The 55,386-nt window shown below is 69.4% G+C and carries 60 protein-coding genes and 1 tRNA gene; 29 read left to right on the top strand and 32 right to left on the bottom strand.

Going from position 1 to position 55,386, the window contains the following annotated elements:
* Positions 1 to 70: 70 nt before the first annotated feature.
* Both BFN01_RS12185 and BFN01_RS12180 read left to right on the top strand, forming a co-directional pair.
* On the top strand, positions 71 to 1,546 hold the full coding sequence (locus BFN01_RS12185; RefSeq protein WP_071644618.1) for an MDR family MFS transporter: 1,476 nt from the start codon (positions 71 to 73) through the stop codon (positions 1,544 to 1,546).
* A 42-nt stretch (positions 1,547 to 1,588) separates the two neighbouring features.
* Positions 1,589 to 2,173: a carboxymuconolactone decarboxylase family protein gene (locus tag BFN01_RS12180; protein WP_071644617.1), complete on the top strand. Its 585-nt coding sequence runs from the start codon at positions 1,589 to 1,591 to the stop codon at positions 2,171 to 2,173.
* Positions 2,174 to 2,179: 6 nt separating this feature from the next.
* Here the strand turns inward: BFN01_RS12180 and BFN01_RS12175 are convergent, their stop codons facing one another.
* Entirely contained in the window at positions 2,180 to 2,377 is a 198-nt protein-coding gene (locus BFN01_RS12175) for a hypothetical protein (RefSeq protein ID WP_071644616.1), read from the bottom strand.
* Between the two features lie 104 nt (positions 2,378 to 2,481).
* Here BFN01_RS12175 and BFN01_RS12170 point away from each other — a divergent pair, with 104 nt between their 5' ends.
* Positions 2,482 to 2,967 (top strand): DUF6328 family protein, encoded by a 486-nt coding sequence (locus BFN01_RS12170; RefSeq protein WP_071644615.1) that lies wholly within the window; start codon positions 2,482 to 2,484, stop codon positions 2,965 to 2,967.
* A gap of 143 nt (positions 2,968 to 3,110) precedes the next feature.
* On the top strand, positions 3,111 to 3,401 hold the full coding sequence (locus tag BFN01_RS12165; RefSeq protein WP_071644614.1) for a Fe-S cluster assembly protein HesB: 291 nt from the start codon (positions 3,111 to 3,113) through the stop codon (positions 3,399 to 3,401).
* 89 nt (positions 3,402 to 3,490) lie between these two features.
* Here BFN01_RS12165 and BFN01_RS12160 read toward each other — a convergent pair whose 3' ends face one another.
* Positions 3,491 to 4,063 carry a Dps family protein gene (locus BFN01_RS12160; RefSeq protein ID WP_071644627.1) on the bottom strand — a complete coding sequence of 191 codons (573 nt, stop codon included), beginning with the start codon at positions 4,061 to 4,063 and terminating at the stop codon, positions 3,491 to 3,493.
* A 175-nt stretch (positions 4,064 to 4,238) separates the two neighbouring features.
* Between BFN01_RS12160 and BFN01_RS12155 the strand changes: the two genes are divergently transcribed.
* On the top strand, positions 4,239 to 4,805 hold the full coding sequence (locus BFN01_RS12155) for a 1-acyl-sn-glycerol-3-phosphate acyltransferase (protein WP_071644613.1): 567 nt from the start codon (positions 4,239 to 4,241) through the stop codon (positions 4,803 to 4,805).
* A 7-nt stretch (positions 4,806 to 4,812) separates the two neighbouring features.
* On the top strand, positions 4,813 to 5,283 hold the full coding sequence (locus tag BFN01_RS12150; protein WP_071644612.1) for a GNAT family N-acetyltransferase: 471 nt from the start codon (positions 4,813 to 4,815) through the stop codon (positions 5,281 to 5,283).
* Here the strand turns inward: BFN01_RS12150 and BFN01_RS12145 are convergent.
* Positions 5,258 to 6,325: a tellurite resistance/C4-dicarboxylate transporter family protein gene (locus BFN01_RS12145; RefSeq protein ID WP_071644611.1), complete on the bottom strand. Its 1,068-nt coding sequence runs from the start codon at positions 6,323 to 6,325 to the stop codon at positions 5,258 to 5,260. The two genes, BFN01_RS12150 and BFN01_RS12145, sit on opposite strands and share 26 nt — an antisense overlap.
* A gap of 22 nt (positions 6,326 to 6,347) precedes the next feature.
* Positions 6,348 to 6,917, bottom strand: coding sequence for an alpha/beta fold hydrolase (locus tag BFN01_RS12140; protein ID WP_071644610.1), 570 nt, complete (start codon positions 6,915 to 6,917; stop codon positions 6,348 to 6,350).
* 107 nt (positions 6,918 to 7,024) lie between these two features.
* Here BFN01_RS12140 and pdxH point away from each other — a divergent pair, with 107 nt between their 5' ends.
* Complete coding sequence (gene pdxH, locus BFN01_RS15660) at positions 7,025 to 7,873, top strand: pyridoxamine 5'-phosphate oxidase (RefSeq protein WP_071644609.1); 849 nt, start codon at positions 7,025 to 7,027, stop codon at positions 7,871 to 7,873.
* On the opposite strand, the gene BFN01_RS12130 is transcribed toward pdxH, so the two are convergent.
* The gene (locus BFN01_RS12130) at positions 7,821 to 8,408 is read right to left on the bottom strand and encodes a dihydrofolate reductase family protein (RefSeq protein WP_071644608.1); all 588 of its coding nucleotides are present in this window, start codon (positions 8,406 to 8,408) and stop codon (positions 7,821 to 7,823) included. The two genes, pdxH and BFN01_RS12130, sit on opposite strands and share 53 nt — an antisense overlap.
* Before the next feature lie 313 nt (positions 8,409 to 8,721).
* Between BFN01_RS12130 and BFN01_RS12125 the strand changes: the two genes are divergently transcribed.
* The gene (locus tag BFN01_RS12125; protein WP_071644607.1) at positions 8,722 to 9,093 is read left to right on the top strand and encodes a hypothetical protein; all 372 of its coding nucleotides are present in this window, start codon (positions 8,722 to 8,724) and stop codon (positions 9,091 to 9,093) included.
* A gap of 85 nt (positions 9,094 to 9,178) precedes the next feature.
* Here BFN01_RS12125 and BFN01_RS12120 read toward each other — a convergent pair whose 3' ends face one another.
* Positions 9,179 to 9,748 (bottom strand): AAA family ATPase, encoded by a 570-nt coding sequence (locus tag BFN01_RS12120; protein WP_177243863.1) that lies wholly within the window; start codon positions 9,746 to 9,748, stop codon positions 9,179 to 9,181.
* 159 nt (positions 9,749 to 9,907) lie between these two features.
* Between BFN01_RS12120 and BFN01_RS12115 the strand changes: the two genes are divergently transcribed.
* Complete coding sequence (locus tag BFN01_RS12115) at positions 9,908 to 10,372, top strand: hypothetical protein (protein WP_256221140.1); 465 nt, start codon at positions 9,908 to 9,910, stop codon at positions 10,370 to 10,372.
* Between the two features lie 24 nt (positions 10,373 to 10,396).
* Here the strand turns inward: BFN01_RS12115 and ychF are convergent, their stop codons facing one another.
* Positions 10,397 to 11,470 (bottom strand): redox-regulated ATPase YchF, encoded by a 1,074-nt coding sequence (gene ychF, locus BFN01_RS12110; RefSeq protein WP_071644605.1) that lies wholly within the window; start codon positions 11,468 to 11,470, stop codon positions 10,397 to 10,399.
* A 128-nt stretch (positions 11,471 to 11,598) separates the two neighbouring features.
* Between ychF and BFN01_RS12105 the strand changes: the two genes are divergently transcribed.
* Both BFN01_RS12105 and BFN01_RS12100 read left to right on the top strand, forming a co-directional pair.
* Positions 11,599 to 12,192 carry a 3'-5' exonuclease gene (locus BFN01_RS12105; RefSeq protein ID WP_071644604.1) on the top strand — a complete coding sequence of 198 codons (594 nt, stop codon included), beginning with the start codon at positions 11,599 to 11,601 and terminating at the stop codon, positions 12,190 to 12,192.
* A gap of 27 nt (positions 12,193 to 12,219) precedes the next feature.
* Positions 12,220 to 12,639 carry an ankyrin repeat domain-containing protein gene (locus BFN01_RS12100; RefSeq protein ID WP_218161820.1) on the top strand — a complete coding sequence of 140 codons (420 nt, stop codon included), beginning with the start codon at positions 12,220 to 12,222 and terminating at the stop codon, positions 12,637 to 12,639.
* A 25-nt stretch (positions 12,640 to 12,664) separates the two neighbouring features.
* Here the strand turns inward: BFN01_RS12100 and BFN01_RS12095 are convergent, their stop codons facing one another.
* Positions 12,665 to 12,943 carry a hypothetical protein gene (locus BFN01_RS12095; RefSeq protein WP_071644603.1) on the bottom strand — a complete coding sequence of 93 codons (279 nt, stop codon included), beginning with the start codon at positions 12,941 to 12,943 and terminating at the stop codon, positions 12,665 to 12,667.
* 107 nt (positions 12,944 to 13,050) lie between these two features.
* Positions 13,051 to 14,037, bottom strand: a complete 987-nt coding sequence (gene glpX, locus BFN01_RS12090) for a class II fructose-bisphosphatase (RefSeq protein ID WP_071644602.1) — start codon at positions 14,035 to 14,037, stop codon at positions 13,051 to 13,053.
* Positions 14,038 to 14,219: 182 nt separating this feature from the next.
* Here glpX and fbaA point away from each other — a divergent pair, with 182 nt between their 5' ends.
* Positions 14,220 to 15,248, top strand: a complete 1,029-nt coding sequence (gene fbaA, locus BFN01_RS12085; protein ID WP_071644601.1) for a class II fructose-bisphosphate aldolase — start codon at positions 14,220 to 14,222, stop codon at positions 15,246 to 15,248.
* 126 nt (positions 15,249 to 15,374) lie between these two features.
* Here fbaA and BFN01_RS12080 read toward each other — a convergent pair whose 3' ends face one another.
* The 3 genes from BFN01_RS12080 to BFN01_RS12070 are packed head-to-tail and all read right to left on the bottom strand — an operon-like array spanning position 15,375 to position 18,209.
* On the bottom strand, positions 15,375 to 16,625 hold the full coding sequence (locus BFN01_RS12080) for a hypothetical protein (protein ID WP_071644600.1): 1,251 nt from the start codon (positions 16,623 to 16,625) through the stop codon (positions 15,375 to 15,377).
* Positions 16,626 to 16,644: 19 nt separating this feature from the next.
* A complete protein-coding gene (locus BFN01_RS12075; protein WP_071644599.1) occupies positions 16,645 to 17,169 on the bottom strand; it encodes a DUF6264 family protein in 525 nt (174 codons plus the stop codon).
* Positions 17,166 to 18,209: a 4-hydroxy-3-methylbut-2-enyl diphosphate reductase gene (locus BFN01_RS12070; protein ID WP_071644624.1), complete on the bottom strand. Its 1,044-nt coding sequence runs from the start codon at positions 18,207 to 18,209 to the stop codon at positions 17,166 to 17,168. Before BFN01_RS12070 ends, BFN01_RS12075 begins: the two co-directional genes overlap by 4 nt.
* Positions 18,210 to 18,441: 232 nt before the next feature.
* On the opposite strand from BFN01_RS12070, the gene xseA reads away from it, so the two are divergent.
* The 8 genes from xseA (at position 18,442) to BFN01_RS12030 (ending at position 25,292) form a co-directional block, all read left to right on the top strand.
* The gene (gene xseA / locus BFN01_RS12065; protein WP_071644598.1) at positions 18,442 to 19,719 is read left to right on the top strand and encodes an exodeoxyribonuclease VII large subunit; all 1,278 of its coding nucleotides are present in this window, start codon (positions 18,442 to 18,444) and stop codon (positions 19,717 to 19,719) included.
* A gap of 178 nt (positions 19,720 to 19,897) precedes the next feature.
* Positions 19,898 to 20,128: an exodeoxyribonuclease VII small subunit gene (locus BFN01_RS12060; RefSeq protein WP_071644597.1), complete on the top strand. Its 231-nt coding sequence runs from the start codon at positions 19,898 to 19,900 to the stop codon at positions 20,126 to 20,128.
* A complete protein-coding gene (locus BFN01_RS12055) occupies positions 20,125 to 20,766 on the top strand; it encodes a DUF4245 family protein (protein WP_071644596.1) in 642 nt (213 codons plus the stop codon). The genes BFN01_RS12060 and BFN01_RS12055 overlap by 4 nt, the downstream gene beginning before the upstream one ends.
* Positions 20,763 to 21,437, top strand: coding sequence for a carbonic anhydrase (locus tag BFN01_RS12050; protein WP_071644595.1), 675 nt, complete (start codon positions 20,763 to 20,765; stop codon positions 21,435 to 21,437). Before BFN01_RS12055 ends, BFN01_RS12050 begins: the two co-directional genes overlap by 4 nt.
* The gene (locus BFN01_RS12045) at positions 21,434 to 22,828 is read left to right on the top strand and encodes an aspartate ammonia-lyase (protein WP_071644594.1); all 1,395 of its coding nucleotides are present in this window, start codon (positions 21,434 to 21,436) and stop codon (positions 22,826 to 22,828) included. Before BFN01_RS12050 ends, BFN01_RS12045 begins: the two co-directional genes overlap by 4 nt.
* Positions 22,829 to 23,028: 200 nt before the next feature.
* On the top strand, positions 23,029 to 23,844 hold the full coding sequence (locus tag BFN01_RS12040; RefSeq protein WP_256221137.1) for a type IV toxin-antitoxin system AbiEi family antitoxin domain-containing protein: 816 nt from the start codon (positions 23,029 to 23,031) through the stop codon (positions 23,842 to 23,844).
* A 78-nt stretch (positions 23,845 to 23,922) separates the two neighbouring features.
* On the top strand, positions 23,923 to 24,459 hold the full coding sequence (locus tag BFN01_RS12035) for a hypothetical protein (RefSeq protein ID WP_143187235.1): 537 nt from the start codon (positions 23,923 to 23,925) through the stop codon (positions 24,457 to 24,459).
* Positions 24,460 to 24,506: 47 nt separating this feature from the next.
* Positions 24,507 to 25,292: a PKD domain-containing protein gene (locus BFN01_RS12030; protein WP_143187234.1), complete on the top strand. Its 786-nt coding sequence runs from the start codon at positions 24,507 to 24,509 to the stop codon at positions 25,290 to 25,292.
* 347 nt (positions 25,293 to 25,639) lie between these two features.
* On the opposite strand, the gene BFN01_RS12025 is transcribed toward BFN01_RS12030, so the two are convergent.
* Both BFN01_RS12025 and BFN01_RS12020 read right to left on the bottom strand, forming a co-directional pair.
* The gene (locus BFN01_RS12025; RefSeq protein ID WP_071644591.1) at positions 25,640 to 26,995 is read right to left on the bottom strand and encodes a PhoH family protein; all 1,356 of its coding nucleotides are present in this window, start codon (positions 26,993 to 26,995) and stop codon (positions 25,640 to 25,642) included.
* A gap of 238 nt (positions 26,996 to 27,233) precedes the next feature.
* Positions 27,234 to 28,013: an isoprenyl transferase gene (locus BFN01_RS12020; protein ID WP_071644623.1), complete on the bottom strand. Its 780-nt coding sequence runs from the start codon at positions 28,011 to 28,013 to the stop codon at positions 27,234 to 27,236.
* 141 nt (positions 28,014 to 28,154) lie between these two features.
* Here BFN01_RS12020 and BFN01_RS12015 point away from each other — a divergent pair, with 141 nt between their 5' ends.
* Positions 28,155 to 28,841, top strand: a complete 687-nt coding sequence (locus BFN01_RS12015; protein WP_071644590.1) for a hemolysin III family protein — start codon at positions 28,155 to 28,157, stop codon at positions 28,839 to 28,841.
* A gap of 43 nt (positions 28,842 to 28,884) precedes the next feature.
* Entirely contained in the window at positions 28,885 to 29,358 is a 474-nt protein-coding gene (locus BFN01_RS12010) for an S-ribosylhomocysteine lyase (protein ID WP_071644589.1), read from the top strand.
* A 12-nt stretch (positions 29,359 to 29,370) separates the two neighbouring features.
* Here the strand turns inward: BFN01_RS12010 and BFN01_RS12005 are convergent, their stop codons facing one another.
* Complete coding sequence (locus tag BFN01_RS12005) at positions 29,371 to 29,616, bottom strand: hypothetical protein (protein ID WP_071644588.1); 246 nt, start codon at positions 29,614 to 29,616, stop codon at positions 29,371 to 29,373.
* Between the two features lie 71 nt (positions 29,617 to 29,687).
* On the opposite strand from BFN01_RS12005, the gene BFN01_RS12000 reads away from it, so the two are divergent.
* Positions 29,688 to 30,074: a DUF4307 domain-containing protein gene (locus tag BFN01_RS12000; RefSeq protein ID WP_071644587.1), complete on the top strand. Its 387-nt coding sequence runs from the start codon at positions 29,688 to 29,690 to the stop codon at positions 30,072 to 30,074.
* 121 nt (positions 30,075 to 30,195) lie between these two features.
* Entirely contained in the window at positions 30,196 to 30,684 is a 489-nt protein-coding gene (gene greA, locus BFN01_RS11995) for a transcription elongation factor GreA (RefSeq protein WP_071644622.1), read from the top strand.
* A gap of 62 nt (positions 30,685 to 30,746) precedes the next feature.
* On the opposite strand, the gene ilvA is transcribed toward greA, so the two are convergent.
* Positions 30,747 to 31,994, bottom strand: coding sequence for a threonine ammonia-lyase (ilvA, locus tag BFN01_RS11990; protein WP_071644586.1), 1,248 nt, complete (start codon positions 31,992 to 31,994; stop codon positions 30,747 to 30,749).
* On the bottom strand, positions 31,991 to 33,190 hold the full coding sequence (locus BFN01_RS11985; RefSeq protein WP_071644585.1) for an AI-2E family transporter: 1,200 nt from the start codon (positions 33,188 to 33,190) through the stop codon (positions 31,991 to 31,993). The genes ilvA and BFN01_RS11985 overlap by 4 nt, the downstream gene beginning before the upstream one ends.
* Before the next feature lie 69 nt (positions 33,191 to 33,259).
* Here BFN01_RS11985 and BFN01_RS11980 point away from each other — a divergent pair, with 69 nt between their 5' ends.
* The gene (locus BFN01_RS11980) at positions 33,260 to 34,522 is read left to right on the top strand and encodes a winged helix-turn-helix domain-containing protein (RefSeq protein ID WP_256221136.1); all 1,263 of its coding nucleotides are present in this window, start codon (positions 33,260 to 33,262) and stop codon (positions 34,520 to 34,522) included.
* Positions 34,523 to 34,564: 42 nt separating this feature from the next.
* Here BFN01_RS11980 and BFN01_RS11975 read toward each other — a convergent pair whose 3' ends face one another.
* From BFN01_RS11975 to BFN01_RS11965, 3 genes are all read right to left on the bottom strand, one after another.
* Positions 34,565 to 35,131 carry a LemA family protein gene (locus BFN01_RS11975; RefSeq protein WP_071644583.1) on the bottom strand — a complete coding sequence of 189 codons (567 nt, stop codon included), beginning with the start codon at positions 35,129 to 35,131 and terminating at the stop codon, positions 34,565 to 34,567.
* A gap of 73 nt (positions 35,132 to 35,204) precedes the next feature.
* On the bottom strand, positions 35,205 to 36,518 hold the full coding sequence (locus tag BFN01_RS11970; protein WP_071644582.1) for a D-arabinono-1,4-lactone oxidase: 1,314 nt from the start codon (positions 36,516 to 36,518) through the stop codon (positions 35,205 to 35,207).
* Positions 36,515 to 37,753, bottom strand: a complete 1,239-nt coding sequence (locus BFN01_RS11965) for an alanine racemase (RefSeq protein ID WP_071644581.1) — start codon at positions 37,751 to 37,753, stop codon at positions 36,515 to 36,517. Before BFN01_RS11965 ends, BFN01_RS11970 begins: the two co-directional genes overlap by 4 nt.
* A 46-nt stretch (positions 37,754 to 37,799) precedes the next feature.
* Between BFN01_RS11965 and BFN01_RS11960 the strand changes: the two genes are divergently transcribed.
* Positions 37,800 to 37,872: transfer RNA gene (locus BFN01_RS11960), tRNA-Leu, on the top strand.
* Positions 37,873 to 38,044: 172 nt separating this feature from the next.
* Here the strand turns inward: BFN01_RS11960 and BFN01_RS11955 are convergent.
* The 9 genes from BFN01_RS11955 to BFN01_RS11915 form a co-directional block, all read right to left on the bottom strand.
* Positions 38,045 to 39,589: an NAD(P)/FAD-dependent oxidoreductase gene (locus BFN01_RS11955; RefSeq protein ID WP_071644580.1), complete on the bottom strand. Its 1,545-nt coding sequence runs from the start codon at positions 39,587 to 39,589 to the stop codon at positions 38,045 to 38,047.
* A gap of 20 nt (positions 39,590 to 39,609) precedes the next feature.
* Positions 39,610 to 40,941 carry a S8 family serine peptidase gene (locus BFN01_RS11950; protein WP_371261035.1) on the bottom strand — a complete coding sequence of 444 codons (1,332 nt, stop codon included), beginning with the start codon at positions 40,939 to 40,941 and terminating at the stop codon, positions 39,610 to 39,612.
* A gap of 29 nt (positions 40,942 to 40,970) precedes the next feature.
* Positions 40,971 to 41,504: a DUF501 domain-containing protein gene (locus BFN01_RS11945; protein ID WP_071644578.1), complete on the bottom strand. Its 534-nt coding sequence runs from the start codon at positions 41,502 to 41,504 to the stop codon at positions 40,971 to 40,973.
* 34 nt (positions 41,505 to 41,538) lie between these two features.
* Positions 41,539 to 42,060 carry a septum formation initiator family protein gene (locus tag BFN01_RS11940; RefSeq protein WP_071644577.1) on the bottom strand — a complete coding sequence of 174 codons (522 nt, stop codon included), beginning with the start codon at positions 42,058 to 42,060 and terminating at the stop codon, positions 41,539 to 41,541.
* A gap of 42 nt (positions 42,061 to 42,102) precedes the next feature.
* Positions 42,103 to 43,383 (bottom strand): phosphopyruvate hydratase, encoded by a 1,281-nt coding sequence (gene eno / locus BFN01_RS11935; protein ID WP_071644576.1) that lies wholly within the window; start codon positions 43,381 to 43,383, stop codon positions 42,103 to 42,105.
* A gap of 97 nt (positions 43,384 to 43,480) precedes the next feature.
* Positions 43,481 to 44,143, bottom strand: coding sequence for an O-methyltransferase (locus BFN01_RS11930; RefSeq protein ID WP_071644575.1), 663 nt, complete (start codon positions 44,141 to 44,143; stop codon positions 43,481 to 43,483).
* 31 nt (positions 44,144 to 44,174) lie between these two features.
* Positions 44,175 to 45,140 carry a CPBP family intramembrane glutamic endopeptidase gene (locus tag BFN01_RS11925; RefSeq protein WP_071644574.1) on the bottom strand — a complete coding sequence of 322 codons (966 nt, stop codon included), beginning with the start codon at positions 45,138 to 45,140 and terminating at the stop codon, positions 44,175 to 44,177.
* A 16-nt stretch (positions 45,141 to 45,156) separates the two neighbouring features.
* Positions 45,157 to 46,179 (bottom strand): DUF1648 domain-containing protein, encoded by a 1,023-nt coding sequence (locus BFN01_RS11920; RefSeq protein WP_071644573.1) that lies wholly within the window; start codon positions 46,177 to 46,179, stop codon positions 45,157 to 45,159.
* Entirely contained in the window at positions 46,176 to 46,526 is a 351-nt protein-coding gene (locus BFN01_RS11915; protein WP_071644572.1) for a GntR family transcriptional regulator, read from the bottom strand. The genes BFN01_RS11920 and BFN01_RS11915 overlap by 4 nt, the downstream gene beginning before the upstream one ends.
* 134 nt (positions 46,527 to 46,660) lie before the next feature.
* On the opposite strand from BFN01_RS11915, the gene BFN01_RS11910 reads away from it, so the two are divergent.
* Entirely contained in the window at positions 46,661 to 47,890 is a 1,230-nt protein-coding gene (locus tag BFN01_RS11910; protein WP_071644571.1) for an APC family permease, read from the top strand.
* Positions 47,891 to 48,022: 132 nt separating this feature from the next.
* Here BFN01_RS11910 and hisS read toward each other — a convergent pair whose 3' ends face one another.
* From hisS to BFN01_RS11895, 3 genes are all read right to left on the bottom strand, one after another.
* Positions 48,023 to 49,285 carry a histidine--tRNA ligase gene (hisS, locus tag BFN01_RS11905; protein WP_071644570.1) on the bottom strand — a complete coding sequence of 421 codons (1,263 nt, stop codon included), beginning with the start codon at positions 49,283 to 49,285 and terminating at the stop codon, positions 48,023 to 48,025.
* Between the two features lie 120 nt (positions 49,286 to 49,405).
* On the bottom strand, positions 49,406 to 50,065 hold the full coding sequence (locus BFN01_RS11900; RefSeq protein WP_071644569.1) for a MazG family protein: 660 nt from the start codon (positions 50,063 to 50,065) through the stop codon (positions 49,406 to 49,408).
* Between the two features lie 4 nt (positions 50,066 to 50,069).
* A complete protein-coding gene (locus BFN01_RS11895) occupies positions 50,070 to 51,245 on the bottom strand; it encodes a Na+/H+ antiporter NhaA (RefSeq protein WP_071644568.1) in 1,176 nt (391 codons plus the stop codon).
* Between the two features lie 57 nt (positions 51,246 to 51,302).
* On the opposite strand from BFN01_RS11895, the gene BFN01_RS11890 reads away from it, so the two are divergent.
* Together BFN01_RS11890 and gdhA are read left to right on the top strand one after the other, a co-directional pair.
* Entirely contained in the window at positions 51,303 to 53,966 is a 2,664-nt protein-coding gene (locus tag BFN01_RS11890) for a phosphoenolpyruvate carboxylase (RefSeq protein WP_071644567.1), read from the top strand.
* 129 nt (positions 53,967 to 54,095) lie between these two features.
* Positions 54,096 to 55,386, top strand: a 1,291-nt coding sequence (gdhA, locus tag BFN01_RS11885) for an NADP-specific glutamate dehydrogenase (protein ID WP_071644566.1), incomplete at its 3' end; no start/stop codon positions are given.

The raw sequence follows: 55,386 nt of genomic DNA, 5'->3' as shown, positions 1-55,386 counted from the left end.
ACACTCGCCGCTCGGCCGCTGCCCGCTCCGTCGGGTGCCTTCTGACTCACCACCACCTTCGAGGAGACCCATGTCTGCCGTTCGCACCGGGTCGACTCCCGTCGCTCGTCCTTCCGCGGGCCTCATCCCCGCCAGGGACATGGCCGTGATCTGGGTGCTGCTCGCGGCCGCCTTCGTCGCCATCCTCAACGAGACGACCATGGGCATCGCGATCCCCCATCTGATCACCGATCTCGGGATCACTCCCCTGGCTGCGCAGTGGGTCACGAGCGCATTCATGCTGACCATGGCGGTCGTCATCCCGATCACCGGATTCCTGCTGCGTCGCTTCACGACGAGGCAGATGTTCCTCGGTGCCATCACGCTGTTCTCCGTGGGAACCCTCGTCGCCGCCCTCGCGCCGGGTTTCCTCGTGCTGCTGGTCGGCCGCGTCGTGCAGGCGTCCGGAACGGCCGTCATGATGCCGCTGCTGATGACGACCATCATGAACCTCGTGCCCGCGTCGTCGCGTGGCCGGATGATGGGCCGGGTGAGCATCGTGATGTCGCTCGCGCCGGCGATCGGGCCGACCATGTCGGGGTTCCTGCTCGATCACTTCGGGTGGCGGGCCATCTTCGTCGTCGTGCTGCCCATCGCCCTGATCGCGATGTTCATCGGGTGGCGCTGGCTGACGAACGTCGGCGAGACCATGCGCGCCCCGATCGACGTGCTCTCGGTCGTGCTGTCGGCCTTCGGCTTCGGCGGGCTCGTGTTCGGCCTGAGCCAGATCGGCAGCCTGGGCACCGGCGCCGGTTGGGCGCCGATGATGGTGGCGCTCGCCGTCGGCGTGGTCGGGCTCGTTCTCTTCCTCTGGCGTCAGGTGCTGCTGCAGCGGCGCGACGCCGCGCTGCTCGACCTGCGGGTGTTCGGCTCGAAGGATTTCTCGCTGTCGATGATCCAGATGTTCCTGCTGTCGCTGGCGTTCTTCGGCAGCATCACGGTGATCCCGCTCTTCCTGCAGGATGCCCTTGAGCTGAAGGCGCTGGAGGCGGGCCTGATCGTGCTCCCCGGTGCGCTCGCGATGGGGCTGCTCGGACCGGTGATCGGTCGCATCTACGACAGCCACGGCACCCGCATCCTGCTCATCCCCGGGTCGATCCTCGCCGCATCGATGCTGTGGCTGTTCACGACCGTGACGGTCGACAGCTCGATCTGGCTGGTGCTCGCAGCGCAGACGCTGCTCTCGGTGGGTCTCGCCCTGTCGTTCACCCCGCTGTTCACCGCGTCGCTCGCGTCTCTGAAGCCGAAGTTCTACTCGTACGGCAGCGCGGTGATCGGCACAGTCCAGCAGGTCGCCGGCGCCGCGGGCATCGCCGTGATGGTGGCCGTCTTCACGGGGATCGTGAACGCCGGGGGCGGCACCGAGGTGCCCGAGGCCGTGGCCGCGGGTACGCGCACGTCGGTCACGATCGGCGCGGTCATCGCGACGGTGACGATCATCGGCGCGTTCCTCATCCGCAAGCCTGAGGACGACGACGAGGGCGCACCCCCGCACGCCGCGCACTGACACCCCTACCGCCGGTGCGGGCTGGGGAGTACCGTCCGCTTCATGATCATCACCACCCCGGCACCCGAGAGTGCCAGCGACGCCGTCGCGCAGATGTACGAGGAAGACATCGCCGCCGACGGCTTCGTGCATGCCTACACCGCCGCGATGGCGGTGAATCCCGAGGCGCACGATGCGTTCGTCGCGCTGGTCAGGGCCGTGGTGCCCTCGATCGGCGTTCGCATCTACGAGGCTGCCACCCTCGGCGCCGCACGAGCCATCGGCTCAGCGCACTGCCTGATCGCGCACGGACGCAAGAGCATGACGGCCGGCGTCGTCGACGAGGCGGGCCTGCGCGCCTTCGCCTCCGACGACGACTCGGCGTTCACCGATGCCGAGCAGGCGGTGATCCGCTACGCGGAGCGGCTCTCGTCGTCGCCGCAGGACATGACGGATGCCGATGCCGCGGCGCTGCGCGAACACGGCCTCACCGACCGGCAGATCGTCGACATCACGCTCGCCGCCGGACTGCGCAACCACTTCAGCCGCTCGCTCATGGCGCTCACGGTGCCGCTGGATGACGATCCCCTGATCGCACCGGAGCTCGCCGCTGCACTCCGCCGTCGAGCAGAACGCCGGGCGCAGTAGACGGGATCAATCCGCGTCAGAACCGGATGCCTCGGCGTCGACGGTGTCCTGAGCGCCGGGCGCTCCGTCGGTGCTCGTCGATGCGGTCGGCAGCGTGCAGTGCCTGTCGGCGCACACGCCGACAGCATCCGTGCCGACCATTCGCAGTCCCGGCGGCGCGGCAAGCGGTCGCGACGGGATCTCGGGTGCCTGGTTCTCTGGCATCCCTCGATGGTACGCCTCTGCCGAACCGCGGGGTCGAAACGACCGGATCGCGCCCGCGCAAGCCTCTCGTCCCACACGCGAGCGGGCGTGTAGCGTCCGATGTCATGAACGACCCGCACGCCGATGCCCAGACCGACGGCCGCGACGAGACCGCCGCTGAGCGCGCCGACCGCAACTGGGAGGAGCTCATGCAAGAGCTCCGCGTCATGCAGACAGGCACGCAGATCCTCACCGGCTTCCTTCTCGCGGTCGCATTCCAGCCGCTTTTCCGAGAGCTCACCGACCAGCAGCGCATCCTCTACATCGTGCTCGTGCTGCTGGCGGCGACCGCGAGCATTCTCTCGCTCGCCCCCGTCGGGATGCACCGGGTGCTGTTCGCCAAGGGCCGCAAGCCCGAGCTCGTGCGCATGGCGCATCGGCTGGTCAAGGCGAACATCTTCGTCGGCGGCGTGCTGACCGTCGGTGTGACCGTGCTGATCATCGACTTCACCTTCGACCACGTGCTGGCGCTGATCGCCGGCGGAATCGGACTGCTCGCGATCCTGCTGCTGTGGATCGGGCTGCCCCTGGTGCTGCATCGCCGACGGTGACAGCGCGTGTGCTGAGCGCGCACGGGCGTCAGGTGTGAAACCCCTCAGAGTCGGGCGCTGAGCTTGAACCGGGTGCGCAGGTGCGGAATCGTGGCACGCACATCGCGCCGTACGGTGTGGTGTCCGCAACCGGAAGGAGAGCCATGCTCACCCTGACCGAGAACGCAAACACGATCGCGGCGACCATCGTCGCCCAGCAGAGCACGACGCCGGATGCCGGACTCCGCATCCACTCGTCGGGCACCGAGACCGAGCCCCGCTTCGCGGTGACGGTCGCCTCCACGCCCGAACCGGGCGACTCCATCATCGGCGACGAGGACATCCGCGTATTCCTCGAGAAGGCCGCCGCAGAGGCCCTCGACGACAAGGTGCTCGACGCCTCGGTCGACGAGCAGGGCGCGGTGTCCTTCAGCCTCATGCCGCAACCGGCCTGAGTGCCGCACAGAGTGAGGACCGTCACCCNNGGTGACGGTCCTCACTCTGTCTCAGGGTCACGACGTCTCAGGCTCACGACGTCTCAGGGTCACGACGCGGGCGTGCGGTTCTCCGCGCTGACCATCCAGGCGTACTGCTCGAGCTTCTCGATGATCGCGTGCAGCACGTCCGCCGAGGTGGGGTCCTCGTCGTCGACCTGGTCGTGCACGCGGCGGATGGTCGCCACGGTCGCCTCCAGCCGCACCGTGATCAGGTCGATCGTGTCGGTGGTGGAGACCTCGCCCGTCGGGAACTCCGGCAGCGTGGTCGCCTTGGCGACGGTCGCACTGCGCCCGTCCGGGGCTGCGTGCAGCGCGCGCATGCGCTCGGCCACGGTGTCGCCGAAGCCGCGCGCCGCGTCGATGATCTCGTCGAGCTGCAGATGCGTGTCGCGGAAGTTGCGGCCGACCACGTTCCAGTGCGCCTGCTTGCCCTGCACGGACAGCTCGATGAGGTCGACCAGCACGGCCTGCAGGTCGCGGATCAGCTCGGGTGAGGCCTGGAACCCCTTCTCGGCGTTCTCCAGCGGCGTGGTCTCGGCGGCATCCTTCGCCTTCGCCGAGTCCTTCGTCTTGGTGCCGGAGTTCTTCGACTTCTGGGTCGCGGTGCTCTTGGCTGCCATGAAAACCACCTCTGTCTTCTGCGCGGCGCTGGGCGTCGCACGGTCGGTTGTGTGTTCCGCCCGAAGCTAACATCGGCCGCCTGGCCCGCTGAGGGGGTTGATTTCCCCGCGCCGACACGCCACGGTCTCACGCGCCATGCCGCTGTCCGCATGGCGGCTGTCGTAGCGTGGACGGATGCTTCGACGTCTGACCGCACGGATCTTCTGGCTGTGCAGCCGCTGGACTCTGCGCTCCGAGCCCGCACCGCAGCGACCGAGCATCCTCATCGGCGCTCCGCACACGTCGAACTGGGATTTCGTGCTGATGCTCGCGATCTCCTGGCGTCTGGGGATCGACGTGCGGTGGCTGGGCAAGAAGAGCCTGTTCCGCGGCTGGCGCGGTCCGCTGATGCGCGCGCTGGGTGGCATCCCCGTCGATCGCGACGATCCCGGCCGCGTCGTCGCCGACGTGGTCGCGATGGCGCGACGCGGCGAGGTGTTCGGTCTCGTGGTCACCCCTGACGGCACTCGCCGGGGCCACACGCACTGGAAGTCGGGCTTCTACCGGATCGCACGTGAGACCGGGATGCCGGTGACCCTCGGCTATGTCGACCGCACGACCATGACATCCGGCCTCGGCCCGACCATCGAGCTCACCGGCGACACCCGGGCGGACATGGATCGCATCCGGGCGTTCTACGCCGACAAGGCGGGTCTGCGCCCGGAGCACCGCGTCGAGCCGCGCCTGCGCGAAGAGGGATGATGGAGGCATGGCCGCTCTCGACGTGACGTACGCCCCCATCTCGACCGACGACGCCGGAGAGGTGCTGACCCTGCAGCGGGCGGCCTTCGTGTCGGAGGCCCAGATCTACGGCAGCGTCGACATGCCCCCGCTCACGCAGACCCTCGAGGCGGTTCAGGCCGAGCTCGCCGACTGCTACGGCTGGACGGCGCGCGTCGGCGCCAGAATCGTCGGCGCGCTGCGCGGACGCATCGACGGCGACCTGCTGCTGGTCGGCAGGATCGCGATCGCTCCCGACATGCAGGGTGAGGGCATCGGCCGCGGACTGCTGGATGTGGCCGAGCGCGAGAGCGGCGCCGCACAGGCGGAGCTGTTCACCGGCAGCCTCAGCGAAGCGAACATCCGACTGTACGAGACGTGCGGCTACCGCGTCAGCGAACGCGTGCCGCAGGGCGACGGCACCGAGCAGATCTTCATGCGGAAGGATCTGCGCGGCTGAGGGAGGGTGCTCGCCGCGACGGCCAGACCGTCCGGCCGGCGTGGTGCAGCATCGCGACGAAGACGACCGCCCACACGATCACGGCGATCACCAGCCCCACACGGCCGACCGCGCCCGCGGCAGGCAACCGGTCGGCCCGCGCGAGCGATTCGGATGCGACGGCGAACATCCCGATGGGGAACACCATCGACCACAGCGTCGGCACGTAGCGCAGCGGCACGCGGTGCACACCGTGACGCCACACCCCCGCCCCCACGAGCAGGGGGATCAGCCAGAGGCAGAAGACCCAGAAGATCACGACCGTCGCGGCGATCAGCGGGCGCACCGCGTCGACGATCGGCGTCTGCGGCATCCCGACGATGCTCGCCCCGGCGACCACGGCGATCGCGAGTGCTCCCATCGCCACCCAGTAGGCGGGATCGAACTGCTGCGGCGTGACGCCGTAGTGCACCACCCGCAGCAGCACGAGCATCGCGATCGCGGCGTACAGCACCACGCCCACCGACCACGCGAGAACGGCGAGCACGCCGATCCAGATCGCCATCTCACTGCCGGCCGGCGGGTGCAGCTGGGTCATGCTGATCGCGAGCGACTGGCTGGCGACGGCCCAGATGAACCAGGTGCCGTTGGCGCGTGCCAGGATCGGCCTGCCGTCGCGTGTCATCAGCACCTGCCACGGAAGGAGGTACCCGAACACGACCCAGATGACGCCGGCGAGCAGGAACAGCGGGACGGCGAGCGCCATGAGCTCTTCCCGGGCGAAGCGCACGCCGAGCACACCGGAGGCCGCGACCACGGTGAAGAAGGCGAAGGCCTTCTCGGGGTCGCGCAGGTCTGCCACGACGTTCTGCCCGAATGCGATCGCCCGCCAGAGGTACAGGGCCCAGAGCACGACGTACAGCGCGCCGGCGAGCCACATCAGAACGACAGAGAAGGAGTGGATGCCGAGGTCGTGCAGTCCGATCGAGACGATCCCGGTGCCCATCACGGCGGCGAAGTACCCGGGCGCCAGGTCGGCGATCGCTTCGCGCACCCTGTTCATCGTCGGCTCTTCAGCGGGAGGGTCAGTCCCAGTCGAGGTACTCCTCGATCACGACGGCGGTCTCGATCGGGTGCGTCGCGACGAAATAGTGGTCGGCCTCGGGGATGCGGGTGATGGTTGCCCGCTCGGGAGCCGTGGCCTGCAGCGCCTCGGCGTTCGCGGCGGGCGTGACGTCATCGTTCTCCGCCTGGATGATGAGCACCGGGATGCCGGGGGCGAGGGGGATCTGCTCGTCTTCGACGCCCAGCATGAGCAGTCCGTTGACGCGCTCGGGGTGGTCGATCGCGAAGGTGCGGGCGATGGTGCTGCCGTGACCGTGGCCGCCGATCCAGGTGTCGTCGATGCCGAGACCCTCGATCACGGCCGCAGCGTCGGCCGCGCGGTCTGCGATGGTGATGCCCTCGACGTCCGCCCGGGATCCGATGCGCACGACGCGGAATCCGGCCTCTTCGGCGAGGTAGTGCGAGATGACGCCGAGTCCGTCGGCCTCGAGGCTGCGGTTGGTGACCAGCACGAGCGTGACGGGACCTTCACCCTCATCGAGGAAGGGGACGGCGCGGCCTTCGGGCTCGAAGATGAGGGGCTGGGTCACGATGTGTGCTCGCTTCCGGTCGGTCGGTGGCGCGTCGATGGCCTCTCCCAGCGTACCGGGCGAGGTCCCAGTCGACGGTGCCCGGGCGCATCGGGCACCATGGGTGCATGCCCTCCGCTGCGCTGTCGCCCACCCCGTTCCCGCTCTTCGACGAGTGGTTCGCCGAGGCGCGGCGCGCCGAAGCATCCGACCGTCCGTTCTCGGCCACGGCGATGACGCTCTCCACTGTCGCGCAGGTCGAAGACCAGTGGCGGCCGCGTTCGCGCCTGGTGCTGCTGAAGGACTGGGACGAGCGGGGTTTCGTGTTCTTCACGCACACCGACTCCGATAAGGGCCGAGAGCTCGCCGCGCATCCGTACGCATCGCTGGTGTTCCACTGGCCCGAGCTCGAGCGGCAAATCCGGGTGGAGGGGGTGGCGGCGCCCGTCAGCCGCTCCGAGGTGGAGGCGTATCACGCCACCCGCCCGCGCGGGTCGCAGCTGGGTGCCTGGGCGTCGCGGCAGAGTCGCCCCATCAGCGATCGGGCGGAGCTGGAGGACGCCGTGGCGCGGGCGGCGGAGCGGTTCGCTGACGCCGAGGTGCCCGCACCGCCGCACTGGGGTGGGTTCCGGATCGCGCCCGAGCGGCTGGAAGGTGTGGGCGGCGAGCGCACCGTCATCCGCGCCGTAGCGAGACGGCCGCGCTGCGCGACCGGGGCGTCGAGTCTCCGCGAAGGGCTGGTGTCAGCTGCCGGAGCGGTGGGCGGAATGATCGGCGACGTCGGGCTCGGCTCGCAGGACGTCGGCGATCTCCTCCTCCGGCCGCGGCGCGATGGTCTCGTCCGCCTCGATCTCGGGAACGATCGGCTCGTGTCGGTCGTCTCCGAGGGGAGACTCGTGAATCGGTTCGGACATCGTCTCTCCTTCATTCGGCACCGGCAGGATCCACCCGCGCGGCACGGTACTGCAGCATTGTGAAACCGTTCTCGAAGACGCGACTCTCGATCAGACGCAGATCCAGACGCGCATCATCGGGCAGCGCCCGCAGTCCGCCACCGAGGATCACCGGGACGATGAAGAAACGGAAGTCCCGTACGAGGCCTGCACGGATGGCCGGCGCGGCCGTCGTCGGCCCGAAGATCTCCACCTCCCCCGACGCATGCTGGGTGATGCGGGCGATCTCGTCGAGCGTGAGCTCCGTGACCTGCCTGTGGTTCTCGCGCGTGATCTCGTCCGCGGTCAACGACGATGATGCGGCGACGATGACGAGCCCCTGCCACAGCCGCGCGAACTCACGTTCGTCGTCACCCCAGTCCTCTCCCTCGGGCTCCGCCTCCCAGTAATGCATCAGGTCGTACGTGCGACGTCCGAGGATCTCGGCCGAGATCGCGGCCATCCGCTCGACGTGGAAACGGAACACCTGTTCGCTCGGCGCACCGAATTGGAAGTCGCCGTCGGGGCCGGCCGCGTACCCGTCGATCGAGATGGTCGCGGTGTAGCTCAGAGTTCCCATAGCCCATGCTCGCGCCGTGCGGTCGGATACGCAATCACCGTCGATGCATCCGTCGAAGCTCTGCACTGCCGCACGACCGGGTCGCGACTGCTCGCGCGCGAGAGCCGGCTCACGAGAAGAGCTGACACAGCGCGTCCAGGTCTCCGGCGTCGACGACCTTCTGCACGGCGTCGATGGTCGTCTGGTTCGAGAACATGGGCCTCAACGTGCCGTTCCACACCCTCCGCACGGCATGCTCGCAGAACGTCCCTGCGCCATCCACCACATCTCGCAGCGATGGAACGTCTGACTCGAGTCCGACGACAATGGCTTGATGACAGAGCACACGCGCAGGCGGCTGAACTTCCTCATGCTGGGACACTCGCCTGATGGTGCGACCGGTTGGCCGCATCCAGCGACGATCACCGTGCACCCGCGCGGCGAGACGACCCTGATCAACTTCTCGATGGGTCCGCACATCGCGAATGTCGGCGGACAGGTGCCGATCACGCGCGTGATCCACGACGGCGAGCTGAACGAGACCTTCGCCGAGGAGTTCGACGCCTGCGAGGCACGATGGCTCGTGCCGCACCTGGCCCGACTTGCCGCGGGTGAGAACCTCACCGAAGACGACCTCACCCTGGCATATGAGGCACGGTTCTGTCGCCGCCCGAAGACGGAGACATCGACCGACATCACGTTCTGAGCGGAATGGAGCGGCTGTCAGATGTAGAAGCGGAAGTCCACCACATCACGTTAGTGGTAGGCATTTCACCGGCTGACTCGTGCGCTCACTGCTTCGCGCTGAGGCGGGACACGAGCCCGCGTGCGACCTCATCCGCCGTTCGTGCTGTCGTATCTAACTCCAAGACCTCATCTGACCACACCGCGTAATCGGCACGACGCCGCTGAACGTCCGCCCACGTCGGCTCGCCGACATGGGCGAGACCACGATCCCTGTTGCGAAGCCGCTGCACGTGCGTTCTTGCGTCCGTGATCACGAGGTGCACGAAGTCGAGCCGCGCGCCCGTCCGCAATGCCGCAGTCCGCCAGGTCTGCCGAGCCTCTTCACTATCGTTCACCGCATCGACCACGACGCTGCGACCGAGTTGCAGATTCAATTCCGCCATCGCGCGAGTCGCCTCGTACGCGGCTACGCCGACTTGCCGGCTCGCGGGCAGCCCGCAAGAGAGCATCGACTCCTCCACCGCGTCGATGGACAGGTGAACGGAGCCGACGAGTGCAGCGGCGATCTCAGCGACACTGGTTTTCCCGACCCCCGGAAGACCAGAGATCACGACAAGATGACCACTCACGCGATCCGCAATCCGGCATTGTCTGTGATCGTCGGCAATCTTCACCTCCGGCCCGTGGCTGCATGCCAGCCTAACGTGCTGCGTTTCGTCTCGCGGAGACCCGCACTGGGCGAGCGAAGCGAGACGAAGTGTCGCTCGACGACCGGGTTGGCTCAGACGTTGAAGCCGAACTCCACCGGGTTACGTCACCGTTAGCGGTGCACGGTGGCGGTCGAACGCGCAAAGATGGAGAGCATGTGCGCCACCAATCTGTGGGCGATCAACGCCGCAGCCTTCACTTCGGAATTCCAACGATTCACCGAGGATAAGCTGGGCGTGCCTCCCCTGCGAACCACCATGCGCATAGCCTCTGGTCGAGTGCGGGGCTCGTCGGCGGTATTCACACTGACCCGCCGGATGTGCGACTGCGACAGTCTCATCGGGCGTCGCAACGACGCGCCGGTCCACGGTGAGATCGACGCCGACGTGTGGCTCGGGTGGTTGCGCGAGATGCCGGACCACGTCACGAACGTCTCGCGCATCGCAGTGCTCCGCGCGTGGAGCCCTGAGGACGACGATGTCGTGCCCTCCCACGCTCGAGGTGTCCGAGTGGGAGATCTCACCGAGGACGTGCTCCGCGACATCCGCGACGACAGTCTGCTGACTATCGACTACCCGCGGATGGCCTGAGCCCAGGCCACTTCCAAGCGCCGTTCAGTTGTTGAAGCGGAACTCCACCACGTCGCCGTCCTGCATGACGTAGTCCTTGCCCTCGAGCCGCGCCTTACCCTTCGCGCGGGCCTCGGCGACGGAGCCGGTCGCGACGAGATCCTCGAACGAGATGACCTCGGCCTTGATGAAGCCCTTCTCGAAGTCGGTGTGGATCACGCCTGCCGCCTGCGGCGCCTTCGCGCCCTGCGGGATGGTCCAGGCGCGCGACTCCTTGGGACCGGCGGTGAGATAGGTCTGCAGACCGAGCGTCGCGAAGCCGATGCGGGCGAGCTGGTCGAGACCCGATTCGGTCTGACCGGTGGCCTCCAGCAGCTCCTGCGCGTCCTCCGGGTCCAGCCCGATCAGCTCCGACTCGATCTTCGCGTCGAGGAACACGGCCTGCGCGGGCGCGACAAGAGCCTGCAGCTCTGCCTTCCGCTCCTCGTCGGTGAGCACCGATTCGTCGACGTTGAACACGTAGATGTACGGCTTCGCCGTCAGCAGACCGAGCTCCTTGATCGGCGACAGGTCGATGCCCGCCGTCGAGAGCAGCTGACCGCGCTCCAGCGCATCCTTCGCCGCGTTCGCGGCATCCAGAACCGACGGGTCGGTCTTCTTCTGCTTCACTTCCTTCTCGAAGCGCGGCAGCGCCTTCTCGATCGTCTGCAGATCGGCGAGCATGAGCTCGGCGTTGATGGTCTCCATGTCGCCCTTGGGGTCGACGGTTCCCTCGACATGCACGACGTCATCGTCGACGAAGCCGCGCACGACCTGCGCGATCGCGTCGGCCTCGCGGATGTTGGCGAGGAACTGGTTGCCGAGCCCCTCCCCTTCGCTGGCTCCGCGCACGATGCCGGCGATGTCGACGAACGACACGGTGGCGGGCAGGATGCGCTCGCTGCCGAAGATTCCGGCCAGCACCTGCAGGCGCGGATCGGGCAGGTTTACCACGCCGATGTTCGGCTCGATCGTCGCGAACGGGTAGTTCGCTGCGAGCACGTCGTTCTTGGTCAGCGCGTTGAAGAGGGTGGACTTGCCGACGTTGGGCAGGCCGACGATCCCGATAGTAAGAGCCACGGGATACGAGTCTACCGGCGGGGACGCCTCCCGCCGGCGTGCACTGCTCAGGTGCGCGAATCACCGGTGTTCGGCGGGCTGCGGCGAGTCTGCGGGCCGGCATCCGGATGTCGCGGGATGGTGGATCCGTGCCCCTGGATTTCACTGCGATCGACTTCGAGACGGCGAACTCCAGCCCCGCCTCGGCCTGCTCGGTCGGCCTCGTACGAGTCCGAGACGGCCAGGTCGTCGCACAGACGGGATGGCTGATCCGCCCGCCGATGGGCCACGACCAGTTCAACGAGTGGAACATCCGGATCCACGGCATCCACCCGCACGACGTCATCGGCGCCGCGACCTGGGCAGAGCAGCTCGACCGCCTGTGCGATTTCGCCGCAGACGACGTGCTCGTCGCGCACAACGCCGGGTTCGATCTAAACGTTCTGCGCCGCGCCTGCGAGGTCACCGGCCTCGTCGCTCCCCCGTACCGCTCGCTGTGCTCGCTCGCTGTGGCGCGGAAGACCTACACACTCGACTCGTACCGTCTTCCCCTGGCCGCCGCGGCGGCCGGCTTCGGTGAGTTCGCGCACCACGATGCGCTGGCCGACGCCCGCGCATGCGCCCAGATCGTGATCGACGCGGCCCGACGAGCCGCCGCAGACGATGTGCCTGCTCTCGGCGCCGCTCTGGGCGTGTCGCTGTCGGCGCCGCTCGTCTGCGAGCTCGAGCCCGCTGTGGCCTGACCGGTTGACATCGGACACAATGGTCAGGTGACGAGCGGACAAGGCGAACAGAGCGGACTGAGCGGACTGAGCGGACTGAGCCTCGAGGTGATCGAGGGCACCTTCGACCTGGCCCGGCAGGGCCGCACCGCACCCCTCGGCGAGATGATCGATGCCGGAGTGCCGGTCGACGTGCGCAATCCGCGTCAGGACACGCTGCTGATCGTCGCGGCATACGCGGAGCACCTCGAGACCGTCGCGGACTTGATCGCGCGAAGCGCCGACCTGGATGCCGTGAATGCCAACGGCCAGACCGCGGTCTCGTGCGCCGTGTTCCGGCGCAACGAGACGCTGCTGCGGATGCTGCTCGACGCCGGCGCCGATCAGGATGCCGGCGGTCACAGCGCTAAGCAGATCGCCGACCAGTTCGGCCTCGGCGACATGCGCGCCGTGCTCGACTCCTACTGAGGAGGCTCAGCAGGGCTCCGCGGGCTCAGGCGCCGCCCGGCACCCACGACAGCAGTGCGATGACCACGACGGACGTTGCCAGGAACGCCCCGATGAACCACCACGAGCTCAGCTCGTGCCCCTCTTCGCGGCGCACGCGGAAGAGCACGTCGGCACGGCGGGCGGGATCGAACCCGGGCTGCACGGTGGCCTTCGCCTGCTGAGCGGCCATGATCTGCTCCTCGGTGACCCGAAGGATGCGACCGGTCGGGGTGGTGATGTGCGCGGCGCGCCTGGGACTCGCAGACGTCTCGTTCAACGGCATCCCGAGCACTCCTTCTTCATGACCATGCCGGCGTGCTGATCACACCGTGCCCCCTTATTCTGCCAGCCTCCGCTGGGAATGCCGGGACGCGCGGTCCGATGCTCGATTCAGAGCCACTTCGAGACGAGGTGATCCGACACGATGCGGCGCAGTGTGCCGGACGCTCCGCGCAGCACCACGCTCTCGGTGTAGAGGTAGTTGCCCTCGCGGCGCACACCCCGCACCAGCTGACCGTCGGTGACGCCCGTGGCGACGAAGATCGTGTTGTTGCCCTGCACGAGGTCGTCGGCCTCGTACACCTTGTCGAACTCGAGCCCTGCGTCGACGCCGCGCTGGCGCTCGTCGTCGTCCCGGGGCCACAGCACGCCCTGGATGTGACCGCCCAGTGCCTTGATCGCGCACGCGGTGACGATGCCCTCGGGGCTGCCGCCGATGCCGACGCACATGTCGGTGCGTGCGTCGTGACGAGCGGCGTTGATGCCGCCTGCGACGTCACCGTCGCTCATCAGCCGGGTGCCGGCTCCGGCCTCCCGGATCTCTGCGATGAGCTTCTCGTGACGGGGGCGGTTCAGCACCGAGACGACGAGCTCGTCGACCGGCTTGCCGAGAGCCTTGGCCAGGCGACGGACGTTCTCGCCGATGGGCTTGCGGATGTCGACCACGCCGATCCCCGCCGGCCCTGTGACCAGCTTGTCCATGTAGAAGACAGTCGACGCGTCGAGCATCGAGCCGCGATCCGAGACGGCCAGCACGGAGAGAGCGTTCTGACGCCCCTCGGCAGTCAGCGTCGTCCCGTCGATCGGGTCGACGGCGATGTCGCACTCGGGGCCTCGACCGGTGCCGACGACCTCGCCGTTGAACAGCATCGGCGCATTGTCCTTCTCGCCCTCGCCGATGACGACGCGACCCTGGAAGTCGACGGTGCCGAGAAAGGCGCGCATCGCGTCGACGGCCGCACCGTCGGCTGCCTCCTTCGCCCCTCGACCGATGAACGGCACCGCGCGGATCGCCGCCGCCTCGGTGGCGCGAACGAGTTCCATCGCGAGGTTGCGGTCGGGGCGGAGGGGGCTGAGATCTGCTGTGAGGCTCACCATGCGGGTCAGCCTAGTGACGACGGAGGATGGAAATCAGGACTTTTCACGAAATGAAAGCGAAGAAAACGCAGTTCTTGCCAGTTGATAAAGATACGCGCCCGAGCGGACGTAACCACGGAAGAATCCCCACCCCTGCGGGCTAAAGTGAGCATGCACCCCGACCGACAGAAGCAGGAGAACTCATGCCCGTCGCCACTCCGGAACAGTACGCAGAGATGCTCGACCGCGCGAAGGCCGGTGGCTTCGCGTATCCCGCCTTCAACGTCTCGAGCTCGCAGACGATCAACTCCGTGCTGCAGGGTCTCACCGAGGCAGGCTCGGACGGCATCATCCAGGTGACCACGGGCGGCGCCGACTACTTCGCCGGCCACACCGTCAAGGCTCGCGCGACCGGAGCCCTCGCCTTCGCGCGCTACGCGACCGAGGTCGCCAAGAACTACCCCGTGACCGTCGCGCTGCACACCGACCACTGCCCGAAGGATGCCCTGGCCGGCTTCGTCGAGCCGCTGATCGCGGCATCCGAAGAAGAGGTGAAGGCCGGTCGCAACCCGATCTTCCAGTCCCACATGTGGGACGGCTCGGCTGTGCCGCTCGACGAGAACATCGAGATCGCCCAGCAGCTGCTGCCGCGGATGAAGGCGATCAACGCGATCCTCGAGGTCGAGATCGGTGTCGTCGGCGGCGAGGAGGACGGGGTCGCGCACGAGGGCTCGAACGACGCCCTGTACACCACCTTCGCCGACGTCGACCAGGCGATCCAGGCTCTCGGCCTCGGCGAGCAGGGCCGCTACATCGCCGCCCTCACCTTCGGCAACGTGCACGGCGTGTACAAGCCGGGTGGCGTGAAGCTGCGTCCCGAGCTGCTGGGCGAGATCCAGGCTGAGGTCGCCGCCAAGTACGGCACCGGCCCGAAGCCGCTCGACCTCGTCTTCCACGGCGGCTCCGGCTCGAGCGACGAGGAGATCGCCCTCGCAGTCGCGAACGGCGTGATCAAGATGAACATCGACACCGACACGCAGTACGCGTACACGCGTGCGATCGCCGACTACATGTTCAAGAACTACGACGGTGTGCTGAAGGTCGACGGCGAGGTCGGCAACAAGAAGCAGTACGACCCGCGCGCCTGGGGCAAGATCGCCGAGTCGGCGATGGCCGCGCGCGTGGTCGAGTCGACCCGTCAGCTCGGCTCGTACGGCCAGTCGAAGAGCTGACTCCCGCCGATCTCGAAGAGGGATGCCCCGGACCGCCAGCCGGTCCGGGGCATCCCTCTTTCCGCGGGGCGCTGAGCCCGTTCCCGCACGCGCGCGACCGAGCGTCGCGCGTCGGCGAGCGCGCGCTCAGCGCTTGAGCACGCGGCGCGCCCAGATCACCATGTCGATGATCGCGTCGACGATCAGCAGCACGCCGAGCCCACGCAGCAACGGAGATCGGGCCCTGCTCGCGGCGATTCCGGCGGCGAGCTCGGCCGCGCTGATCGCGGCTCCGATGGTCGGGCGCTCGCGCACGAACCGCGCGGCGCGCGGCAGCGGCCGCTCGCGTCGGGTGAGGGCGGTGACCTCGCCGATCCCCGCGATGGCGAGGTCGGCCACTGTGCGCGGCCAGCCGCGCGGCGTGAAGCGGCGCCCGGTCGTCTGCTCGGCGACTCCGGCGGTGATGAGCGCGTCCGGCACACCGAACGCGGCGACGAACGCACGCACGCGATCCAGCTCGCCCTGCGTGCCGCCCAGCGCCTCCGGCGCGCATGCGCGCGTCGCCGCCGCGACATCGACTGCGTCGCCCAGATTCAGCCCCTGCAGCTCCTCGGTCGTGCCGTCGGCCTCGAGCAGCATGCGACGGTAGACATCCGCGCTCTCGGGCACCCCGATCGCGTCGATGTCGAGCACCGGCCGCGTGAGCCGCTCGATGTTCGGCCAGAACATGCCCGTGCGCCCACCGGCCGTGACCTCCACCCAGGCGTCGCCGTGCTGTGGAAGGTTCAGCTCGATGATCGGCTCGTCCGCGCGGCCTCCTGACAGCGCCATGTGCGGCTGGTCGGTCGCGTAGCGGTAAAGAGACCAGGTCCCGTCCTCGAGATAGTCGACGTCGACGCCCGTCACCTGCGCGGTGATGCGCGCGCCCCACGGCCCGCGCCGGGAGAACTCCGCCACTCGCACCGGCGCCAGTTCGAAGTCGATGTCGTCGTCGTCGGCATCGAGCATCCCGAACCCGGCGAGGTCTTCAGACGCGGCGGCCGGGTCGTCGAGCTGCTCGAACGCTGCGCCGTACTGCTCGTCGAGCTCCTGATCGACCTCTTCGAGTGCGTCGTCGGTCAGGCCGAGATGCAGCGTGAGCGCGGCGGTCTGGAACAGCCGCTGCAGGTCGAGGGCGCTCAGGTCGAAACGCAGGCGGTCGTCGTCGTCGAGAGCGACGACGTGCCCGCTCTCGGTCACCGGGATCAGGAAGACGGCTTCGTCGCCGTCGAAGACTCGGGATGCCGCGAGCACCCGCTCCTTTCGCAGCAGCTCCGCCGCGATCGGGGTCGGGTCGACGCCTTCCGAGGAATCGACCGAGGCGTAGTTGACGTGGAACGCGATCTGATCTGCTGACACCCCTCGAGGCTACCCGTCGTCACTCGACGGGAGGTGTCAGCAGTCCTGTCGTGAAGGCCGGATCGCTGAACATCACCACCGAGATGCACGCCGACACGAGCGACATCGTGATGACGAAGCCGACCAGCGGAATCCACCACGCCGACCTGCCGCGCTTCAGCTGACGCAACGACAGCCACGCGGTCACCGCGTATCCGACGAGCAGAACGACCACGGCGACGACGCCCCAGGTTCGCGCGGCCGCATAGTTGGTGAATTCGCCGTCGATGCCGATCATCTGCATCGAGTCGTTCAGAGTCGATGCCATGTTCACGAACTGCGGGATCGACGAGAGCACGTTCACCAGGCCGAACCCCAGCAGCACGAGGGTGACCAGACGACCCATCGGGCGAGCGGGAGCGCTCGGGGCCGTGGGTCGTGCGGCCGTCGGCGCGGGCTCGGGAGCGGATGCCACGGGATCGGCGCCCAGCGGAGGCAGTCCTGCGCGCGCACGCTGCTCTTCCGGAGACGCGTACTCGCCGTACTGCGGCCGCTCGATGCTCATGTGCGCGAGACCCGGCCGCCCAGGGCACGCTCGTCGCGCTTGCCCGAGTTGTCCTGGCGCAGCTCCTTGGGCAGCGAGAACATGAGGTCCTCCTCCGCCGTGCGCACCTCTTCGATGTCGGTGTAGCCCGCCTCGTCGAGTGCGTCGAGCACCTCGCGCACGAGCACCTCGGGCACCGAGGCGCCGCTGGTCACGCCGACGGTGCGCACACCGTCGAGCCATTCCTGCCTGACCTCGTCGGCGTAGTCGACGCGGTACGCGGCCTTTGCTCCGTACTCCAGCGCGACCTCGACCAGGCGCACGCTGTTCGAGGAGTTCGCCGATCCGACGACAATGACGAGATCCGCATCCTTCGCGACCTTCTTGATGGCCACCTGACGGTTCTGGGTGGCGTAGCAGATGTCGTCGGAGGGCGGGTTCTGCAGCTCGGGGAAGCGGGTGCGCAGCCGGTTGACGGTCTCCATCGTCTCGTCGACGGAGAGCGTGGTCTGCGACAGCCAGACGACCCTGCTGGGGTCTCGCACGACGACCGTGTCGGCCTCGGCGGGCGAATTGACGACGGTCACGCGCTCGGGTGCGTGGCCCGCGGTGCCCTCGACCTCTTCGTGACCGTCGTGACCGATCAGCAGGATCTCGAAGTCGTCTCGGGCGAAGCGCACCGCCTCGCGGTGCACCTTGGTGACCAGCGGGCAGGTCGCGTCGATCGCGTGCAGACCTCTATCCGCGGCGCCCTGCACGACCGCCGGTGAGACGCCGTGCGCACTGAAGACGACGTGAGCGCCCTCGGGAACCTCGTCGACCTCCTCGACGAAGATCGCGCCCTTCTGCTCGAGTTCGGTGACGACATGGATGTTGTGCACGATCTGCTTGCGCACGTACACCGGAGCGCCGTAGCGCTCGAGCGCCTTCTCGACAGCCACGACGGCGCGGTCGACACCCGCGCAGTAGCCGCGAGGAGCGGCCAGCAGCACGCGCTTCTCGCCGTCGACCGGACGGTTCTCGAGGCGCGCACGCTCGACGGCGCGACGACGGGTCGGGATGTGCGGCAGAGGCAGCGAGACAGTGGTTGAGCTCACTCCGTCAGTCTACCGATGCCACCTGTTCGCGGGCCGGGAGCGGGCGGCCCGGCGGGCCGTGTCGCATGGGGGGCCGACACTCCAGATGCCGGACCGATTCACGGGAACCGTCCGACATCTGGAGTGTCGGCCCCCGGAATGCATCGCCCGGCCCGGCCGCGGACGCCGTGTCGGCGGCATCCGGAAGAATGGCGGGGTGACCGTCTTCGAAGCCACCGCCATCCCCGGCGAGCCGCCTCCCGCCGACTCGGTCACCCCGCGCGACTCGACGCCCGCGGCACCGACATCGGTCGCGCGCCTGAACGGCACCATCCGCGACTTCATCGCCCGCTGGAACACCGTCTGGGTCGAGGGCGAGATCACCTCATGGAACGTGCGCGGCGGCAACGTCTTCGCGCGCCTGAAGGACACCCGCTCCGACGCGCAGATCTCGGTTCGCGTCTGGTCGAGCGTGCGCCCGCGCATCCCCGCCGACCTCGCCGTCGGCGATCACGTCGTCGCTGCCGTCAAAGCCGACTACTTCGTCAAGGGCGGCGACTTCAGCTTCATCGTCTCGGCGATGAAGCATGTGGGCCTCGGCGATCAGCTCGAGCGGCTCGAGAAGCTGCGCGTGCAGCTGCGGCAGGAGGGTCTGTTCGACTCGTCGCGCAAGAAGAGCCTGCCGTTCCTGCCGCATTGCATCGGACTGATCACCGGCGAGCGCTCGGATGCCGAGAAGGACGTGCATCGCAACGCCGAGCTGCGCTGGCCGCAGGTGCGCTTCCGCACCGAGCACGTCGCCGTCCAGGGCGACCGGTGCGTTCCCGAGGTGCTCGCGGCGCTGCAGCGGCTGGATGCCGATCCCGACGTCGACGTGATCATCATCGCCCGCGGCGGCGGCGACCCGCAGACCCTGCTCGGCTTCAGCGACGAGCGGCTCGTGCGTGCCGTCGCAGCCGCATCCACGCCGGTCGTCAGCGCGATCGGGCACGAGAACGACCATCCCCTGCTCGACGACGTCGCCGATCTGCGCGCCTCGACCCCGACGGATGCCGCGAAGCGGGTCGTTCCGGATGTCGGCGAGCAGCGCGCGATCGTCGCGCAGCTGCGGGCGCGGGCGACGACGCGGCTGATGCAGCGCGTCTCCCACGACATCGCTCAGCTCGAGCAGCTGCGCTCGCGCCCGGTGCTGCGCTCCCCCGATCCGATCATCGACGACCGCGCCCAGGAGGTGTGGCTGCTGGTATCCCGAGGTCGCGACACCGTCACCAGAGGGCTGGATGCCGCGCACCGCTCCACCTCCGAGCTGCGCGCCTCGCTGCGCGCCCTCTCTCCCGCCGCCACACTCGCGCGCGGCTACGCCATCGCGCACCTCGACGACGGACGCATCCTCAGCGATGCGGTCGACGCGCCGGCGGGCACGGCGATGACGGTGACGGTGGATCGCGGATCCATCCGCGCCGTGTCGGAGGGGCGGATACCCGAAGACCGCTGAACAGCAGCACACTGCTCTGCTGCCCCTGCGCTCCGGGGGCCGACACTCCACCTGTCGGACGGTCCCCGCGAATGCGTCCGACATCTGGCGTGTCGGCCCCCGGTCTGTTCGCGCAGACCGCTCCCCCGCGGCACGCTGCGGCGGATCGGGGTGTCCGACACGCCGGTAGGATGGGGGCGTGACTGCCCCCAGCGACTCCCCCGTCGAAGACCTGTCGTTCGAGGCCGCACGCGACGAGCTCGTGCGCGTGGTCGCGGAGCTCGAGCAGGGCTCCCCCACGCTCGAGCACTCCCTCGCGCTCTGGGAGCGCGGCGAGGCGCTGGCGGCACGCTGCGAGGAATGGCTGCTCGGCGCGAAGCGCCGTCTCGATGCGGCTCGGGACGCGGCATCCGGCGGAGCAGGCGAATGAGCCGCGAACCGCGCGTCGTCGCAGGTCTCGGTCGACCCGAGACCGCCCAGGAGACCGCTGACCGCAAGGCGGAGTCAAGCCGGGTCTACCGGTCGAGTCAGACGTTCCGCAACCTCATCGCCGCACTCATCGTGACGGTCGGCGTGGTCGCGGTCGTCGTTCTCGGCGTGCCGCGCGGCCAGGTTCCCGATCGCCCCGCGATCGACGTCGCCGCGATCGCCGCAGACGTCGAGACGTCGATGCAGCGCCCCGCCCTCGTCGTCGAGCCCGACGAGTACTGGCGGGTCAACGAGGCCGCCCTCTCGGGCGGCAGCACCCGGGTGTGGACGATCACCCTCGCCCCGGCTGCCGACGACGAGCGCGGATTCGTCCGTGTGGCACAGGCCTTCGGCGCCGACGTGGGCTGGGCCCCGCAGGTGCTCGACGGTATCGCTCCGAACGGCACCACGACGATCGGCGGCCGCGAGTGGGACGAGTTCGACCTGCGCGGTCGGGGCACCGCCAACATCTCGTACGCCATCGGGACCCAGGCCGGCCCGGACTACATCCTGCTGTACGGCTCGCAGTCGCCCGAGGCGACCGCCGAGCTGGCAGAGACCCTGTCCGCACAGATCGACGACCTTGAGGAGGCCGAATGACCGCAACGCTCACACCCGCTGAGGCATGGCGGGAGATGCTCGATGGCAACAGGCGATTCGTCGCCGGCACGCCGGCGCACCCGCACCAGGACGTCTCCAAGCGTCACGAGCTGGCCGACGGTCAGGCGCCGATCGCGACGCTGTTCGGATGCTCGGATTCGCGCCTCGCCGCCGAGATCATCTTCGACAAGGGTCTGGGCGACCTGTTCGTCGTCCGCAACGCGGGACAGGTGATCGGCGAGTCGATCGTCGCCAGCCTCGAGTACGCCGTGGGCATTCTCAACGTGCCGCTGATCGTCGTGCTCGCCCACGACTCGTGCGGCGCGGTGCGTGCGGCCATCGACGGCACCGCCATCGACTCGCCCCCGCTTCCGGCCGGAATCTGGAAGCTGATCGCACCGATCGTCCCGGCAGCGCGCAAGGTGCTCGCCGAGACCGGCGGCACGACGACCGCCGACATCGACGCCGAGCTGGTCGGCCGCGAGCACCTGCGCAACACCGTCGCCGATCTGCTGCACTCGTCCGAGATGATCAGCAACGCGGTCGCCGCGGGCCGACTGGGCATCGTTGGCGCCAACTACCGCCTCGCAGAGGGCACTGCGGTGCCCGTCGTCACTGTGGGCATCGACACCGAGGGGCACATCCCCGCTTCTGAGGAGGTATCGGCATGACCGACATCGAGTACCGCATCGAACACGACACCATGGGCGAGGTGCGCGTTCCCGCCAGGGCCCTGTACAGCGCCCAGACTCAGCGCGCCGTCGAGAACTTCCCGATCTCGGGCAAGGGACTCGAGTCCACTCAGATCGCCGCACTGGCCCGCATCAAGAAGGCTGCCGCCCTCGCGAACAAGGAGCTCGGCACGCTCGACGCAGCGATCGCGGACGCGATCGCCCAGGCGGCCGACGAGGTGGCCTCCGGCAAGCACGACGGCGAGTTCCCCGTCGACACCTACCAGACCGGTTCGGGCACCTCGTCGAACATGAACATGAACGAGGTGCTGGCGAACCTGGCATCCGGAATCCTCGGCTCGGCCGTGCACCCGAACGACCACGTCAACGCGTCGCAGTCGTCGAACGACGTCTTCCCGACGTCGGTGCACATCGCGGTCACCCAGGCGCTCATCGACACCCTCATCCCGTCGCTCGACCACCTCGCCGTCGCCCTCGAGGCGAAGGCGGAGCTGTGGAAGGACGTCGTCAAGTCCGGCCGCACCCACCTCATGGACGCGACCCCGGTCACGCTCGGCCAGGAGTTCGGCGGCTACGCGCGCCAGATCCGGCTGGGCATCGAGCGCGTGCAGTCGGCCCTCCCCCGCGTGGCGGAGGTGCCCCTCGGCGGCACCGCCGTGGGCACCGGCATCAACACTCCGACCGGCTTCCCGCAGAAGGTCATCGAGCTGCTCGCGGCCGAGACCGAGCTGCCGATCACCGAGGCGAAGGACCACTTCGAGGCTCAGGCCAACCGTGACGGGCTCGTCGAGACGTCGGGCGCTCTGCGCACCATCGCCGTGTCGCTGACCAAGATCAACAACGACCTGCGCTGGATGGGCTCGGGCCCGAACACCGGTCTCGGCGAGCTGCACATCCCCGACCTGCAGCCGGGATCGTCGATCATGCCCGGCAAGGTCAACCCGGTCGTGCCCGAGGCCGTGCTCATGGTGTGCGCGCGCGTGATCGGCAATGACGCGACCGTTGCCTGGGCCGGCGCGTCGGGCTCGTTCGAGCTGAACGTCGCCATCCCCGTGATGGGCACCGCGCTGCTGGAGTCGATCCGTCTGCTCTCGAACGCCGTGCGCGTGCTGGCCGACAAGACCGTCGACGACCTCGAGGCCAACGTCGAGCGCGCCGCCGCGTTCGCCGGCATGAGCCCGTCGATCGTCACGCCGTTGAACAAGGTCATCGGTTACGAGGCCGCCGCGAAGATCGCCAAGCACTCGGTCGCGAAGGGCATCACGGTGCGCGACGCCGTGATCGACCTCGGCTACGTCGAGCGCGGGGAGATCTCGGAGGAGGAGCTCGATGCGAAGCTCGACCTCCTGTCGATGACCCACCCGGGCTGAGGCCTTCGGTCGTCCGGTCTTCCGCGTTACATTCCGGGGGCCGACACTCCAGATGTCGGACGTTTCGCCATGATCCGTCCGTCACCTGGAGTGTCGGCCCCCGTTTTGCATCCATCCCCATCCCGCAGGATGAGGCGGGTTGTCCACAATCCCCGGTGAACGCGGCCAGGCATGAACGTCGCGTCCCGGATGCTGGGGGCATGTTCGATCCTCTTGATCTGCTCACCCGCCTCGGTGGGCTCGCGCAGGGCACTCAGCTTCAGGACTACGGCGTCACACGCATGCAGCTCAGCAAGGCGGTGCGCGGCGGACGGATCGAGCGGTTGCGCCCGGGCGTCTTCGCGACACCCGCAGCAGCGGCCGATGAACGCGACGCCGCACGGCACGGGGGCGCGCTCACATGTGCCGCGGCCCTGCGTAACCTGGGCGTGTGGGTGATGTCGACGGAGGCAGCACCGCATGTCTGGGTCGGCCGCCGTGGACGCGTCTACCCTCATTCCGGATGCCATTGCGTCAGCCACTACTTCCGCAGCGGGCGGGTGCGCTTCGGCGTCGTCGACGTCGAGACCGCCCTTGTACATCTCTACCGCTGCGAGGGTGAGGAGTCGTTCTTCGCCTCGCTCGAGTCGGCGCTGGCGCAGCGGAAGCTCACCCGATCCGCACGTGCACGCGTCCGCGAGGCGCTGCCGACGCATGCACGGTGGCTCGTCGACTTCGCCCGTTCGGACGCCGACAGCGGCCTCGAATCGCTGCTGCGGCTGCGGCTGCATCTGCTGGGGATCGCGCTGGATTGTCAGGTGGTGATCGCCGGTGTCGGACGCGTCGACTTCGTCGTCGACGGACGCCTCATCATCGAGGCGGACGGCAAGGAGAACCATGACGGCACCACCATGCGGCACAAGGATCTGGTTCGGATGCCGCGGCATCCGCCCTCGGATACGAGACGCTGCACTTCGACTACGCCCAGATCATGCACGACTGGGCGACGGTGCAGCGCTCCATCATCGCAGCCCTGAAGCGCACGGCTCAGCGGGCGTGACGTCCGCTGTGGATAACTCCGACGGGGTCTTGCCGATCCGGGTTACCGTGGTGCGGTGACGATGACGACCACCCTTGTGCGCACGGGCTCGGCCCTCGCGGCTGCCGGCCTGCTCGTCGGGATGCTGTCGGCGTGCACCCCGGAAGCGGATCCCACTCCCACCCCCACGAAGACCGCCGCCTTCGCCACGGATGAAGAGGCATTCGCCGCCGCCGAGGAAACGTATCGGGCGTTCATCCGGGAGAACAGCCGCGTGGACGGAAATGAGGATGCACTACTCGGTGGTATCGCTTTGGAAGAACACCTGAAAGCCGAAGAACAGCTCAAGGACGCTGGAGTGCGGGGGATGGGTGAAGCACGGGTGAAGTCGTTTGTCGTCGTACCTTCTTCACTATCGACGGATCGAACGTCGCTCACCGCGGAGGCATGCGTAGATATTTCCGATGTACGAGTCGTCGACGACAGCGGAGAGGATGTCACTCCAAACGGGCGACCGAACATTATCGCCACGCGAGTTGAGATGGAGCTATCGGGTGGTCGGTTCCTGATATTCAAGGACCTAGATAGGGAGAACGAAGAGTGCGCCGGCTAGGTATCGCACTGCTTTTCGGTCTGTTGACCCCGCTTGCGCCTGCACTGATGGCTCAGGCGGACACTCCTTATTGCGCTCCAGCGATTGAGCTCGCTCTCGGCGGGTGCCCGCGCGCCGAGGTTAGCGGCGGCAAAGTCAACGCGGGTGGCTCGATGACTACCCCGGGCGCGGAAAACCGGCAGATCTCGCGTGGCTCCCAGGGAACCAACGCCACGATCGGACTCATAACGCCTGCGCCGCGCACTTTCGAAGAATGTCTGTCGAGCTGGGACTCGATGATCTTTTGCTGGGAGGCCCGATCCGCCGGCGATGAAACGCCACCCGAAGAGGGCGAAGAGTCACCGGGTCTTCCGCCCATCACGATCACGGACCTCGCCAGCTTCTCGCCCGCCAAGGGCACCGTGCTCGGTGAACCGGACAACCTCGGAGTCGCGGGGCTTCCGACGAACTTCGTCACCCAGGCTGAGACACACGTCCGTTCCGGCCAGCTGTTCGGATTCCCCATCGATGTGCGCTTCACACCGGTGTCGTACACCTTCCATTACGGTGACGGGGAGTCACGTACTGCCCCCTCCCCCGGCGCGAGCTGGGAGAGCCTCGGGCAGGCCCAGTTCACCCCGACCGATACCAGCCACACGTACGCAGAACGTGGCACGTACGACGCCACCGTCGACATCGCGTACACGGCGGAGATAGATCTGGGTGTCGGATGGTTCCCGATCGAGGGGCAGCTCGACATCCCGGGTCCGACGCAGCAGATCCGCATCTTCGAAGCGCACACCGCCCTCGTCGCTCGCACCTGCACGGAGCAGCCCTCAGCCCCCGGCTGCTGATCCGACATCCCCTCAGCCGCGTTCACCTCTCGGACTGCGCTCGGCGCACCTCACCGTTCCCCCTTCGCGGCGACAAGCGCGTGCGACGCGGAGAGTGCGCGGCGCTGAGCGCAGTCGCCGCCGAACGCCTGGGCCCAGGATCCTGCCGTGCGCGGGCCCGCCCGGGCATCCGGCCCCCGTCCCGTCCGCCGCAGACCCGCTGAACACGATACGAAGCGGGGGCCGACACTCCAGATGTCGGACGGATTCCCGCGAAACGTCCGTCATCTGGAGTGTCGGCCCCCTGAACGTCAAGGCTCCGCGACGTCACGGCCCGACACGAATGCGCCGGCGAGCGGGCGACCCCGTCAGCTCAGCTCGCCACCCTCCAGCAGCTCGGTCACGAGGGCCGCGATGGCCGAACGCTCCGAGCGCTGCAGCGTGACGTGCCCGAACAGGTCGTGCCCCTTCAGCGTCTCGATCACGCTCGCGATGCCGTCGTACCGGCCGACGCGCAGGTTGTCGCGCTGTCCGACGTCGTGTGTGAGGATGACCCGGGAGTTCTGGCCGATCCGGCTCAGCACGGTCAGCAGCACGTTGCGCTCCAGAGACTGCGCCTCGTCGACGATGACGAACGCGTCGTGCAGCGATCGCCCGCGGATGTGCGTGAGCGGCAGCACCTCCAGCATCCCGCGCGCCACGACCTCCTCCAGCACGTTGCCCGAGACCACCGACCCGAGGGTGTCGAACACCGCCTGACCCCACGGGCCCATCTTCTCGCCCTGGTCCCCGGGCAGATACCCGAGCTCCTGCCCGCCGACGGCGAACAGCGGGCGGAACACGATGATCTTCTTCTGCTGCTGCCGCTCGAGCACGGCCTCGAGCCCCGCGCACAGCGCCAGCGCCGACTTTCCGGTGCCGGCACGCCCACCCAGCGACACGATGCCGACCTCGGGGTCGAGCAGCAGGTCGATCGCTATCCGCTGCTCGGCCGAGCGGCCGTGCATTCCGAACACCTCGCGGTCGCCTCGCACCAGCCGGTACTCGCCCTCGGCCACGACACGACCCAGCGCCGAACCTCGTTCGGAGTGGATGATCAGGCCGGTGTTCACGGGCATCCCCCGCACCTGTTCACTGAGGCCGACCTCGCTCTCGTACAGGTCGCTCATCTCGTCGCCCGAGAGGTCGAGGGTCGTGATGCCCGTCCATCCGGCATCCACCGCCTGCTCGGCGAGGTACTCCTCCGCCGCCAGCCCGAGGGATGCGGCCTTCACGCGCATCGGCAGGTCTTTCGACACGATCGTGACGTCCTGCCCGTCGGCGGCGAGCTGCGCGGCGGTCGCGAGGATGCGACTGTCGTTGTCGCTGATCCGGATGCCCGCGGGCAGCACCGACATGTCGACATTGCCCAGCTCGACACGCAGAGTGCCGCCGTCGCCCACCTCGATCGGGAAGTCCAGGCGACCGTGCTCGACGCGCAGCTCGTCGAGGTGACGCAGCGCGCGTCGGGCGAAGTAGCCGAGCTCGGGATCGTGACGCTTGCCCTCCAGCTCGCTGATCACGACGACGGGGAGGACGATCGAGTGCTCCGCGAAACGGAACAGAGCCTGCGGATCGCTCAACAGCACCGAGGTGTCGAGCACATACGTGCGAAGAGCCGTGTCATCGTGTGACACGGCTCGGGCTGCTGACGTGGACTGCTGCTGTGCTGTACGTGTGGTCACGATCCACTCCCACTCGGGATGTGCTCCCGGCTCTGCAGAGAGTCGACCAGGGTCACGAGTCGCGATCCTTGAGGCCGACCCGACCGGACACGGTGTCCGATGCCATGAACGTACTTCCGCGGCCGACTCCGCGACAGCAACGGCGTATGGCGTGTCGGCTAAGAGACGGTGAACGGCGCGCGGCCGAATGCAGCGAGCGCGGCGAGCGCGGCGACCAGCTTGTCGAGCCTCGCCCCGCTCATCGTCCGAATCGACGGTCGCGGTCGGCGAAATCGCGGATGGCCCGCAGGAAGTCGACCTCCCGCAGGTCGGGCCCGAGCGCCTCGACGAAGTAGAACTCGCTGTGCGCGCTCTGCCACAGCAGGAAGTCGCTCAGCCTCTGCTCGCCGCTCGTGCGGATGACCAGATCCGGGTCGGGCTGGCCACCGGTGTACAGGTGCTCGCCGATCATCTCGGGGGTCAGCTGCTCGGCCAGATCCTCGAGGGTGCCGCCCGAGGCGTCGTGCTTGCCGATGATGCTGCGCACCGCATCGACGATCTCGTTGCGTCCCCCGTAGCCGACCGCGAGGTTGACGTGCAGCCCGGTGTGCCCGCTGGTGCGCTCCTGCGCCTCGGCCAGCACCCGCGACAGCTCGGGCGTCAGGATGTCGGCGCGTCCGACGTGCTGCACCCGCCATTCGCCATGCTCGGCGAGAGAGTCGGCGAGCTCGGCGATGATCTCGATGAGATCGCGGATCTCCTTCGAATCCCGCTTGAGCAGGTTGTCTGCCGAGAGCAGGTAGAGCGACACGACGCCGATCCCGAGATCGTCGCACCATCCGAGGAATTCGCGCATCTTGGCGGCCCCGGCGCGGTGGCCGGCGGCCGCGCTGTCGAAGCCGAGCTGCCGGGCCCACCGACGGTTGCCGTCGATCATCATGGCGACGTGGTGCGGAGCCTTCGCGACATCGATGCGCCGTCTCAGGCGCCTCGCGTAGAGCCGATAGAGAGGTCCTCGCCCCGAGCTCTCACGTGCAATCACGTGCCTACGCTACCGCCACCGGTCCCGGCCCCGCCGCAGCACTCGGAACATGTACCGCCGACGGCATGCCCGCATACGTAGAGTGAGCGGGTGAGCACCCGCCCCTCAGATGACGCAGATGTACCCGAGCTGCCCCTGATGGAGGCGGCGGCCGTCGATGCCGCGGCCGAGGTCAGACCCACCTGGCGAGGCTGGATCCACGCCGGCACCTTCCCTGTCGCGATCGTCGCCGGCGCCGTGCTCATCACCGTCGCCCAGGGGGCGCCTGCCAAGTGGGCCGCGGCGGTCTTCATGGTCACCTCGATGCTCCTCTTCGGCAATTCGGCCCTCTACCACCGGTTCGACTGGGGTCCCACGACGAAGGCTGTTCTCAAGCGCATCGATCACGCCAACATCCTGCTGCTGATCGCGGGCACGTACACGCCCCTGGCCGTTCTCGCTCTGCCGCCGCAGAAGGGCCTGGTGCTGCTGATCGTGGTGTGGAGCGGGACGGTGCTCGGCATCCTGTTCCGCGTGTTCTGGATCAACGCGCCTCGATGGCTGTACGTCGCCTTGTACCTCGCACTGGGCTGGGCCGCGGTGATGTACATGGGCGACCTGCTGCAGGCCAGCGTGGCCATGATGGTGCTCGTCTGCGTCGGCGGCCTGCTGTACACGGTGGGAGCGATCGTCTACGCGATGAAGAAGCCCAACCCCTGGCCGGGGCGCTTCGGATTCCACGAGATCTTCCACGTCTGCACCGTGCTCGCCTTCCTCTGTCACTGGACCGCGTGCCTGCTCATCTCGCTCGACCCGCTCTCGCCCTCGCTGGGCTTCGGCGGCTGACGCGGGATACGCTCGAATTCCGCGTCAGAGCAGAGGAGCGACAATGGCCGAAGTAGAGAGCTTCACCCTGGACCACACCGCCGTGAGCGCACCGTACGTGCGCCTCATCAGCGTCGAGCACGGACCGAAGGGCGACGCGATCTCGAACTTCGACGTGCGGTTCGTGCAGCCGAACGAGGGTGAGATCCCCACGGCGGGTCTGCACACCATCGAGCACCTGCTCGCCAGCGTCGTCCGCGACCGCATCGACGGGCTGATCGACATCTCGCCGTTCGGATGCCGCACCGGCTTCCACGCGATCTTCTGGGGCGAGCCCGCGGTCGCCGACGTCGTCGCGGCGGTGCGCGGAGGCCTCGAGTTCATCGCGAACACGGCCGAGTGGAGCGACGTACCCGGCGTCTCGGCCGTGGAGTGCGGCAACTACCGCGACCACAGTCTGCACAGCGCGAAGGAGTGGTCGAAGACCATCCTCGATCAGGGCATCAGCCTCGACGCGTTCGAGCGCGTCGGCGTGTGAGTCGAGCCGACCTCAGCGGCTGCTCTCGTCGCCGTCGGCCTGCTCACGCAGCGCCGCCTCTTCGGCATCCAGCTCTGCGCGCACCTCTTCGCGGTAGCGGACCTTGCGGATGCGGCGGTTCATGTCCCAGATCAGCAGCACCACGGCCGCGACGATGATCACGATGATCGCGAAGCCCGCGAAGCCGGGGGTCACCGAGTTTGGGTCGACCGTCATCGACGGCGTCGGCATCGGGGTTGTCTCACCGAACAGGATCATGGTCCGCCTTCTCCTCGCAGGTCGAATAACCTGGAAGTCCAGCCTATCCGCCGTCCACACCAGGGAGAGACGTGACCACCGCACGCGAGCTCGATGAGCGATACGGTCGCACGCCCCGGCGACGCCTCCCCTGGATCGTCTTCGGCGCGGCCGCCGTGGCCGCCGTCGTCGCCTTGGGCTGGACGATCGTCGCGCAGCAGATGAGCGCGGTGGATGCCGACGATCTGGGCTTCACCGTGGTCGACGCCCACAGCGTCGACCTGCGTTTCCAGTTCACCGCACCGCAGGGCGCGGACGTCGCGTGCGCGGTGGAGGCGCTCGACGAGGAGTTCGGAGTGGTCGGCTGGAAGTTGATCGAGATCCCCGGCGGCGAGCATCACACGAAGGGCGTCGCCGTCAGCATCCCGACCGTCGCCGAGGCGACCACCGGTTTGGTGAAGGCCTGCTGGGTCGCCTAGAATCATCCGAAAGATGATCGACGCCCTGGCCGACGCCGGGGCGTCTTGCATATCCCACGGGTCGCCGGACGGCCCGACATCCCCGAAGCCCCTGAAGGGGCCCGCAGCGAAGGAGCAGGCTGTGTCCACAGACGCTCAGGTACCTTTCCTCACGCAGGAGGCCTACGACCGGCTCGTCGAAGAGCTCGAGCACCTCTCGACGGTCGGCCGTGAGGAGATCGCCGCCCGCATCGAAGCGGCCCGCGAAGAGGGCGACCTCAAGGAGAACGGCGGATATCACGCCGCGAAGGACGAACAGGGCAAGCAGGAGGCGCGCATCCGCACCCTGCAGCAGCTGCTGAAGACGGCGAAGGTCGGCGAGGCGCCCACCAGCCGCGGCATCGTCGAGCCCGGCACGGTCGTCACGGCGATCGTCGCGGGCGATGAGGAGGTCTTCCTCCTCGGCAGCCGCGAGATCGCCGCCGGCGGCGAGCTCGACGTGTACAGCGAGGCGAGCCCGCTCGGCCAGGCCATCATCGGCCTCAAGGTCGGCGAGAAGTCGAGCTACGAGGCGCCCAACGGCCGCTCCATCACCGTCGAGATCACCGGAGTCGAGACCTACACCGGCTGATCTCCGCACACGCAGAACGGCGGGACACTCCAGGGCGTCCCGCCGTTCTGCGTCTTCGCGGCTCAGTCCGGGACGACAACCGGGGCGAAGCCCGCCCGCCGCAGCGTCTCGAGCGCGAGCTCGGTGTGCTCGGGTCCGCGGGTCTCGATCGAGAGCTGCAGGATCATGTCGCTGATCTGCAGACCGTGCCCGTGACGGGTGTGCAGCACCTCCATGACGTTGGCCCCGGCCTGCGCGAGCAGATCCGACACCTTCGCCAGCTGACCGGGCCGGTCGGGAAGCGGTACGCGCACGGTCGCGTATCGACCGGATGCCGCCAGACCGTGCGCCACGACCCGCTGCAGCAGCATCGGATCGATGTTGCCGCCCGAGAGGATCGGCACGGTCACGCCCGTGTCGCGCACCTTGCCTGCGAGGATGGCGGCCACGCCGACGGCGCCGGCGGGCTCGACGACGACCTTGGCGTGCTCGAGGAGCACGAGGAGGGCGCGGGCGATGTCGTCCTCGCTGACCGTGACCACCTCGTCGACGAGCTCGCGGATGATCTCGAACGGCACGTCTCCCGGTCGCGCGACGAGGATGCCGTCGGCGATCGTCGGATGCGTCTGGATCTCGACGGGGCTGCCGGCCTCGAGCGACGGTGGCACCGCCGCGGCGTTCGCGGCCTGCACGCCGATCACGCGTACGGTGCGACCGGTCGCGGCGGCGGCGGCCTTGACCGCAGCGGCGACACCGGCGATCAGCCCGCCGCCGCCGATGCCCATGATCACCGTGTCGACGTCAGGGACGTCCTGGATCACCTCGAGACCGAGCGTGCCCTGGCCCACGACGATGTCGCGGTGGTCGAAAGGGTGGATGAGCACGGCACCGGTGCGCTCGGCGAACTCCGCCGCGAGGCGCAGCGAGGTGGCCACCGTCTCCCCCTCGAGCACGACCTCGGCGCCGTAGCCCCGGGTGGCGAGCAGCTTGGGCACCGGGACGCCGAGCGGCATGAAGATCGTCGCGGGTATGCCCAGCATCTGAGCGGCGAGTGCCACGCCCTGCGCGTGGTTGCCCGCCGAGGCGGCCACCACACCCCTGGAGCGCTCCTCCTCCGTCAGACGCGACAGACGGTAGGTCGCTCCGCGGATCTTGAACGACCCGGTTCGCTGCAGGTTCTCCATCTTGAGCATCACGGGTGAGCCGAGGATCTCGCCGAGCGCCCGCGACAGCTCGGTCGGGGTGCGGGAGATCACTCCGGAGAGGCTCTCCGCCGCGGCGGTGAACTCCTCAAGGCTCGGGATGGCGGCGACGCCGGGGACCAGGGTCATCGATTCCTCCTCTGCCGCTCGCGCGGCACTGTGCTCCAGATGAGATCTTCGGGTGCGGGTTCACGCCCGGTGCGCCACGCGCCCGAGCCGATGGTGACGGCCGCGACGTTGACGAATGCGGCCAGCGGAACCGCGAACAGCGCTCCCGGGATGCCCGCGATCATCGCTCCACCCGCCACCACGAGCACCACCGCCAGGGGGTGCACCTTGACGGCCGAGCCCATCAGGATCGGCTGCAGGATGTGACCCTCGAGCTGCTGCACCAGCAGCACCACGCCGAGCATGAGCAATCCGACCACCGGGCCGTTGTACACCAGAGCGAGGAACACCGCCACTGCTCCGGTGACCACGGCGCCCACGATGGGCACGAACGACCCGAGGAAGACGAGCACGGCGACGGGGATGGGCATGGGCACCCCCAGAAGCGCGGCACCGACGCCGATGCCCACCGCGTCGATGGCGGCGACGAACATCTGCGTGCGCGCGTAGTCGACCACCGTCGCCCATCCGTTGCGGGCCGCCGCATCGGCCGCAGGGCGTGCCATTCGCGGGAACAGCTTGAGCGTCCACCGCCAGATACCCGCGCCGTCGGCGAGCAGGCAGATGAGGATGAACAGCGACAGCAGCGCGCCGGTGACGATGTGCGCGGCTGTTCCGGTGACGGCGAGCGCGCCGTTCAGCAGCAGATCGGCCTGCTCGTTCAGCAGGCCCATCCCCTGCTGGATGTAGCCGTCGATCTGCGCTTCCGTGAGATGCAGCGGACCGTCGAGCAGGAACGTGCGCACCTGCTGGATGGCATCCGTCGTCTTGGCCTGCACGTCGGGAAGCTGAGTGCGCACCTGCCAGATCACCAGCCAGAACAGCCCTGTGACCACACCCAGCGCCCCCAGAACGGTCACCGCGATCGCCAGCCAGCGCGGGAAGCGGGCGCGCAGCATGAGCTGGAAAGCCGGCCACAGCAGCGCGGTGATCAGGATGCCGACCAGGAGGGGGATGACCAGGAGCTTGAGCAGCATCACCAGCCAGATGAACAGTGCGATCAGGCCGGCGATGACCAGCAGGCGCCAGGCGTAGGCCGCGGTGACGCGGAGGGGGGCCGGCACGGCGTCGTCAGCCGTGGTGGTCACCGTGCGGTCGAGCACGGGCGGCTGATATCGGAAGGGATTGCGGAACCTCGGCCTGGGGTCGTCGCTCATTGTGTAATTCTACGTACGGTGCGAAACGCCCTCGCACCCGATGTCGGCGCCTGCGGCTACTCTGGCGCAGTGACGGCTGCCTCCTCGACCACCCTCAGCGCCGCCGAGGCGCGGCGGATGACGCTCGCGGCGCAGGGATTCTCCCGGCGTCGACCGGATGCCGTGAGCGCCCACCACCTGCACCGGACGATGACGCGGCTCGGCGTGCTGCAGATCGACTCGGTCAACGTGTTCGCACGTTCGCACTACATGCCGATGTTCTCCCGGCTGGGCTCGTACGACCCCGCGCTGCTGGATCGCACCGTCATCTCGCGCACGACCCGCTACGTGGAGTATCTCGCTCACGAGGCCACGTTCATGCCGGTCGAGGACTGGGCCCTGTGGCGCTTCCGCATGCAGGAATGGCGCGAGCGAGCGGAGCGACCGGGCGGATGGGGGCGGGTGCACGCCCGCACCCTCGACTGGGTGCGCGACGAGCTGGGTGCCCGCGGCCCGCTTCGCCCGGCGGATCTGCGTGACGACGCACCCCGCGAGCGCGGCTCATGGTGGGACTGGGACGAGGCGAAGATCGCGCTCGAGCACCTCTGGCGCTGCGGAGAGGTCGCGATCGCCGGCCGCATCGGGTTCGAGCGGCGCTACGGTCTGGCGTCGCAGATCATTCCCGACTCGATCCGCGAGGTGATCGTCCCGCGTGACGCGGCCGTGCGCGAACTGGTGCGGCGGGCGGCGCGATCCTACGGCGTCGCGACGATCACCGATCTGAACGACTACCACCGCCTGCGCGATCAGGCGGGGGTGCGGGCGGCGGTGGCCGACCTGGTCGACGCGGGCGAGCTGGAGCCGGTGTCGGTACGCGGCTGGGAGCGCGGGGGCAGGGCGATCCCCGCGTGGCGGCATCGAGACGCGGTGCTGCCCCGCCGCATCGATCGGTCAGCACTGCTGACCCCGTTCGACCCCGTGGTGTGGTTTCGGGATCGGGCGCTGCGCGTGTTCGACTTCGACTACCGCATCGAAATCTACGTTCCCGCGGATCGGCGCCGCTACGGCTACTACTCCCTCCCGATGCTCGTCGGCGACAGCGTCGTCGGACGGGTGGATCTGAAGGCCGACCGGCTCGCGTCGACCCTGCGCGTGCAGTCGGCGTGGTGGGAGCAGCACGCGCGGCCCAGGGCGGATGCCGAGCGGGTGGCCGAGGAGCTGGTGCTTGCGGCCCTGTGGCAGGGTCTCGAGCGGATCAGCGTGTCGGGCTGGGGCGATGCCGCGAACGACCTGGCGCACGCCCTGCACGGCGCCGAGACGTCGGTCGAACGACACGTGCATCCGCGGGAATGACGAACGCCCCGGCGTGTGACGGGGCGTTCGGTGGTGATGGCGTCAGAACTGCACGCGCGGCGGTTCGGAGATCGCGCCGTCGTCGTTGACCTCGAAGAACTCCCGTTCGGTGAAGCCGAGGCCACGGGCGAAGAGATTGTTGGGGAACACCTTGATCTTGGTGTTCAGCTCGCGCACGCCGCCGTTGTAGAAGCGGCGGGCGGCCTGCACCTTGTCTTCGGTGTCGACGAGTGAGTGCTGCAGCTGCAGGTAGTTCTGGCTGGCCTGAAGCTGCGGATACGCCTCGGCGACCGCGAACAGGCTGCGCAGCGCCTGCTGCAGGTGGCCCTCGGCCACACCGGCCTCGGCGGGTCCGGACGCGGCGAGCGTCTCGGCTCGCGCCCTGGTCACGCCCTCGAAGACCTCTTTCTCATGGGCGGCGTAGCCGCGCACGGTCTCGATCAGGTTGGGGATGAGATCGGCGCGGCGCTTGAGCTGCACGGCGATTCCGCTCCACGCCTCGTCGACGCGCACCTTGAGCTGCACCAGCGAGTTGTACGTGGACCACAGGTAGATGCCGACGAGCAGCAGCACCCCGACGACGATAAGTACCGGCCACAGCCATTCCATGCACAGCCCCCTCTTGAACCGAGATCCATCCTATGCGCGGATCACTGCGCGTCGGCTGGACGACAGGCCGGGCTCAGGCCCCGAGGATCCGCTCGAGGTGCCGGTTGCCGAACAGCCGGTCGGGATCGAGGCGGTCGCGCAGCGCGACGAAGTCGTCGAACCTCGGGTAGCGCTCACGCAGCTGCGCGGCGCTCAGGGTGTGGAGCTTGCCCCAGTGCGGGCGACCGCCGTGGTCGAGCATGATCTGCTCGACGGCGTCGAAGTACTCGCGCGGATCGACCCGCCAGTAGCGGTGCACGGCGATGTATGCGCTGTCGCGGCCGGATGCGGTCGACAGCCACAGGTCGTCGGCCGCGGCGAAACGCACCTCGACGGGGAACTCGATGCGCCACCCGCGCGCGGTGATGAGCCGGCGCAGCTCGTCGAACGCCGAACCGACGTTCTCGGCCGGCAGGGCGTACTCCATCTCGCGAAAGCGCACGCCACGGTGGTGCACGAAGACCCGGTGCGATCGATCCGCGTAGTCGGCATCGCCGGTCACCTTCGCCGCGAGCCGGTTGAACGGCGGGATCACGGCCGGCACCACTCGGCTCACCGCGCAGAACGCGCCGAACATGCCGTTCGCCAGCACTCTCTCGTCGAGCCAGCGCTGCACGGGCGGGAGGGGACGCCGCGGTGCCGATTCCGGCAGGCGCGTCTGCGTCTTCGTCAGTGCGACGTCGGTGTGCGGATGCCAGTAGAACTCGAAGTGATCGGCATCCGCCACCCGCTCGCCCAGCGATGCGAGCGTCTCGTCGAGGGGCAGCGGAACGTCCTGTGCGTGCATCACGAACGCCGGCACGCACTGCAGCGTGACCTCGACGACGATCCCGAGGGCTCCGAGACCCACCACGGCGCCCGCGAGCAGGTCGCTGTTGTGCTCCTCGTCGATGCGCAGGAACTCGCCGGCCGCGGTGACCAACGTGAGTCCTCGCACCTGGCTGCCGATACCGCCGAAGCGGGCGCCGGTGCCGTGCGTGCCGGTCGAGATCGCGCCGCTGATCGACTGCCGGTCGATGTCGCCGAGGTTCTGCATGGCCAATCCGTGCGGTTTCAGCAGCGCGGGGATGCGATGCAGGCGCGTGCCCGCGAGCAGGCTCACGCGGCCCGTCTGCGGGTCGGCCGAGACCAGCCCCTGCAGATCATCGAGCTCGAGGAGCACACCGGGGGCCGCCGCGATCCCGGTGAAGCTGTGCCCGGCGCCGACGGCCTTGACGGTGAGCCCCTGGGAGGCTGCCGCCACCACCGACCGCTGCACGCCCTCGGGCGAGCGTGGACGCTCGACGCGCACGGGTCGCACCTGCGCGGTGCGACCCCAGTTCTGCCACGTTCCGCCCGGTCGGGTCATAGGAACGCCTCCCCTTCGCCGCGATACGTCGGCAGCTCGCCTACCACGGTGCCTTCCGAGACGAGATGATACCGATCGATCCGCTCGGCCGGCTCGCCGCTCTTCGCGTGCCGGAACCAGACCCGATCGCCGACACGCAGATCCTCGGCAGCAGCTCCGCGCAGCGGCGTCTGCACCTCCCCCGCGCCCTCTCGGCCGAGCGTGCGCAGTCCTGCCGGCCACACCGGCAGCGGCTGACGGGAGGTCACGGCAGGACCCGACGCGATCCAGCCCCCGCCCAGAACGGTCGCGATGGCCTGTGTCGGCTTGCGGACCACGTCGAGGGCGAAGGATGCCGCCGGCGCGGGCTGGAACGAGCGATACCCGTCGAAGAGGTGGCCGGCGAGCAGGCCGCTGCCCGCGGTCGCCTCGGTCAGCGACTCATCGCTTCCGGTGAACTCCAGCGACCCCGTCCCACCCCCGTTCAGGAACTCGAGCGGAGCGATCTGGGTCATCGCGTCGGCGATCTCGGCGCGGCGCCGGCGCAGCTCGTCGCGTGAACGCGCCTGCACCATGCGGATCACCGGGGCGTCGGGCCCCGCGGCATCCCCCTGCCCTGCGATCTGCGCCTCGTACATCTGCAGGCCGACGAGCCGGAAGCCGGGGCGGCGCACGATCTCACGGGCGAAGGCGGCGACCTGCGCCGCCGAGTGCAGCGGAGACCGGCGCACGCCGACATGACCGAGGGATGAGGAGCGCAGCGACGCGTCGACGTCGATCGCGACCCGCACCTCGGGGCGCGAGGTGGGACCCGCCACAGAATCGATCACGTCGAGATGGGCGGAGTCGTCGACCATCAGGGTGATGCGTGACGCCGCGCGCTCGTCCGCGAGCAGGCGGGCCAGTCCGGCGCGGTCGACCGTCGGATAGCCGAGCACGATGTCGTCGTAGCGCTCGGCCAGCCAGAGCGCCTCCGCGAGGGTGAAAGCGAGGAGTCCGCGGTAGCCGGGGATCTCGAGCACAGCATCGAGAACGGCTCGCACCCGCACGGACTTCGTCGCGACCCGGATCGGGAGGCCTCCGGCGCGCACCAGCAGGTCCATCGCGTTGTGTCGGAGCGCCTCGCGTTCGATCACCGCCACGGGGGCGGGGAGATGCGCGGTCGCGTCGGTCAGCGCTGACCAGAAGCGGTCGGGGGAATGCCAGGGCGCATCGGAATCGGATGCCGGGCCGTGGCCTGCGGTGAGATCGAGCACTCCCCCACCCTACGACTCGGGTGACGCGTCGATAGGGTGAATGCAGGCCCCCATAGCCCAATGGCAGAGGCAGGCGTCTTAAACACGCTTCAGTCTGGGTTCGAATCCCAGTGGGGGCACGCAGTGACGCCACTGGGTGAGAAGCCAGACCAGGGCCCACGCCGGCCCGAGGCTCCGCGCGACGCGCAGCGGCGCGTGGAGTGGCCGGTGGGGACGGGTTCGAATCCCAGTGGGGGCACGAAGAAGGGTCCGCCCGAGCTGTCGCTCGGACGGACCCTTGAGACCTACGCGTCAGACCGTGGTCTCGACGCTTTCGGGCTTCTTCGCGGCCGGCTTCTTGGCAGCGGGCTTCTTGGCAGCGGGCTTCGCAGCGTCGGCCTTCGCGGCCGGCTTCTTCTCCGCGCTCTCACCTGCATCGTTCACCGGAGCGGGCTTGCCGGCATCCGACTTCGCCGCGTTCTTCTGCGCGGCGGGTGCGGCGGCCTCTGCGACCGCGGGGCGCGGCCGCGCCGCGAACTCCTCGAACGCTGCACGCGGGTGCTGCACGGCGGCGAGGTTCGCGAAGTCGCGTCCCAGCCACAGGTTGTTCCACCAGCCCCAGAGCACGCGCCACTTGCGCTCCCACGTCGGCATGGCGAGGCCGTGGTAGCCACGGTGCGCCACCCACGCGATGAAGCCCTTGAGCGCGATCTTGCCGGACTGGAAGACGCCGTTGTAGAGGCCGAGGCCCGCCACCGCGCCCAGGTTCTTGTGGAAGTAGTCCTTCGTGCCCTCGCCACGCAGCACGGCGACGAGGTTCTTCGCCAGCAGCTTCGCCTGACGCACGGCGTGCTGCGCGTTGGGCACGCAGGTGCCGTCGGGAAGGCCACCGGTCTTGTCGGGGACGGCGGCGACGTCGCCGGCCGCCCACGCACCCTCGACGGGGTTGCCGTCGGCGTCGACGACGCGCAGGTCGGCCTGCGCCGAGATGCGGCCGCGCTGCTCGGTCGGCAGGTCGCCGCCGCGCACGACGGTCGGGTTGGCCATGACGCCGGCGGTCCACACGATCAGGTCGGTGGGGATGACCTCACCCGTCGACAGCTCGACGTTGCCGTCGACGGCGCTGGTCACCTGGGTGTCGAGGTGGATGAACGCGCCGCGCTTGCCGAGGTCCTTCATGACCCACTTGCTGGTCTCGAGCGAGACCTCGGGCATGATGCGACCCATCGCCTCGATGAGGTGGAAGTGCGTGTCGTCGAACGACAGCTGCGGGTACTTCGAGACCAGCGACGACGCGAACGAGCGCAGCTCGGCGAACGCCTCGATGCCGGCGAAGCCGCCGCCGACGACGACGACGGTCAGCAGGCGGTCGCGCTCGGGGCCGGCCGGGATGGCGGCGGCCTTGTCGAAGTTCGACAGCAGGCGGTCGCGCACGGCGACGGCCTCCTCGATGGTCTTGAGGCCGATCGCGTTGTCGGCGATCCCCGGGATCGGGAAGGTGCGCGACACGGCACCGGCGGTGACGACGATCTGGTCGTACGCGAACTCGTACGGCTCGCCGACCGGCGGGGTGATCGTGGCGACCTTGTTGGCGTGGTCGATGCCCGTCACCTTGGCGGTGATCACGTTGGTCGTCTTGAGGTGACGACGGTGCGTGACGACCGCGTGACGCGGCTCGATCGATCCGGCTGCGACCTCGGGCAGGAACGGCTGGTACGTCATGTACGGCAGCGGGTCCACCATCGTCACGTCCGCCTCGCCCTTGCGAAGGTGCTTTTCGAGCTTCCAGGCGGTGTAGAAACCGGCGTACCCTCCACCGACAATCAGAATGCGGGGTGCAGTGCTGTTCTGAGGCACAGGGGGACAACTCCTCGTCGTCAGGGTGTGGGAGTGCGTCTACCGCGCTCCGATCGGATGCGCCGGGCAGCTGCGGTGACGCCAAGCGCTACCAGGATACCAGGCACCGTGAGGGCCAACAGCGGCAGGGTACCGTATCGCAGCGACTCCTCGGTCGGGAGCAGCGGCGACGCGGCCTCGACGGACCGTTCGACCGGCGGGAGCGGCGGCACGGCGACCGGGGTCGCGGGCTGCTCTGGCACCGGCTGCTCGGGAGCATCGGCACGGCGGTAGACCCGGATCCACTCCTTCAGGTCGCCCATCGGATTGCTCGAGACGCGGGGAATGGATGCCGTGACCGCGGCCTCGGCATCGAGCAGACCGTAGCCGTAGAGCGGGTCGGGGGTGCGCGCCATGTCGGGCACGGGCTGCGCAGTCCTGATCAGGCGGTTGATGACGTTGGCCGCATCCAGATCGGGATGCGCTGCGCGCACCAGCGCGGCAGCACCCGCGACGATCGGGGCGGCCCCGCTCGTGCCGTCCCACGACCGCAGGGTGCCGTCGGCCGAGACGCCCAGCAGCGACTCGCTCGGCGCCGAGATGCCGATCGTGATGCCCTGCGTGGATGCGCCGCGGCTGGCGACCCCGGTCTGGTCGACGCCGCCGACGGTCAGCACACCCGGAATCGTGGCAGGCGCTCCGATCATCGAGGTGCCGCTGCCGCGGTTGCCGGCGGCGACGATCACCACGACGTCGTGCTCGAACGCGTACAGGAACGCCTCGTCCCAGCTGCGATCCCAGTCGAGGGTGTTGGTGGTGAAGGAGAGGTTGATGACGTCGGCGTCGTGGTCGACGGCCCACTTCATGGCCTCGACCACCTGGTCGACGAACGGCTTCGTCGACGCGGAGCCGGGGAAGCCGAGCGAGACCGACAGCAGCTGTGCCTCCGGTGCGACGCCGATCATCCCGGTGCCGTCGGGGTTCCCGCGTCCGGCGGCGAGGGAGGCGACCCACGAGCCGTGGTTGGGATCGCGCACGCCGACCGGGGTGCGCCCGTCCGCACTGCCGACGCCGGACACGTCGGTGCCGTCGGCCACCGCGCCGTCGAAGATCACCGGCGGCTTGCCGATGCCGGTGTCGATGACCGCGATCTTCACGCCCTTGCCCCTGGTCACGTTCCAGGCCTGCCGGATCCCAGCACCGTCGAGCCAGTACTCCATCGCCCGGGCGGGGTCGTTCGGGTCGTCGGGGATCGGTGGCGCGGCGGGCGTCGCCGTCTCCGTGGGCGCCTGCAACGTCGACGTCGCCGAGGCGGCGGAGGCGGGTGCGGGCACGGCCGCGAACACCGCGGATGCCGCGATCGCCGCTGTCACAGCGACGCCACGCAGCATCCGAGCGGCCATCATGACGCGCGGTCCGCCAACGCGGCGCCGGGGTCGACGCACGCGCATCGCTCGGGCGACCAGGAGGAGCGCTCCAGCGCGGCATCCCCCACCGGGTTCACACCCGGCCCCGCGGCCAGAGCGTGCCCGGCGAGAGCGTGCAGACACTTCACGCGCGTCGGCATCCCCCCGGCCGAGATGCCGTCGATCTCGGGCACCTCGCCGAACTGCGCGCGGTCGGCGAGGTACGCCTCGTGCGCGCGGCCGTAGGCTGCGGCGACGTCGTCGTCCTCCTCGAGCATCCGAGCCAGCTCGGGCATCACCTGCGTCGCCTCGAGGGTCGACATCGCGGCGGTCGCCGCGGGGTGCGTCAGGTAGTAGAACGTCGGGAAGGGCGTTCCGTCGTCGAGACGGGGCGCCGTGGCCACCACGGTCGGGTTGCCGCAGACGCAGCGCGCGGCGATGCCGATGACGCCGCGGGCGGCACGGCCCAGCTGACTCGAGACCACATCGATCTCTGCAGCGGTGGGCGTCGGGAAGGGAGGTGTCGTCACCCCACCAGGGTACGGGAGGTCACTGTGACAGACCTCAGCCCTGCGGAGTCGGCGCCTCGACGGCCGTCTTCGCGAGCCCTGCGGAGGTCAGCCCGCGCAGCAGCTGCGGCATCCAGTCGGCCGGGCGCTCCTCGAGCTGGGCGCTGACCTCCTGCTGCTCGGGCGGCAGGTCGGCGGGATCCAGATCGTCGTCGACGAGGTAGACGACCTCGCCGGGCTTGACGTAGTACAGCCGCTCACGCGCCTGGGTGGTGATGTACGCCGGGTCGTCCCATCGATCGCGCTCGCGCTCGAGATTGGCGATCTGCTCCTCGGTCACCTGCACCGAGTGCTCGAGCGCGGCGATCTTCTGCTTCTGGCCGAGGTAGGTGCCGATGGTCGGCACGAGCACCCAGGTGCCGAGCACGACCAGCGAGAGCATGATCACGGCGAAACCCGACAGGCGGATGCCGCTCGCCCACTCCCTCACATCGACCGTGCGTCCGCCGGACGCGCGCGAGGAGGGTGACGACGCGGGCACGGACGCCGAAGGAGGAGGAGCGGGTCGTCTGGCCATGCTCCTCCTCCTTCGTCCGTTCAGATCAGCGCACGCTCCGGCTCACGCCTGGAAGCGCGGGAAGGCCGACGCACCCGCGAAGACCGCGGCGTCGCCCAGATCCTCTTCGATGCGCAGAAGCTGATTGTACTTCGCGACGCGCTCGCTGCGTGCGGGCGCACCGGTCTTGATCTGACCCGCGTTGGTCGCTACGGCCAGGTCGGCGATCGTGGTGTCCTCGGTCTCGCCCGAACGGTGCGAGAGCATGGCCGTGTAGCCCGAGCGCTGCGCGAGGCTGACCGCGTCGAAGGTCTCGGTCAGGGTGCCGATCTGGTTGACCTTCACGAGCAGCGAGTTGGCGACACCGCGCTTGATGCCGTCGCCGAGGCGCTCGGGGTTCGTCACGAACAGGTCGTCGCCGACCAGCTGCACCTTGCTGCCGAGGGCCTCGGTGAGCAGCTTCCAGTTGTCCCAGTCGTCTTCGGCGAGGGCATCCTCGATCGTGACGATCGGGAAGTCCGCGACGAGGCCCTGGTAGTACTCGATCAGCTCGGGGCCGGTCCAGTCCTTGTTGTCGAGGCGGTAGACGCCGTCGTTGAAGAACTCCGTCGCGGCGACGTCGAGGCCGAGCGCGATGTCCTTGCCGGGGGTGAAGCCGGCCTTCTCGATCGCCTTGATGAGGAACTCGAGGCCCTCGCGGTTGCTGGGCAGGTCGGGGGCGAAGCCGCCCTCGTCGCCGAGACCGGTGGCGTAGCCGGCGGCCTTCAGCTCGCTGCGCAGCACGTGGTAGGTCTCGACGCCCCAGCGCAGCGACTCGGAGTAGGTGTCGGCGCCGATCGGCGCGAGGAAGAACTCCTGCATGTCGATGCCGTTGTCGGCGTGCTCGCCGCCGTTGATGACGTTGAACAGCGGGACGGGCAGCAGGTGCGCGTTGGGGCCGCCCAGGTAGCGGAACAGCGGCAGGTCGGCCGAGTCGGCGGCGGCCTTGGCCACGGCCAGGCTGACGCCGAGGATGGCGTTGGCGCCGACGCGCTTCTTGTTGTCGGTGCCGTCGACCTGGTTCAGGATCTCGTCGACGATGCGCTGCTCGCTCGCCTCGACGCCCTCGATGGCGGGGCCGAGCTCGTCGATGACGGCCTCGACGGCCTTCAGGACGCCCTTTCCGCCGTAGCGGCCCTTGTCTCCGTCGCGCAGCTCGTACGCCTCGAACGCTCCGGTGGATGCGCCGGAGGGGACGGCGGCGCGCTGGACGACACCGTCATCGAGGAGCACCTCCACCTCGACGGTCGGGTTTCCGCGCGAGTCGAGAATCTCGCGTGCGCCTACAGCCTCGATCAGTGCCACAGAAGTGCTCCTTCGAAAGGGAGGGAAGGGTGGTGGTGGAGCGACGTCGATCCGCGCTTCAGTCTAGCCGTGCCCGTCCTCGCCCCTCGGGCGGATGTCAGACGATCAGCGCGAGCGCCACGCCGTCCCATCCCTTGACGCCCACGGTCTGCAGCGCGGTCGCGTCGAAGCGGGGGTCGTCGGCCAGCATCCGGAGCGCCTGCTGCGTGCCGATGACCTTCGAGTCGGCGGTCTCGGCGTCGACGATCTCGCCGTCGCGGCCGATGTTGTCGAGGATGACGACGGTGCCCGGATGCCCGAGTCGCGCCGCCCAGTCGAGGTAGAGGGTGTTGGATTCCTTGTCGGCGTCGATGAACACGAGATCGAAGCCGCCGACGAGCGTGGGCAGCACGTCCTCGCCACGGCCCACGCGGATGTCGACGCGATCGCCGACACCGGCGGCGTCGATGCTGGCGCGCGCGACCGCGGCGTTGTCGTGTTCGGCCTCGATCGTGACCACCCGACCCTGGTCGCCCACGGCCCGGGCCATCCAGATGGTCGAGTACCCGCCGAGCGTGCCGATCTCGAGCACGCGCCGTGCGCCGCTCATCCGCACCAGAAGGTTCAGCAGCTTGCCCGCGACCGGTGCGACCTCGATGTCGGGCATGCCCGCCGCCTGCTGTGCCGACAGAGCGCGCTCCAGGGCGGGGTCGCGCCCGACGAGCAGGTCGGAGAGGTACTCGTCGGCGGCGCGCCAGGCGTGCGGGGTGGATTCGACCATGCCCCCAGCCAAGTCGCCGTGCGCGCCGAGGTCAAGGGCGCGACGCGGCGGCCGGCCCGGAGGGCGGTGTCGCGAGAGCCGGCTGCCGGCGGAACTGACCCGTGACCAGCAGCACGACGGCCACCAGAGCGCATGCGATCCACCCCGACGCGCCCAGCACGGACGCGAGCGCCGGATCGGGACGGGTGCCGGCAGCGAACAGCAGGGTGGGCAGGCCGGCTGCCGCGTTGAGGGCGCCGTGCGCGAAGACGGGCGGCCACACCGACCCGGACCGCAGACGCAGCCAGCCCAGCAGCACTCCCCATGCCAGGCATCCGGTGGTCATCAGCAGCACTCCGGTGATGTCGGTGCGCGCGAAGTTGTACCCGAGCAGGATGATCGGCGCGTGCCAGATCCCCCACACGGCGCCGCTGATGAGCAGGGCGGGCCAGGTGCCGTACCGACGCAGGGCCGGAAGGAGGAACCCGCGCCAGCCGATCTCCTCGCCGAACGCGGCGACGGCGTTCACGGTGGCCGCGGCGACGGGCATCGCCAGCAGCTGCGCGATGACGAGCAGGCCGACGGGCGGAAGTGCGGCCGCTCCGGCGGGACCGGATTGCAGCACCTCCGCGAATCCCGAGAACGTCACGAGATCGAGCGTGATCCAGCCGCAGACGACGGCGACGGCGAGGGAGAGCGCCACCACCCCGATCGTGCCGAACAGTGCGATGATGCTCATGCCCACCACGCGTCTCGCCGGGCGCAGCGGCCACATGCCGAGGAGGCGGAGTCGCCGGCCGCGTGGCACGGGCCGGAGCACGAGCAGCACCCCGAGCACCGCGGCCGCGGGCGTGTACATCATCAGCGGCAGCAGCAGCCCGGCGAGCGGCGACGCGAGGCCGCCGCCCAGCCACAGCGGCAGTGCCACAGCCCACGCCAGTCCGAGCGCGAGCACGATGAACGCGACGATGGCCGTGCGGCCCACCTCGGGCATCCGGTCGGTCGGCTGATCCGTCATCTCGATGCTCCTCCGCTCAGGCCTCTGCTCGGCGCTCGAGGTGCGCCTGCAGGGTCGCCGCGGCCGTCTCGGCACCGTCGACGGTGATCACGACCGCGCCCGCGCCTCGGCGGTCGACCTCGATCGCGGGTCCGGTGCGCAGCACGATACCGGTGCGGCCGTCGAGACCGACCCGCCAGCCCGTGCCGCCGAACTCGGCGAAGGGGTGGCATTCGATCGCGCGCACGCCGGTGATCTCGTCGAGCGGCACGTGCAGCCGCGGGAATCCCAGCTGGGAGCGCACGTGCAGCCCGTCCGCGCCGACGCGCACGCGGAACGATGCCGTCGCCGCGAGGGCGAGACCGACCACGGCCAGCACGAGCAGCGGTATCCACGCGCTCCCGGGCGCCTGCAGCAGCATCACCGCGGTCACCCCGATCAGGACGACGCAGGCGAACCCGACGATCAGGAGGCCGCCGCGTGCCATCCTCGCCGTGCCCATCCAGACCACCCGCTCCCCCGCAGAGATCGACGGCAGACGCGTGGTCTTCAGCGTCACGGGCCCGGTCGCCTCGACGTCGGGCTGCAGCACCCAGCCCGCGGCGGAGAGGATGAGCAGAGCGCAGAACGCGCCGACGAGCACGGGCAGCACGTCGGTCGCGTCGGCGGCGTCGGACAGGCCACGCTGCATCCACGTCGACCCGGTCGTCGTCACGGCACTGAAGCCCGAGAGCCCGAGCGCGAGCGCTCCCAGGAACCGTGCTGTCACACCCCACTGCTGTCGCGCCATGGTGAGCGTGACCGTCACCAGCAGCAGCGGAAGGCCGAGTCCGATGCCGATGGCGAGCCAGAGGTAGGTCGCGGGCGGTCCGTACCCGTCGACGCCGCCGGCTCCCCAGTGGGTCGCCGCGGGGTCGGGCAGCTCGGGCATCCAGACGGCGATCAGCGCGACCGCGACCGCTGTGAAGACGGCCGGGGTGACGAGGCCGATGACGGTGAGAGCCCGTCGGGCTCGCCGCACGTCGGCGGCGGCGTCGATCTGCGTGCCGGGCGTGGTCATGATTCCATCTCCTTGATGAGGGCGGCGAGGGTGGCAGGGGCGACACCGAGATCGGCGCCGCGGCGCACGAGCGCCGTGATCTCGCCGGCGAGTTCGGCGAGCGGCGCGGCCGAGGCGGAGATCATCGCGCCCCGCCCCCGGCGCAGCTCGACGAGGCCCTCGTCGCGCAGCTCCTGGTAGGCGCGAAGCGCCGTGTGCACATTCACCTCGATCGCATCGGCCAGGTCGCGCGCGGCGGGCAGCCGGTCGCCGGGGCCCAGGCGCCCGGCGAGCACCTCCCCGCGCACCGATGCGGCGATCTGCTCGAACAGCGGGCGAGGGCTGTCGGGGTCGACTCGGATGAGCATGTGCACCTCCCTTTCGTATTATTCTATTCACACTAGACTAACTATGGCAAGTAGAACTACCGGGCCGCGACGATCGATCATCGGCGAGCGCGTCACGTCACCTCCCGTTCACCCCGGGGTGGGAGCATGGGCGGATGCCGCTCGCCCGCCGCCTCACCCTCGTCGACGCCGTCGCGATCGGACTCGGTTCGATGATCGGCGCCGGGGTGTTCGCCGTCTGGTCACCGGCCCTCGGAGTCGCCGGCTCCGGCATCCTGATCGCGCTGGCGATCGCCGCCCTCGTCGCGTTCTGCAACGCCACCTCCTCCGCGCAGCTCGCGGCGGTGCACCCCGTCGCCGGCGGCACGTACGCGTACGCGCGGGCCGAGATCGGCCCGTGGTCGGGCTTCATCGCGGGGTGGTGCTTCGTGATCGGCAAGATCGCGAGCTGCGCGGCCATGGCGATGACCTTCGCCGCCTATGCCGCCCCGGAGAGCTGGCGGACGCCCGTCGCCGTGCTCGCGGTCGCCGCCCTCGCCACCGTCAACTGCTTCGGCGTCACCCGCACCGCGCTGCTGACACGCATCCTCGTGGTCCTCTCGCTGCTCGGGCTGGCCGCGGTCGCGGCATCCGGACTCGCCGCCGCACCGCAGGCCTCTCCCGCTCCCCTGCCCGACGCGACCGCGTACGGCGTGCTGCAGGGGGCGGGCCTGCTCTTCTTCGCCTTCGCCGGGTACGCTCGCATCGCGACCATGGGCGAGGAGGTGATCGACCCCGCCCGCACGATCCCCCGCGCGATCGTGCTCGCCCTCGGCGGCGCGGTCGTCGTCTACGTGCTGGTGGCGGTCGCGGTGATGCTGACGCTGGGGGCGGATGCCGTCGGCAGCGCGCATCCGCTCGCCGACGTCGCCGAGGCCGCCGGCTGGAGCTGGGCGGGTCCGGTCGTGCGCATCGCGGCCGCGACGGCGTCTCTGGGCGCGCTGCTCGCCCTCATCACCGGCATCGGACGCACCACGCTGGCTATGGCACGCGAGGCGGATCTGCCGCGGTTCCTCGCCGTCGTCGACGAGCGGTGGCAGGTGCCGCAGCGCGCCGAGGTCGCCGTGGCACTGATCGTGATCGGGATCGTGCTGGTGGCCGACCTGCGCGGAGCGATCGGCTTCTCGTCGTTCGGCGTGCTGCTGTACTACCTGATCGCGAACGCCGCGGCGCTGCGCCAGCGAGCCGACGTGCGCCGCTACCCGAAGGCGCTGCAGGTGATCGGCGCGGCCGGATGCCTGGTGCTGGTCTCGACGCTGCCCGCACTCGCTTCGCTGATCGGCACCGGGGTCGTGCTGGCCGGCATCGGGTACCGGATGCTGCGGCTGAGACTCGTCGTGCGCTGAGCTGTGCGCGCCGATCCGGGCGCGCGGATGCATCGGCGCGGGGCGCGCGGGTGCAGGCGAACAGCCGAGCGCAGGTCGGATGCCGTGACATCGACCTGCGCTCGTGTGTTCGCCTTCCTCGGCGTGGGCGGATCAGGCCAGCGGCTTGATCTCGGCGGAGCCCGCCTCGTCGCCGGACCGCACCGAGGCGAAGCCGGTGTAGCCGTCGGCAGCCGAGCGCTCGAGCAGCGCCTTCATGTTCTTCGCGCGGCGTTCGAGGCGCACGCGAGCGACACCCGCGCGCAGCAGCGCGGACTTGTGCGCCAGCAGCTCCGCGACCGGCACGTCGGCGTCGTGCACGAGCACGACGGCCTGGGCCTGATCGACCTCCTGCTCGGCGACCAGGTCGACGATGCGCTCGAAGCCGATCGAGAAGCCCACAGCGGGGACCTGCTGGCCGAGGAACCGGCCGATCATGCCGTCGTAGCGCCCGCCGCCGCCGAGCGAGTAGCTCACGGAGGGGTGCGCGAGCTCGAAGATCGTTCCCGTGTAGTAGCCCATGCCGCGCACGAGGAACGGGTCGTACACGAGAGGGGGCTCCCCGGCATCCGGGCGTGCGGCGACGACCGCCTCGCCGAGCGAGGCGAGGTGCGCGACGATCTGGTCGGGAGCGCCTTCGGGGAGCGCCTTGCGGATCTGCTGCTCGCCGTAGGGGGTGTATTCGCGCGTCTGCGGGCGCTTCAGGAACGCCTCGAACGCGTCGACGGCTGTGGCCGTGACTCCACGCTCGCGCAGCTCCCCCGCGACGCCGTCGGGGCCGATCTTGTCGAGCTTGTCGATCGTGATCAGCACGCCGGGGCGCTCGTCCTCGGTGAAGCCGAAGCTGTCGAGCATCCAGTCCAGCGCGCGACGGTCGTTGACCCGCACCGTGCCGCCCTGCAGGCCCAGCGCGTCGATCGTGTCGAGGGACGCGACGATCAGCTCCGCTTCCGCCCGGGAGCTCTCGTCGCCCATGATGTCGATGTCGCACTGCACGAACTGGCGGTAGCGGCCCTTCTGCGGCCGCTCGGCGCGCCACACCGGCCCGATCTGGATCGCACGGAACACCGTCGGCAGCTGCCCGCGGTTCGTCGCGTAGAAGCGAGCGAGCGGGACCGTGAGGTCGTAGCGCAGGCCCAGGTCGCTGAGCGCGGCCGGGTCGTCAGCCGCAGCCCGGATGCCGTCGGCGTCGAGTCCGCGGCGCAGGATGCTGTACGACAGCTTCTCGTTGTCGCCGCCGATACCGGCATGCAGCCGCCCGTGCTCCTCGACCACCGGGGTCTCGATCTCGTCGAAGCCGTGCGCACGGTAGCGCTCGCGGATGACGGCGAGCACACGCTCTCGACGAGCCTTGTCTGCGGGGAGGAAGTCGCGCATGCCGCGCGGAGGGTTCACAGTTGCCACGCATCCATCTTCCCAGGTCACCGACGGGCTCTTCGAATCGCTCGACTTGCGCCGATCCGGGCGTCGCGGCGGCAAGATGAGCGATTCGAACGGTCAGCCCGCCTGCTCGGCGGCGCGCACCTCGGATTCGAGCAGGCGGAGGCGCTCGCGCAGCGCGCGCTCGGCGTCCCATCCCTGCTCTCGCGCTGCGGCGACGAGGGCGAGCAGGGCGTCACCCAGCTCGGCTTCGGATGCCGGCTGCCCGACCTGCGCGGACGCGCCTTCGGCCGGCTCGACGACCGACGAGGCCCGTCCGAGCAGCTTCTGCGCTCGGGCCAGCGCGGGCATGCCCGCCGGCACGCCGTCGAGCACGCTGCGCCGCTCGCGCTTCTCGGCCGCCTTGGCGGCGTTCCAGTGCACGAGCACCTCGTCGGGCGTGGTCGCGACGGCATCGCCGAAGACGTGCGGATGCCGTCGCACCATCTTCTCGGTCAGCCCGCGCGCCACGTCGTCGATGTCGAACGGGTCGGACGGGCTCTGCGCGGTGATCGCCGCGTGGAACAGCACCTGCCAGAGCAGGTCGCCGAGCTCTTCGCGCATCTCGACGCGATCGTCGCGCTCCACGGCGTCGATCAGCTCGTGCGCCTCCTCGATGAGATAGGGCACGAGGTCGCGGTGAGTGATCCGCTGCGACCAGACGCATCGCTCGCGCACCTGCCGCATCGTCTCGGCGGCGGCACGCAGCGCATCGGGCTCGCTCAGCGGATCGGTCATCGGCTCACTCCACCGCCGCCGCGAGCCGGCGGTACGAGCGCGCCCGCGCGGTGACGACGATGGCGGAGAGCACCAGGGCGATCAGCGAGCCGCCGAGCACACCGAGGATCGCCTGGTCGCGGATCCCGTTGTCGTCGGCGAAGGCGAGGTTCGCGAGCAGCAGCGACACCGTGAACCCGATGCCGCCGAGGGTGCCGGCGGCGAGGATGTCGGGCAGGCGCAGCGCCGGCTCGGTTCCCTTCGGGCGCAACTGCATGCTCAGCCACCCGAAGATCCCGATGCCGATGATCTTCCCGACCGGCAGCGCGATGAGGATGCCCCAGAACGCCGGGGACAGCTCGGCGGGCGACACCTGCGGGATGACGACGAACGCGGCGACGAACGCGAAGATCGGCAGGATCACACCGTTCACCGTCGGCTCGAGCGCGTGACGGGTCTTCTCGGCGGGCGCGGGCGACATCGCCAGGCCCAGCATCACTCCGGCGATCGTCGCGTGGATCCCGGAGAGCGCCATGAAGCCCCAGGCGAGCACGCCCACGACACCCATCAGCACGGCGATCCCCGATGAGCCGTTCTTGGCGACCACCCGGCTGAGCACGGCGAACACCACGACAGACACGACCGCGAGGGCGAACATCACCCAGTTCACGTCGTGCGCGAACAGCACGGCGATGAAGATGATGCCGATGATGTCGTCGAGGATGGCGAGCGCGAGCAGGAAGACGCGCACCGCCGAGGGCAGGCCCTTGCCGAACATGGCGAGCACGCCGAGCGCGAACGCGATGTCCGTGGCGGTCGGAATCGGCCACCCCACCGCCGTGCCCTCGCCGGTCGCCGGCCCCGCGATCAGCAGATAGATCGCGATCGGCACGATCACGCCACCGGTCGCGGCGATCGCCGGCTGCACCGCCTTGCGCGGCGAGTCCAGCTCGCCGTGGGTGAGCTCGTGCCGCAGTTCGATCGCGACGACGAGGAAGAAGATCGCGAGCAGCCCGTCTGCCACCCACTCCTCGATCGAGAGATCGAGTCCCGTGCCGGGGATGGCGATATGCGCATGCAGCACGTCGGCGATCCCGTCGTGCGTCGCGAGGTTCGCCAGCAGCAGGCCGAGCGCCGCGGCGACGAGAAGAAGCGCTGCCGGGAACTGCTGGCCACGAAGGGGATTGTCCGAGATTCGCATCCCCTCCACTCTGTCACAGGGGACGGAGGCCCCGTTCGAGCGGTTTACCCTCGAAGCATGTCGCTCGAGCCCACGAACACCGAAGCCATCCGCGTCATCACCCGATTCGAGGCCTCCCACGGCATTCCCGACGCGATGCGCGCGGATGTCCGGATGCTCGGCGGTCTGCTCGGGCAGGTGCTGCGCGAGTCGGGCAGCACCGGTCTCTTCGAGGATGTGGAGCGGCTGCGACTGGCGACCATCCAGGCATCCGATGTCGACGACGACGCAGCCGCGTTCACGCGGGCCGCCGAGATCGCCGACTCGTTCACGATCGAGCGCGCCGACGAGGTCGCCCGGGCCTTCACCTGCTACTTCCACCTCGTCAACCTCGCCGAGGAGCACCAGCGCGTGCGCATCCTGCGCGAGCGCTCCGGTCAGCCCCGCGAGGGCGCGACCGACACCGTCGCGACCGCCTTCGCCCAGCTGACGAAGGAGGTCGGGGAGGATGCCGCTCGCGAGCGGCTCGCCGAGCTGCGCTTCCACCCGGTGTTCACCGCCCACCCCACCGAGGCACGCCGACGTGCGGTGTCGGGCAGCATCCGCCGCCTCTCCGAGCTGCTCACCGAGCACGATGCCGCGAGCGAGGGCGGCGCCGACGAGCGGCGCGCGCGCCGCAGGATGCTCGAGGAGATCGACACGCTGTGGCGCACCGCTCCGCTGCGTGCGCAGAAGCCCACCCCGACCGACGAGGTCCGCACCGTGATGGGAGTGTTCGACGAGACGCTCTTCAGCACCGTGCCGCACGTGTACCGCCGCATCGACGACGCGCTGCGCGGCGACGAGTCCGGCGCGAGCGCGCCCGTCGTCCCCGCGTTCGTGCGCGTCGGCTCGTGGGTCGGCGGCGACCGCGACGGCAACCCGTTCGTCACCGCCGCGGTCACGAGGGAGGCCGCGCAGATCGCGTCCGAGCACGTGCTGCGCGGGCTCGAGCGGGCGCTCGACCGCATCGGCCGCTCGCTCACCCTCGACGCCGCCGACACCCCGCCGAGCGACGAGGTCAGCGCGATCTGGCAGCGCTTCGCCGACGGGCATCCGGAGCTCGCGGACGAGATCGCGACCCGCTCGCCGTCCGAGCCGCACCGGCGCGTGATGCTCGCACTCGTGCACCGCGTGCACGCGACCCGCACCGAGCAGGACGGCGCCTACAGCGCCCCCGAGGAGCTGCTCGCCGACCTGCGGGCGGTGCAGTCGTCGCTGGCGGATGCCGGGGCGCGCCGCCACGCGTTCGGCGGCATGCAGCACGTGATCTGGCAGGTGGAGACGTACGGGTTCCACCTCACCGAGCTCGAGGTGCGGCAGCACTCGAAGGTGCACCGGCAGGCTCTCGAGGAGCTGGACGCCGGCGGCGAGCTCAGCGCGCAGACCGAGGAGGTGCTCGATGTGTTCCGCGCGGTCGCCGACATCCAGCGCCGTTACGGACTGCGGGCCGCCGGACGCTACGTCGTCTCGTTCACGCAGTCCGCGCAGGACCTCGCGAACGTGCACCGCCTCGCGGCGTACGCCCTGGGCGACGACGCGCCGGTGCTGGACGTCGTCCCGCTGTTCGAGACCTTCGCCGATCTGCAGGCCGCCCCCGCCATCCTCGCCGAGGTGGTGCGGTTCCCCGAGTTCCGCGCCCGCCTCGACGCCACCGGGGACCGGCTCGAGGTCATGCTCGGCTACTCCGACTCGTCGAAGGACGTCGGCCCGGTGGCCGCGAACCTCGCCCTCTACGAGGCGCAGCGGCAGATCGCCCTGTGGGCGAAGGAGTCGGGCATCCGGCTCACCCTGTTCCACGGTCGCGGCGGGGCGCTCGGCCGCGGCGGGGGACCTGCCAACTCCGCGATCCTCGCGCAGCCGCCGCACTCCGTCGACGGCCGCTTCAAGCTCACCGAGCAGGGCGAGGTCATCTTCGCCCGCTACGGCGAGCCGGCGATCGCGATGCGCCACATCGACCAGGTGGCCGCGGCGACGCTGCTCGCGTCCTCCCCCTCCGTCGAGCAGCGCACCAGCGGCGCCGCCGAGCGGTTCGCCGACGTCGCCCAGACGATGGACACCGCATCGCGCGAGCGATTCTTCTCGCTCGTCGCCGCCGACGGGTTCGCGCCGTGGTTCGCGACCGTCACGCCGATGGAGGAGATCGGGCTGCTCGCCCTCGGCTCGCGTCCGGCGCGTCGCGGCCTGTCGGTCGAGTCGCTCGAGGACCTCAGGGCGATCCCGTGGGTGTTCGCCTGGACGCAGGCGCGGATCAACCTCGCCGGCTGGTTCGGCCTGGGGACGGCGCTGAATGCCGTCGGCGACGAGGCTCGACTGAGCGAGGCGTACCGCGACTGGCCGCTGCTGCGCACCATGGTCGACAACGTCGCGATGAGCCTGGCGAAGACCGATGAGCGCATCGCCCGCGAGTACCTCTCGCTCGGCGACCGCGACGACCTCGCGAAGATCGTGCTCGACGAGCTCGCCCTCACCCGCGACTGGGTGATCCGTCTCACCGGCGGCGAGCAGCTGCTCGGCAACAAGCCCGTGCTGCAGCGCGCGGTGCAGCTGCGCACGCCCTACGTCGACGCCCTGTCGCTGCTTCAGCTTCGGGCGCTGCGCGCCCTGCGCTCCGACATCCAGGGCGAGACCGACCCCGATCTGCAGCGTCTGCTGCTGCTTTCGGTCAGCGGAGTCGCGGCTGGTCTGCAGAACACCGGGTGATAGCATCCCCTGCGACTTCTCGTCGGAGAGGGCACGACCTGCCAGCTAAAGTGAAGGCTCCAGCCTGATCCGGCGAAGCATCACGCGACACGATCGCACTCCTCCATCCCCCACCAGAAAGCTTCCCGCGTGACAGAGAACACTGCCGACTTCCATCCGCTCAGCGATGCCGCACAGCCCGTCTTCGACACGGTGCGCAGCCTCAACCCGAATGAGCCGGAGTTCCACCAGGCGGTGCACGAGGTGCTGCACTCGATCGGCCCGGTGCTCGAGCGGCACCCGAAGTACCTCGATCAGGGCGTGCTCGAGCGCCTCGTCGAGCCCGAGCGCCAGGTGATCTTCCGGGTGCCGTGGATCGACGACGCGGGCAAGCTGCAGGTCAACCGCGGCTACCGCGTGCAGTACAACTCCGCGCTCGGCCCGTACAAGGGCGGTCTGCGCTTCCACCCCTCGGTGAACATCTCGATCATCAAGTTCCTCGGCTTCGAGCAGATCTTCAAGAACGCGCTCACCGGACAGGGCATCGGCGGCGGCAAGGGCGGCTCGAACTTCGACCCGCATGGCAAGAGCGAGGCCGAGGTGATGCGCTTCTGCCAGTCGTTCATGAGCGAGCTGTTCCGCCACATCGGCGAGCACACCGACGTGCCTGCGGGCGACATCGGCGTGGGCGGCCGCGAGATCGGCTACCTGTTCGGCATGTACCGCAAGATGACGAACCGTCACGAGTCGGGCATCCTCACCGGCAAGGGCATCGGCTGGGGCGGCGCGCAGGTGCGCACCGAGGCGACCGGCTACGGCGCGGTGTTCTTCGTGCAGGAGATGCTCGCGGTGCACGGCGAGAGCCTCGAGGGCAAGCGCGTCGCGGTCTCGGGCTCGGGCAACGTCGCGATCTACGCGATCGAGAAGGCCACCCAGCTCGGTGCACGGGCCATCACCGCATCCGACTCCTCCGGCTACATCGTCGACGACGCCGGCATCGACCTCGCCCTGCTGCGCCAGATCAAGGAGGTCGAGCGCGCCCGCATCGTCGAGTACGCGAACCGCCGCCCCGGTGCGCGCTTCGTCGAAGGCGGCAACGTGTGGGAGACCCCGGTCGACATCGCCGTGCCGTCGGCCACGCAGAACGAGCTGAACGAGGACTCCGCCCGCATGCTCATCGCCAACGGCGTGCGCGCGGTCGCCGAGGGCGCGAACATGCCGTCGACCCCCGAGGCCGTCGGCGCGTTCCAGGACTCCGAGGTGCTCTTCGCACCCGGCAAGGCGGCGAACGCCGGTGGCGTCGCGACCTCCGCGCTCGAGATGAGCCAGAACGCGTCGCGTCAGCGCTGGAACTTCGCGAACAGCGAGCAGAAGCTGCGCGACATCATGGCCGACATCCACGACGCGTCGTTCCGTGCGGCCGAGCGCTACGGCACCCCGG

The sequence above is a fragment of the Microbacterium sp. AR7-10 genome, assembly GCF_001878835.1.
GTDB lineage: Bacteria > Actinomycetota > Actinomycetes > Actinomycetales > Microbacteriaceae > Microbacterium > Microbacterium commune.
The sequence above is the reverse complement of the archived record's forward strand: the minus strand, read 5'-3'. Positions and strand labels throughout refer to the sequence as shown.

Coding starts and splice junctions, on each gene's coding strand:
- BFN01_RS12185 (WP_071644618.1), top strand. CDS start 71: ATGTCTGCCGTTCGCACCGGGTCGACTCCCGTCGCTCGTCCTTCCGCG.
- BFN01_RS12180 (WP_071644617.1), top strand. CDS start 1,589: ATGATCATCACCACCCCGGCACCCGAGAGTGCCAGCGACGCCGTCGCG.
- BFN01_RS12175 (WP_071644616.1), bottom strand. CDS start 2,377: ATGCCAGAGAACCAGGCACCCGAGATCCCGTCGCGACCGCTTGCCGCG.
- BFN01_RS12170 (WP_071644615.1), top strand. CDS start 2,482: ATGAACGACCCGCACGCCGATGCCCAGACCGACGGCCGCGACGAGACC.
- BFN01_RS12165 (WP_071644614.1), top strand. CDS start 3,111: ATGCTCACCCTGACCGAGAACGCAAACACGATCGCGGCGACCATCGTC.
- BFN01_RS12160 (WP_071644627.1), bottom strand. CDS start 4,063: ATGGCAGCCAAGAGCACCGCGACCCAGAAGTCGAAGAACTCCGGCACC.
- BFN01_RS12155 (WP_071644613.1), top strand. CDS start 4,239: ATGCTTCGACGTCTGACCGCACGGATCTTCTGGCTGTGCAGCCGCTGG.
- BFN01_RS12150 (WP_071644612.1), top strand. CDS start 4,813: ATGGCCGCTCTCGACGTGACGTACGCCCCCATCTCGACCGACGACGCC.
- BFN01_RS12145 (WP_071644611.1), bottom strand. CDS start 6,325: ATGAACAGGGTGCGCGAAGCGATCGCCGACCTGGCGCCCGGGTACTTC.
- pdxH (WP_071644609.1), top strand. CDS start 7,025: ATGCCCTCCGCTGCGCTGTCGCCCACCCCGTTCCCGCTCTTCGACGAG.
- BFN01_RS12130 (WP_071644608.1), bottom strand. CDS start 8,408: ATGGGAACTCTGAGCTACACCGCGACCATCTCGATCGACGGGTACGCG.
- BFN01_RS12125 (WP_071644607.1), top strand. CDS start 8,722: ATGACAGAGCACACGCGCAGGCGGCTGAACTTCCTCATGCTGGGACAC.
- BFN01_RS12095 (WP_071644603.1), bottom strand. CDS start 12,943: ATGCCGTTGAACGAGACGTCTGCGAGTCCCAGGCGCGCCGCGCACATC.
- glpX (WP_071644602.1), bottom strand. CDS start 14,037: ATGGTGAGCCTCACAGCAGATCTCAGCCCCCTCCGCCCCGACCGCAAC.
- fbaA (WP_071644601.1), top strand. CDS start 14,220: ATGCCCGTCGCCACTCCGGAACAGTACGCAGAGATGCTCGACCGCGCG.
- BFN01_RS12075 (WP_071644599.1), bottom strand. CDS start 17,169: ATGAGCATCGAGCGGCCGCAGTACGGCGAGTACGCGTCTCCGGAAGAG.
- BFN01_RS12055 (WP_071644596.1), top strand. CDS start 20,125: ATGAGCCGCGAACCGCGCGTCGTCGCAGGTCTCGGTCGACCCGAGACC.
- BFN01_RS12050 (WP_071644595.1), top strand. CDS start 20,763: ATGACCGCAACGCTCACACCCGCTGAGGCATGGCGGGAGATGCTCGAT.
- BFN01_RS12045 (WP_071644594.1), top strand. CDS start 21,434: ATGACCGACATCGAGTACCGCATCGAACACGACACCATGGGCGAGGTG.
- BFN01_RS12040 (WP_256221137.1), top strand. CDS start 23,029: ATGTTCGATCCTCTTGATCTGCTCACCCGCCTCGGTGGGCTCGCGCAG.
- BFN01_RS12030 (WP_143187234.1), top strand. CDS start 24,507: ATGGCTCAGGCGGACACTCCTTATTGCGCTCCAGCGATTGAGCTCGCT.
- BFN01_RS12015 (WP_071644590.1), top strand. CDS start 28,155: ATGGAGGCGGCGGCCGTCGATGCCGCGGCCGAGGTCAGACCCACCTGG.
- BFN01_RS12010 (WP_071644589.1), top strand. CDS start 28,885: ATGGCCGAAGTAGAGAGCTTCACCCTGGACCACACCGCCGTGAGCGCA.
- BFN01_RS12005 (WP_071644588.1), bottom strand. CDS start 29,616: ATGATCCTGTTCGGTGAGACAACCCCGATGCCGACGCCGTCGATGACG.
- ilvA (WP_071644586.1), bottom strand. CDS start 31,994: ATGACCCTGGTCCCCGGCGTCGCCGCCATCCCGAGCCTTGAGGAGTTC.
- BFN01_RS11985 (WP_071644585.1), bottom strand. CDS start 33,190: ATGAGCGACGACCCCAGGCCGAGGTTCCGCAATCCCTTCCGATATCAG.
- BFN01_RS11975 (WP_071644583.1), bottom strand. CDS start 35,131: ATGGAATGGCTGTGGCCGGTACTTATCGTCGTCGGGGTGCTGCTGCTC.
- BFN01_RS11970 (WP_071644582.1), bottom strand. CDS start 36,518: ATGACCCGACCGGGCGGAACGTGGCAGAACTGGGGTCGCACCGCGCAG.
- BFN01_RS11940 (WP_071644577.1), bottom strand. CDS start 42,060: ATGGCCAGACGACCCGCTCCTCCTCCTTCGGCGTCCGTGCCCGCGTCG.
- BFN01_RS11930 (WP_071644575.1), bottom strand. CDS start 44,143: ATGGTCGAATCCACCCCGCACGCCTGGCGCGCCGCCGACGAGTACCTC.
- BFN01_RS11925 (WP_071644574.1), bottom strand. CDS start 45,140: ATGACGGATCAGCCGACCGACCGGATGCCCGAGGTGGGCCGCACGGCC.
- BFN01_RS11920 (WP_071644573.1), bottom strand. CDS start 46,179: ATGACCACGCCCGGCACGCAGATCGACGCCGCCGCCGACGTGCGGCGA.
- BFN01_RS11915 (WP_071644572.1), bottom strand. CDS start 46,526: ATGCTCATCCGAGTCGACCCCGACAGCCCTCGCCCGCTGTTCGAGCAG.
- BFN01_RS11910 (WP_071644571.1), top strand. CDS start 46,661: ATGCCGCTCGCCCGCCGCCTCACCCTCGTCGACGCCGTCGCGATCGGA.
- hisS (WP_071644570.1), bottom strand. CDS start 49,285: ATGCGCGACTTCCTCCCCGCAGACAAGGCTCGTCGAGAGCGTGTGCTC.
- BFN01_RS11900 (WP_071644569.1), bottom strand. CDS start 50,065: ATGACCGATCCGCTGAGCGAGCCCGATGCGCTGCGTGCCGCCGCCGAG.
- BFN01_RS11895 (WP_071644568.1), bottom strand. CDS start 51,245: ATGCGAATCTCGGACAATCCCCTTCGTGGCCAGCAGTTCCCGGCAGCG.
- BFN01_RS11890 (WP_071644567.1), top strand. CDS start 51,303: ATGTCGCTCGAGCCCACGAACACCGAAGCCATCCGCGTCATCACCCGA.